The organism is Aeromonas sp. ZOR0001 (assembly GCF_000801015.1).
Taxonomy (GTDB): Bacteria; Pseudomonadota; Gammaproteobacteria; order Enterobacterales; family Aeromonadaceae; genus Aeromonas; species Aeromonas veronii.
In genome coordinates, this window is the sequence record NZ_JRJY01000006.1 from 1 (window position 1) to 54,760 (window position 54,760).

The following is a 54,760-nucleotide window of genomic DNA, read 5'->3' on the forward strand; positions in this document are numbered from 1 at the left end:
CCTGCCAGTAGCCGCCAAGGCTGGCGGTCTCGTCCGCCATGCGCGGGAAGGGGGCGGGGCCGCTGCCCCAGGTGTGGGAGACATTGAGCTCGCCAGCCAGCTCCGCCAACAGGTTGCCAAAGTCCCGCGGGTTGCCGATGCCCGGCAGCAGGCGGCGGTAAGCGGCGACATAGCTATCCCAGTTCACCCCGTTCATATCGTCCAGATAGAACTCGTCCCGAGTTAGGCGGGCGATCTGATCGAAGGCGGCGGTCATGCGTTCCTGCCAGCGGCTGGTGGGTTGCAAGGCGAAGGGGGCGCTGGTGGCCTCGCCGGAGTCGAGATGGATCCGGGTGATCTCCCCATCCCGCACCAGGGTAGCCAGGGTGCCCTGCTGGTTGAGGCTTGCCAGCGCTGGGCCGGGCTGCTCACCAAACAGTTCGCTGGTTTTGCCCTTGCGCAGATCCTGGCTGTAGCCCTTGATCTCGCTCTCGCTGTTGACCCCCATCTCTTCCACCAGATAGATCACTTGGTCGCCGATGATGCGGCTGGCGAGCAGGGTGCCGGTGGGTTGCAGCAGCAGCGCTTCTCTATGGTTGAGACGATCGCTCTCAAAGCCGTATCCCCCTTTCGGTGGCTCCAGCTCGGCAATGGCATCGGCTCTGGCGGCGCGGCTGCTGTAGATGCCGAGCAGGTTGGTGACGAGGGGCTCGCCATCGGGCCCCAGTGCGCCAAACCGGGTCGATTGCCAGTAGAGAATGGCGCCATCCTGACTCCAGCCCGGTTGCCCATCCTGATAGCCGTTGAGGCTGACATTGACCGGTTTGGCCTTGGGATTGGCCGTATCGATCACCGCGATCTCCTGCTCTGCCGCATCGGGGCGGAAGGTGAGCGCCAGATGGCGGGAGTCGGGGGCAAAGGCGAGATGCACCTCGTGGCGCGAGGGGTTGAAGCTGGCAGGCACCAGCTCCCGCTGCTTGTTGCTCGCCAGATCCAGCAGGTGGATGGCCTGGCCATCTACCACGAAGGCGAGCTGCTTGCCGTCGGGGGAGAGCACCGGACGGCTGATCCCCTTGCCGGGAATGGCCAGCAGCAGGCTCTCGGTCAGAGTGCCGGGATCGCTGAACAGCAGATCCGGATCCCCCTTGCGCAGGCGATAGAGGGCAGCGTGCCCCTGCTGCTCCGACAGATAGATGAGGGCGCGCCCCTGCTCGGCGAAGAGGGGGCTGGACTGCTCGCTTGGATCTCGGGTCAGCTGACGCACCCGCTCCCGCTCGGGGTCAACGGCAAACAGGTTGCCTTCGCTCACCAGGATCAGCTCATCCGCCTCTTCGCTGACCAGCGCTTCGTCTGCCAGGGTCAGGGCCTCGCTCGACTCATCCGGCGCGCTCGCCACTTGCGGGGTGAGGGTCAGCTTGCGTGGCTCGCTGCTACCGGCATCGAGGCGATAGAGCTCGCCCAGCCATGACCAGACCAGATCGCCACTGCGAGAGGCGCTGAGCCCCCGCACCGGATGGCCCTGATAGTGGGTCAGCTGTTGCTCCTTGCCGCTGGCGAGATCCCGGCGCCAGACGTTGAAATCGCCGCTGCGCTCGCTCAGGTAAAAGAGGGTATCTCCCTTGTCGCTCCAGACCGGATCGGTGGCCGCCACCCGATCTTCGGTCAGCTGCTTGTGCTGCTTGCCATCAAACAACCAGAGACGGGGCACCGCGAACGAGTGCTGATGCTTGCGAAAGGGTTGATCCGCCGCGGGCATCTGGTAGACGAGCCGCTCCCCGTGGGGACGGGCGAGGGTCGCAGGTAGCGGCAGATCGGCCTGCAAGGTGCCGCCGGTGATCGGGGTCCAGTAGAGCTCGCCCCATTGGTAGCCTTCCGCGACAAAATGGTCGGCATCGGGCGCGCCCAGGCGCTGGCTGCTCAGCAACAGCCGTTTGCCATCGGCGCTGAAGGCTTGCGGCAGATCGGTGCGCGAATCGCGAGTGAGGCGCACCATCTCGCCGCCGTTGGCAGGCACCACGAACACATCTTCATTGCCGTAGAGATTGGCGGCAAAGGCGAGCTGTTTGCCATCCGGTGACCAGATCGGCCGCTGGCTCAGGTAGTCGCTGCCGGTGATCGCCGTGGCGGGGCCACCCTCGGCACTGGCGACAAAAATGCGCCCCTGCCAGGTGAAGGCAAGCTGCTTGCCATCGGGGGAGAGGGCGGGCTCGCGCAGCCAGAGTGCATCGGCGGCGACACTGGCAGGCAGCCAGAGCAGGAGTGGCGAGAACAGCAGGGTGGCGAGGCGGCACGAAGAGCGCATGGCATGATCCTGTCGGGGAGTGGAGTGTTATCTTCGCCGATCATTGCCCCGGGTGCCAGCGCGATAATTTTTGTATCTTGTTGTTTTAACTGTTAATTACCAATGCCAAATGACGGTGTTAAAGGAAGATGGCCTGGCTGCGGCAAGATATGTTTTGCCGGGCATATTGAGTATTGATGGCGATCCAATATCATGGCGCTCGCTCGCCGCTCGGCGGGCATCGTTCAGATGATCTGGTAACAAGAAAAGCCCGCACCAGAGGCTTGTCGAGGGATGGAATGAGAGCCGTATTACTGTGTTTGTTGGGGCTTTGGCCCGCATTGAGTTTTGCCTTTACCGAAAAAGCCGATTTGGTGGTGGTCAAGAAGTCGACCTATAGCCTGACCCTGATGAAGGATGGCAAAGAACTGAAGCGCTACTGGATTGCTCTGGGCCCGGCGCCCAAGGGGCACAAGCAGCAGGAAGGGGATCAGCGTACGCCGGAAGGGCGCTACACCCTCGACTACAAGAAGACCAATTCCGGCTACTACAAAGCCATCCATATCAACTATCCGAACCTGGATGACATCAAGCGCGCCAATGAGCTGGGTGTTCGTCCGGGTGGCATGATCATGATCCACGGCCAGCGCAACAGTATTGGCAACCGCAGGGTTCAGCCTTCCAACTGGACCAATGGCTGCATCGCCATGCTCAATCACGAGCTGGATGAGGTGTGGGACGCCGTTGACCCGGGTACGCCCATCGTCATCGAGCCCTGATCCGCACAACGGGGGCCTTGTCGGCAGACAAGGCCCCCGTTCTGTTTGGGGTGTGATCCTCTCTCACGGATGTCTTTTTGAGACATTCGTATTGTTGTGAATGTCACTTCAAAAAAAGCCTGCAAATGGTGAGGATATGGGCTCTGTCCGTGAAGGAGTGTCCCATGTCTTTGATCGAAACCTGTCAGCGCATCGTGCGCGATCCCCATCTCTCCGCCGCCAAGAAGAGCCACGCACTGGCGCTGGCCGCCGAGAATGCGTTGCCCTACCCCGACCTGCCTGCCGCAGTCGCCGAGGCGATGGAGCAGGGATTTATCTGCGACATGTTCGAAGGGCACGCCCCCTACAAGCCGCGTTATGTGCTGCCGGACTATGAAAAATTTCTGACTCAGGGCTCTGCCTGGCTGGAGCTGGCGGCGCCGCAGGATTTCGACGAGGCGCTCAACGCCCTGCGCATCCTCTATCACCATGTCCCCTCCGTCACCGGCATGCCGGTCTGGCTGGGGCGGCTCGACCATCTGCTGCTGCCGTTTGTCGGCGAACTGGATGACGAGACCCTCTATCGCAAGCTGAAGGGGTTCTGGGTCTATCTGGATCGGGTGCTGCCGGACGCCTTCATGCACGTCAACATCGGGCCGGATGACAACCGTATCTGCCGCCTGATCCTGCGCATCGACAACGAGCTCAAGCAGGTGGCGCCGAACCTCACCTTCTTCCACGATCCGGAGCAGACCCCGGACAGCCTGCTGCTGCAGGCGGTGAAGAATATCGCCGAGTGCAGCAAGCCGCACATCGCCAACTACCCTATCCATCGCGATACCTTTGACCTGCGTGGTTTTGGCATCGTCAGCTGCTACAACGCCCTGCCGCAGGCCGGTGGCGCCAATACCCTGGTGCGCATCTCCCTCAAGCGGGTCGCCGAGCAGTGTCAGGGGATCGACGACTTCCTCGGCTGCCTGCTGCCCCACTACTGCCGCCTGGCCTCTCAGCTGATCGAAGCGCGGGCCGCCTTCCTCCACGATGAGTCCGGTTTCTTCGACAGCTTCCTGGTCAAGGAGGGGCTGCTGGATGAGGATCGCTTTGTCCCCATGTTCGGCATCTACGGCATGGCGGAAGCGGTCAATATCCTGATGGATAAAGAGAATCTGCCGGATCGTTACGGCCATGGCGAGGAGGCGAACCAGCTTGGCTATCGCATCTCGGCCCAGCTCTCCGCCTATGTGACCACGACCCCGCAGACCCATGCCTGGGGTGGCCGTGCGCTGTTGCACTCGCAGGGTGGCCTCAGCATCGATGTGGCTGTTACCCCCGGGGTGCGCATTCCCTACGGGCATGAGCCGGATCCGGCCAGCCATGTGCTGGCGCTGGCACCACACCACACCTATTACCATTCGGGGATCAGCGAGATCCTGACGCTGGATCCCACCATCCGCCAGAACCCGCAGGCGCTGTTGCAGCTCTGCAAAGGGGCGCTCGCCATCGGTATGCGCGAGTTCACCGCCAACGTGGCCGACAGCGATCTGGTGCGGGTGACCGGCTACATGATCCGCAAGAGCGACGTGGCCCGCTTCGCAGAGGAGGGGTCACGCTTGCAGACCACCTGTCTCGGTGCCGAGGCGAGTGAAGTGACCGCCATTCGTCAGCGTGCACCGCGAGTGGTCGCCCACGAATCGACTATCGGCGAGTATTGAGTTCGCACCGATGGCTGATGTCTTGCCAACACGCAGCGCCTTGGTAAGCAGGGTGCTGCCGTTCTCCTGTGTCGACGGGCCGGGCAACCGGCTGGTGCTGTTTCTGCAAGGGTGTAACTTTCGCTGCCCCGGCTGCCACAACCCGCACACCATAGGGCTGTGCGACGATTGTGGCGACTGCCTTGCGGTCTGCCCAAGCGGCGCCCTCACCTTGAGCGAAGGCAAGATACAATGGCAGGCGGCGCTCTGTACCGATTGCGACGCCTGTCTGGATGTCTGCCCGCGCAGTGCCAATCCCAAGACCGCTACCATGACGGTGGACGACGTGCTGGCCCTGCTGCGCCGCTACGGCCCACTGCTGAGCGGGATTACCGTCTCCGGCGGCGAGGCGACCACCCGGCTCCCCTTTGTGGTTGCGCTCTTTACCGCCATCAAGGCCGCGCCGGATCTGGCCCATCTCACTTGCCTGCTCGACAGCAACGGCTCGCTGGCCGAAACCGGCTGGCAGCGGCTGCTGCCGGTGCTCGACGGCGCCATGCTCGATCTCAAGGGGTGGCGTGACTCGGTGCATCACACCCTGACCGGCTATGGTCGCGAGCGGGTGCTGGGATCGCTGCAACTGCTGGCACGCCACGGCAAGCTGACCGAACTGCGGCTGCTCCATGTGCCGGGCAAGAGCGATTTTCTGGATGCGAGTGGTGAGCTGGACGCGGATCTCGCCGCCTTCTTGCAGCAGCTTGGGCCTGTGCCCATTCGCCTCAACGGCTTTCGCCACCATGGGGTACGGGGTGAGGCTGCGCAATGGCCAGAGGCTAGCCAAACCGAGCTGGAACAGCTGGCCAGTCGTTTGCGTGCAGCGGGATTGGGGCCGGTCTCACTGCCTGCCTTGATGGGCTGAGTGGCTGCGTCATCCGGTGACCGTCATGGCGTGAGGCGCGGCATGGAAAGGCCGCAACTGTGATTTCTGTCTATTGGAGGGGGCGAGAACGGGGGCTAGAATAATGGCCATCTTCTTACCCCTCAATGACAGATAATCATGAGTGAAAGCAAGGCGTTATATCGGGTTCAGTTTATTTGCCACAGCGAGCGCTACGAAGTCTATGTGCGCGAAGTCAATCAGGGCCAGCTGTTCGGTTTTATCGAGATTGCCGATTTTGTCTGGGATAACCACACGGCGCTTATCGTCGATCCCAGTCACGAGAAGCTCAAGAGCGAATTTGCCGATGTGCGCCAGACCCTTATTCCCATGCATCAGGTGCTGCGCATCGATCAGGTGAAAAAGCAGGGGGCTGCCCGGATCACGGATCTGGGCAGCAACGTCGCCTCCTTCCCCAGCCCCATCTATACCAAACGTCCCTAGTCCCTGCTTGCCGTTGATGTTTCGCCGCGGTGAAACATCAATCTCCGCTCGTTGTCGTCCGGCTCAGGGCTCAATCAATTCGCGACCCAGTTGCAGGATCCGCTGGCGGAACCAGTGACGGGCCGAGCCATCACCGGCTGGGCCATACCAGACCAGACTGTGACTCACCTTGCCGTAATCGAACGGTGCCGGACGCATCACCAGATCCGGCTGACTGGCCATACAGGCCGCCCAGCCACCGATGGCGGTGAGGATCAGATCAGTCTGGGGCAGCAGGGCCGCCGCGCTGGCAAAATCGGGCAGGGTGGCGCCAATCTGGCGACGCACCTGCTGCTGGGCCAGGCTCTGCTCGAAGAAGGGGTTGGCCAGCTCCTGATCCCGAATGGCGATATGGCGCCAGCTCAGGTAGGCATCGAGATCCCAGGGCTTGGCCAGCGCGGGGTGGTCTTTGCGCAGCAGGCAGACCAGTTTTTCTTCCCGCAGGGTCTCCCACACCAGCCCGGGCTGTCGCGGCAACGGCTGGCTCTGGTCATGGGGTAGGATCACGAAGTCGAGTTTACCCGCTGCCAGCGCCTCCAGCCCCTGCTCATCCTTGTTCCAGATCTCCGGTACCATGCCCGGCACCTCTTTCATCAGCTGACCCAGAATGGGGCCCACCGGCCAGGTCATCACGCTCTCGCGCAATCCCAGCCGCAAGCTGCCCTGCCACTGTTGGGGGTTGAAGGCATTCTGGCGAGTGAGGCCGTTCAGCTCCCCCAGTAGTCGATGCAGGGTGGGAGCCAGTCGCTCGGCCATGGGGGTGAGCAACAGCTGGTTTCCCTGACGGTAGAGCAGTTGATCCCCCAGCAGATCCCGCAGTTGGTTGAGGGTCTTGCTGACGGTGGAAGGCGTAGTGCAGAGCCGCTCGGCGGTGCGGGTGACGCTCTGGTTGTCGAGCAGCAGGTGCAGGGTGACCAGATGGCGACCTCCCAGCCGAGAGAGAGCGATCAGATCCATAGTGGCTCCTGAAATTGATGAAGATAAACTGGCTTGGAATCAGAAAGATTCAACGTGACCTGCTGGCATTCTCTCACAGCAGGGGGAGGGTGAGCAGATCCATCAAGAGGTGACCGCGAACGCAACAGACAAAAAAAGCCCCGCCAAAGCGGGGCTGATGCGGATTAGCCCTTGAGCACCGCCGCCATGGCGTCGGCTACGTAGTCGACGTTGCGGCTGTTGAGGCCCGCCACGCACATGCGGCCGGAGCGCACCAGATAGACGGCAAACTCCTCGCGCAGTCTGTCAACCTGCTCCGGCGTGAAGCCGGTGTAGCTGAACATGCCGCGCTGGTTGATGAAGTAGCTGAAATCGCGGCCCGGCACCTTGGCGCTCAACACCTCGAACAGCTTCTGGCGCATCGCCTTGATGCGGGTGCGCATCTCAGTCACCTCACCAACCCACATGGCGTGCAGTTCGGGCTGGCTCATCACCGCCGCGGTGATCTGGCCGCCGTGGGTGGGAGGGCTTGAGTAGTTGCGACGCACGGTGGCCTTCATCTGGCCCAGCACCCGGCTCGCCTCTTCGGCATCCTGACAGATGACCGACAGACCGCCGCAGCGCTCGCCGTAGAAAGAGAGGTTCTTGGAAAACGAGTTGCTGACGAAGAAGCTGACACCGGCGGCCACCATGGCGCGGATGGCGTAGGCATCCTCTTCCAGCCCGTCACCGAAGCCCTGGTAGGCGATGTCCATAAAGGGGATCAGGTTCTTCTCGACCACCAGCGCGATCACCCGATCCCACTGGGCACGGGAGAGATCCACCCCGGTCGGGTTGTGGCAGCAGGGGTGCAGCAGCACGATGCTCTTGGCCGGCAGGCTGCTCAGGCAGTCGATCATCGTATCAAACTGCACGCCGCCAGTGGCCGCATCGTAGTAGGGGTAGTCATGCACCTTGATGCCGGCCCCCTCGAACATCGCCTTGTGGTTGTCCCAGGTCGGGTTGCTGACCCACACCTCGGAGGTCGGGAAGTAGCGCTTGAGCAGATCGGCGCCGATTTTGAGCGCGCCGGAGCCGCCGATAGTCTGGATGGTGGCGATGCGACCCGCCTTGACCGCTTCATGGTCGGCACCAAACAGCAGGTGTTGCACTGCGGTGCGGTAGTTGGCGGCACCTTCCATCGGCTGGTAGGGGCGCGGGGCAGGGGCAGCGGCGCGCTGGGCTTCGGCCTGCTGCACCGACGGCAGCAGCGGAATGCGCCCCTGCTCGTCGTAATAGAGGCCAATCCCCAGGTTCACCTTCTGCTCGCGGGTGTCTTTGTGGAAGGTCTCGACTAGCGTCAGGATGGGGTCGCCAGCATAGGCATCGACGTGTTCAAACATGGGGGATCCTTGAAATTGACTGTCCAGTAAAACCGGCGGTCAGCCGGGCTGGACATCATGGCGCAAAGCTGGCGGTGGCTCAAGCCCGATGCTGGTCGAGCCTGAAGGGATGGCGCCGCGATCCTGCTTACTTCAAATAGGATCGCAGGACGCTGACCACCTGATCCAGATCCTCCAGCCGCTCGGTCGGGGTGGCATCGGGGGCGCCGAGATGCTCGCGCATATGCCCCTCCAGCACCTCCAGCATCAGGCCGTTGACGGCGCCGCGGATGGCGGCAATCTGCTGCAAAATGGCGGTGCAGTCGCTCTCCTGCTCCAGCGCGCTCTCCAGCGCACCGGCCTGTCCCTTGATGCGGCGCACCCGTGCCAGCAGCTTCTTTTTGTCGTGAATGGTGTGGGACATGACGGATCCTCTCGATCAATAAAACTATACTGGGGTATAGTATATTGCATCATCGCTCTCAGGAGAAATCCATGTCATCCCTCGCTCAATCCCACTGCCATCAACCCGTCATCCACGAGGGCAATCCGCTGGCCGAACAGAAGACCCGCTGGGCCGTGCTGCTCACAGTCATCATGATGGTGGCGGAGATCGGCGGCGGCTGGTTCTACAACTCCATGGCGCTGCTGGCCGATGGCTGGCACATGAGCTCCCACGCGCTGGCGCTCGGTCTCTCTGTGCTGGCCTATCGCGCCGCCCGCCATTTCGCCCGTGACCACAGGTTCAGCTTCGGCACTTGGAAGATCGAGGTGCTGGGTGGCTTCACCAGCGCCCTGTTGCTGGTGGGAGTGGCCGGGTTGATGCTGTTCGAGTCGGTGTTCCGGCTGCTCGATCCCAGCCCGATACACTATCAACAGGCGATCGCCATCGCGCTGGTGGGGCTGCTGGTAAACCTCGCCTGTGCCTGGCTGCTCAAGGATGATCACGGCCACCATCACCACGACCATGGCCACCATCATGAGCATCACGACCACGATCATCATCATGACCATGACGATCACCACGGCCATCAGGATCTCAACCTGCGCGCCGCCTATATCCACGTGCTGGCGGATGCGGCCACTTCCGTGCTGGCGATTCTGGCGCTGACTGGGGGTATGTTGTGGGGGGCCGACTGGCTCGATCCGCTGATGGGCATAGTGGGTGCCGGGCTGGTCGCGGTGTGGGCCTGGGGCCTGTTGCGCGACTCCGGTCGGGTGCTGCTGGATGCCGAGATGGATACCCCGCTGGTGGCGGAGATCCGCGAGGTCATCGCCGAGCAGCCGGGCACTGATATCCGCGATCTGCACGTCTGGCGGGTAGGGCAGCAGCAGTATGCCTGCGTGCTCTCTTTGCTGATGGTCAATCCGCTACCGGCGCAGCAGATCCGCGAACGGTTGGCGATCCATGAAGAGCTGGTGCATGTGACCATCGAGATCGCCAGCGAATAAGTAATGATCGGGCTCATGTTGAGTACAAACATTAGTGAGAGATTTATGTTGGTAAAAATCACCACCTGGTTGGCTATTTTCACCAATAAACCCATCTTGAATTTCCTCGATAAATTCCCATCTATATGTAAAATAACAATAATTTTTCTTGGCACGGCTCTTGTAATGCAATGGGAAGAGATAGCCATCCCATCAACAAGGAGCCAGACCATGAGCGTATTCAGCCGCCTGACCGACGTGATAAATGCCAACCTGCACAGCTTGCTCGACAAGAGTGAAGAGCCGGAGAAGATGCTGCGCCTGATGATCGAAGAGATGGAGCAGGTGCAGGTCGAGATGCGTACCCAGGCCGCCCGCGTCATTGCCGAACAGAAGCAGCTGGAGCGTCATCAGCAGGGGTTGCAGGTACAGATCCTAGAGTGGGCGGCCAAGGCCGAGCTCGCCATCCAGAAGGGGCGCGAGGACCTGGCCCGGGCCGCGCTGACCGAGAAGCTGGCGGAGGTCAAAAAATGTGAACAGCTGGAGCAGGACAAGGCCCGGGTCGCCGAGGTGCTGGCCCAGCTTACCGCCGATAGCGAGCGACTGGCGGCCAAGCTGACCGAGGCGCGCGAGAAGCAGAAACTGCTGACCCTGCGCGAGCAGACTGCCCACAGCCGCATTCGTGCTCGCGCCCAGGTGGACAACCAGCGCATGCATGAGCTGATGGCGCGCTTTGACGGTTTTCAGGGCCGGGTCGATCAGCTGGAAGCCCAGCTGGAGGCGGCCACCCTGGGGCAGAATCCCTCGCTGGAGGCCCAGTTCCGCGAGCTGGAGCTCAATGACGAGATCGAGCGCGAGCTGGCTCGCCTCAAAGGCCAGAAGGCGGAGGTGTAATCATGAGCCCCTGGCCCAAGGATCTGGTGCATCGCAAGCTGACCGGGGTCTGTGCCGGTATTGCCAGGCGGTTGGGGGTCTCCAGAGTCACGGTGCGGGTGGTGGCACTGCTCGCCCTGATCCTGATGCCGCCGCTGGCACTGGCCGCCTATCTGCTGGCGGTGCTGATGATGCCGCCCCGTTATGAATTGAAGCGCTGGCTGGATTGACCGAAGGGTTGATCAGCCGGCAGACAAGGTACTGATAAGGAGCAAGTTATGCTGGAATTTTTCATATTGCTGGTGGTGCTGCTGGTCATGGCACTGACCGGTTTTACCCTGGTAGCCATGTTGCTGGTGAGCGGCCTGTTTGTGCTGCTTGGGGCACTGGGCGGCATGCTTGCTCTGATCATCAAGCTGGCCCCCTGGTTGTTGCTGGTGCTGGCAGTTTGCTGGCTGATCAGTAACCGCAGCAAGCGTTCCAATACTTACCTCTAACCCGCCTGAGGTTGTGCAAGACGTTGTGTGATGCTCCCTGATTTCCCCTTTCCGGCCACTCATCGAGTGGCCTTTTTTTGCCTGTCGTCCTCAAGGCTGGGTGGCTGCGGGTAACCACTGGGGGCTCCAGCTCTGCCAGAGTGCCGGGCTGTGGATCAGCTGCTCCTTGAAGGATTTCGGCTGCTGCTTGAGGCGATATTCGATGCGCAGAGCCGCCCCCTTCTCGCCGACTTCCTGTTGCCACGCCAGCGTCAATGGCCCCTTGCCGCGCAGGGCGCGAGCGCCCTTGCCACTCTGGTGCTGGCGCAGGCGGCGCAGCGGATCCGTGCTGATCCCGGTATAGAGCAGGCCGGTGGCAGTACGCACCATGTAGACAGACCAGCGGGAAGGGGCGGAAGGTTGCTGTACCGGTGTGGTGGTCGCAGGTTCTCTCATTCAAATTCTCTGTGCCAAACTCAGAGGCAGCTCAAGGAGGTGCGATGAGAGTCTGGTTTTGGTTGTGGTTACTGTTGTCGGTCCCGGCTCTGGGGGAGACGATCCGTCTCTACGATTACCATCAGCATCCCCCCTTCAACACCGGAGTGGATGCAGGGCTGAGCCGCGAGTTGGTCAAGTATCTCAATGAAAAGCTGGGGGGTGAACCCAGAATCGAGCTCTGGCTGGTCAATCGGGCCCGGCTGGCGCTGGAGATGGCGGCTCCAGACTTTGACGGTCTGGTGGTCTGGGTCAATCCCGCCTGGGTGGGGGATCCCCATCGCGAGCGCTATCTCTGGACTTTCCCGGTGATGCGCGACACCAACGAGCTGGTCTCGAACATCGACAAACCGGTCACCTATCGCGGGCCTGACTCCCTAAAGGGGCTGGTGTTTGGTGGGGTGGAGGGCTACCGCTATCAGGGGATCGATGATGCAGCTGGCCGCGGGGAGCTGGTGCGTCAGGATGCCAAGAAGGTGAAGACCAATCTTGAGCTGCTGGTGCGCGGCCGCATTGATGTGACGCTGGTCAGTGGTTCATCGCTGGGCTTATTCATCGACGCACAGCACTATCAGGGCAAGCTGTTTATCTCGCCCTTCCCCCAATCCAGCTATACCCGCCATATCCTGCTTCCCAAATCCCGTCCCGAGCTGCATGCCACCCTCAACGACATCGCCGAGCAGATGGACAGAGATCCCCGCTGGCACAAGGTGTTGGAGTCCTATCGCGGTACGCCCTGAGGGCGGCGCTTGAGCCGATGCAGTGGCAACAGGCTCACCAGCAGACCTGCCCAGACAAAGGCGAAACCGACAGCCTTGATGGGGTCCGGCGCCTCACCAAACCAGTAGATGGCGAGCAGGAAGGCGAGGCTGGGCTCGATATATTGCAGCAGCCCCACCGTGCTCATCCGGGTTCTCGCCACTGCGTAGCAGAACAGCCCCACCGGCAGCAGGGTGGCGGGCGCACTGCCCATCAGCAGCAGCTTGTCGGCCAGATCCCCGTTCACGAATGCCCCTTCCCCGTGCCACGCCAGCGTGCCGATGATGATCAGCGCGACGGGCAGTTGCACCATGGCTTCCAGATAGAGGCTGGTACCGGTGTCGTAGTGGATCTTCTTCTTGATCAGGCCATAGCAGGCGAAGTTGGCCCCCATGATGAGGGAGAACCAGGGGAGCTGGCCGTAGCAGAACAGCATGTAGGCGAGACCCGCCAGCGCCAGGGCGACCGCCAGATGCTTTTGCGGGGTGAGCCGCTCTTTGAGGAAGATGACGGCGAATACGATATTGAACAGCGGGGTCATAAAGAAGGCGAGGCTGGTGGTCAGCACTTGCCCGGTAGTGAGGCACCAGGTGAACATGCACCAGCTGATGGACATCACGGGGCCCGCTAACAGAATGAGGCCGAGCTGGCGTGGCTCGCTGCGCAGTTGTGCCCAAGGCACCTTGTGGCCAAGCAGCAAAAACAGGGCTCCCAGCAGCACCACAGACCAGAGCACCCGGTGGGAGATCAGCTCCCACATGTTGACCTCGGGCATGAATTGATAATAGAGCGGCAGCATCCCCCACAGGATGAAGGAGAGGGTCGCGGTGCCGGTACCTAGCCAGTTTTTCATTATTATCCGTTTATTAAATTAAACATTCATGGCGATAGTAGGGGGCACGCCCTGTTTCCACAAGAGGGAAAACAGGGAAATGCTGGTACTATCAACGCCATGCAGCGAATCGATAAGTTGTTTGAGCAAATCAGGGCCTGCCGTCTGTGCGAGGCTCATCTGCCGCAGGGGCCTCGTCCTGTGATCCGCGGGGCCGAGAGTGCCCGCTTGCTGATCATCGGTCAGGCGCCCGGCACCCGGGTGCATGCCAGCGGTATCCCGTGGGATGACCCCTCCGGTGACCGGCTGCGCCAGTGGCTCGGGGTCGATAAAACCACCTTCTACGACGAATCCCGCATCGCCATCATGCCGATGGGGCTCTGCTATCCCGGCAGGGGAAAATCCGGCGATCTGCCGCCGCGCCCCGAATGTGCGCCCACCTGGCACGACAAGGTATTGATGCTGTTGCCCAATATCGAACTGACCCTGCTGATCGGCCAATATTCACAAGCCTACTATCTGCGGGGGGCAGCCAAAGGGTCACTCACCGACACGGTGCGCAACTGGGCCGACTATGGCCCCGGCTGGTTGCCGCTGCCGCACCCTTCACCGCGCAACACCCTCTGGCTCAAAAAGAATCCCTGGTTCGAGCAGGAGGTCATCCCTCATCTGCAGCAAAGGGTCGCCCCTTTGCTGAAACGACCCTGAGTATTAGAGCGCTGGCTCGGCCAGCGGTTTTGGTTTGCTGCGGGCCATGGCGATGAGCGGCAGGACGATGCAGATACAGCCCAGCAGCAGCGGCAGGCCCGGTTGCTCGTCAAACAACCATACCCCGATGGCCACCGCCATCAGCAGACCGGTGTACTCCGCCGAGGCGATCTTGCTCGCCTCCGCCTTGCGATAGGCCACCACGCACAATCCTGCATAGACCATGATCAGCGCCGAAGAACCGAAGGCGGGCCACCACATCTGCCACTGCCAGTCGCCCCCTTCCCACAATGCCAGCGCCAGAATAAAGGGCATGCTCAGCACGTTGGTGAAAAACAGGGTCTGGGCGATGGGCTGCTTGAGCGGGATCCGCTTGATCAGCAGGTTGTTGAGCGCCATCGACAGCGCTACCCCGAGCGCCGCCAGTGCGGCCCAGTTCACCTCGGTCGGGCGCAGCACGATCAATACCCCGATAAACCCGATAACCGCAGTCAGCACCTTCTGGCGCGAGATCGCTTCCCCCGCCATCCACACCGCCAGCGGCACCATCATCAGGGGGGCGGCATAGAAGAGGGCATTGGCAGTGGCGAGCGGCAAGCGGGTGAGGGCCACCACCATCAGGCAGACGCCGACCGCCCAGATATGAGCCCGCAGCAGGTGCCACTTGATGGCCACCGGCGGGTTGCGGCGCCATGACCAGAGCAGCCAGGGCATCAGCAGAATGGCGGCCGAGAGCTGGCGGAAAAAGACAAACTGGAAGATGGGCTGATCCGGTTCCAGCACCTTGACCAGCGCATCGGAAAAGACCGCCACCATATTGCCCAGCACCAGATAAAGGATGCCGATCCCGACTGCATTCATACCACCTCCCACTTCAGATGAGGGGAGGGTAGCGTGCCGGTTGATATCCAGTAAAATGATAAAAAATGACCACCCATGAGATATTTAGATAATGAAGCTTCCTCCCCTGCGTGCGGTGCAATATTTCGAGGTGGTGGCCCGGTTGCTCAGCTTCTCCCGCGCCGCCCTTGAACTGAACGTCAGCCAGAGTGCGGTCAGCCACCAGATCCGCCTGCTGGAGGATTTTCTGGGTGAGCGCTTGCTGTTGCGTCAGGGGAGGCTGCTTTCCCTGACGCCGCAGGGGGAGAGTTACTTTGAGGGGATTGCCGCCGGGCTCAGCCAGATTGCCCAGAGCAGCGAACAGCTGCGTGGTGGTGGCGAGATGCGAGTCCGGCTTGCGGTCTACAGCTCGTTTGCGGTGAAGTGGCTGATCCCCCGCTTGGCGGGATTGCGCCAATTCTACCCCGAGCTGGATTTGAGTCTGGAGATGGTGGCGGAAGATCCCGAGCTCTCTGATCGGGTGGCGGACTGTTTTATCACTGTGTCACCCCACGGGCGGGGCTACTGCCACGACCTTATCTATCAGGAGCGGCTCTTTCCGGTCTGTAGTCGCCGCCTGTTGCAGCAGATCAGCGGGGAGTGGCCTGAGGCCATTTGGCAGTTGCCGTTGCTGTCGGTGCAGTCCATCTACAAGGCGCGGGGGGAGGATTGGCAGCGCTGGGCCAAGGCGGGTGGGCTGGTGATCCCGGACGAGGCGCGGATGCACCACTTCAGCCATGTGCTGTTGGCGATGGAGGCGGCAGCCTGGGATCAGGGGGTGGCATTCGTGAATGATTACATGCTGCGGCCCGATGATCCCCAGCTGGTGGCCTTGCCGGTACACCAGCTGGAGACGGGGGATGCCTTCTACTTTACCTGCAAGCGCTCGCGGGCCCATGAGCCCGCCATCAGCCGATTGCGCCAGTGGCTGATGATGGAGACACGCCAGAGCATGCCGCTCTAGCCTGCACCGTTACGCTCTCTTGAACTGGCTCAGCACAAACAGGCTGGTGGCGCAGACGACGACCGAGGGGCCTGCCGGAGTGTCCTGATACCATGAGAGGGTCAGCCCGCCGAGTACGGCGAGGCAGCCGATCAGCGCGGCAAAGCCGGCCATCTGCTCCGGCGTCTGGCTGAAGCGGCGGGCGGTGGCGGCGGGGATGATCAGCAGGGAGGTGATGATCAGCGCCCCGACAAACTTCATCGCCACGGCGATCACCAGCCCGATCAGCAGCATCAATACGCAGCGCAGCACATCGACCCGGATCCCCTCTACCCGTGCCAGCTCTTCCGAGATGGTCATGGAGAGCAGGGGATCCCACAGTCGCCACAGGGTGAGCAGTACCAGCGCGCCACCGCCGTAGATCCAGAGCAGATCCATCGGTTGTACCGAGAGCAGGTCGCCAAACAGGTAGGCCATCAGATCCACCCGCACGTTATCCATAAAACTCAAGGTAACCAGACCGAGGGACAGGGCGCTGTGGGCCAGAATCCCGAGCAGGGTATCGGTCGCTACCTGCTGGTTGCGACTCATGATCACCAGCAGCATCGCCATGGCAAGGCAGCAGACCACTACCGCCAGGGTGAGATCGACTTGTAGCAGGATACCTAGCGCGATGCCGAACAAGCAGGCATGGGAGAGGGTATCGCCAAAATAGGCCATCTTGCGCCATACCACGAAGCTGCCGAGGGGGCCGGCCAGCAGGGCAATGCCGAGGCCGGCTGCGAGGGCGTATAACAGAAAGCTGTCCACTTGAATGTCCTGTTGCTTGCGCTATTTGCTGTGAGCGTTGTTGCGAGAGGGCAGGCGGATGACGGGAGCCTGCGGTTCATGATGGTGGTGTTCGCCGTCGCAGTGGTGATGGTGGGTATAGACCGCCAGCACCTCCTGCTCCGGTCGCCCGAACAGGCGGGCAAATTCGGGGTGGCGCGCCACGCTTTCCGGCTCGCCATGACAGCAGACGTGGCGATTGAGGCAGATCACCTCGTGGGTGCTGGCCATCACCAGATGCAGGTCGTGGGATACCATCAGCACGGCGCAATTGAACTCGGCGGCGAGCTGACCGATCAGGGCGTAGAGCTCGATCTGGCCGGTGATATCGACCCCTTGCACCGGCTCGTCCAGCACCAGCAGCTCGGGCTTGACCAGCAGGGCGCGGGCCAGCAGAACGCGCTGCATCTCACCACCGGAGAGCTTCTGCATCCGGTTTTCCAGCAATCCCTCTGCGCCCACCCGGGTCAGCGCCTCCTCGATGGAGAGGCGGCTATTTTTGCCCAGTTGCAGGAAGCGGCGTACCGTCAGCGGCAGGGTGGGATCCAGATAGAGGCGCTGGGGCACATAGCCGACTCTCAGGTCGCGGCTGCGGGTGATCTTGCCCGAATCTGGTGTGAGCAGACCCAGCACCAGCTTGCTCAGGGTGCTCTTGCCCGCCCCGTTGGGGCCGACTAGCGTGGTGATTTTGCCTTTATTGAGGGTAAAGGAGACCTTGTCGAGCACAGAGCGTCCATCAAACGAGAGAGAGACCTCTTTCAGCTCTACCAGTTGGCTCATGACAACTCCGGGGTTTACAGCCAGTGAGAGTTATAATATAACAAAAAGCGGCTGTTATATTATCACATACTCACCCCCTGACGAGATTCACCAATGAGAATTATTGCGCTTTTCACTGCCCTGCTGGCGGTGAGTTTGCCTGTTCGTGCCATTGAGGTACTGACCACCATCAAGCCCCTTGGCTTCATTGCCGCGGCGATCACTGACGGGGTGAGCGAGCCCAAGGTATTGCTGCCGACCGGTGCCTCTCCCCATGATTTCTCCCTGCGTCCGTCCGATATTCGCAGCATCAACAGTGCCGATCTGGTGGTGTGGGTTGGCCCCGAGCTGGAAGGTTTTATGGCCAAGCCGCTGGCCAACCATCCCCATGCTCTGGCCCTGACTCAGGTTGAGGGGATGCCGCTGTTCAACTACGCGACTCAGAATAGTCACGATTCCCATGACCATGATGATCACGATCATGCCGCCCACGAGCACGGTGACCATGATGAAGGGCATGAGGGACACCATCACGAAGGGGTCGATCCCCATATCTGGCTTGGCCCGACGCAGGCCAAAGTGATTGCCAAGGCGATCGCAAGTGAATTGGGCAAGCTGGATCCGGCCAATCAGGCTCGCTATGACGCCAACCTCGCGGCATTTGATACCAAGGTGGATGCCAAGGACAAGGTGATTGCTGGCCAGATGAAGGCGGTGAATGAGAAGGGGTACTTTGTCTTCCACGAGGCGTATGGCTACTGGGAGCGCCACTACGGCATGAGTTCAAAGGGTCACTTTACCGTGAGCCCTGAGCGTCGCCCGGGCGCCAAGACCCTGGTGGATATTCGCAAGGCACTGGAAGAGAAGCAGGCGAGCTGCATTTATGCCGAGCCGCAATTCTCACCGGCTGTGATCGAATCGGTGGCACGCAATACCGGCGCCAAGGTGCTGTTGCTTGATGAGGTGGGTGAACAGGTACCGCTCGGCCCGGATGGTTATCCCCAATTCATGCAGCAACTGGCAGACGCATTCGCACAGTGTCGCTGATCGCCTGCTGAGCCTCTCATCCGGAGGGACTATACTGACCTCCAGCATCTGACATGGAGTGTCCGGTATGAAATGGTTGTTGATCCCGGCTTGCACGTTGGCGCTATGTTGCGCCAACGTGCAGGCTTCGCGTCTTTCCGAATATATTGCCAGTCCGGACCTGCGGGCCAAGCTGCAGGAAGTGTATGGTGGCCGGGCCATCCAGCGGGCCGAGGCATTCTCTCGCCTGCTCACCCCCAGAGCGGGTACAACCGATCAGCAGAAGATCGAGCTGGTGAACAACTACTTCAACAATCTGACCTACAGCGAGGATCCCAAGCTGTGGGGAGATGAGGATTACTGGGCCAATCCGCTGGAGTTCATCGGTGCCCGGGGTGGGGATTGCGAGGATTACAGCATCTCCAAGTACTATACCCTGATGGAGCTGGGGGTGGATGAGAAGAAGCTGCGGCTGGCCTACGTCAAGGCTGTGCGTTACAACCAGTTCCACATGGTGACGCTCTACTTCCCTACGCCCAAGGCTGACCCACTGGTGCTCGACAACATCAACAGCCGGATCCTGCCGGGTAGCAAGCGAACCGATCTCATCCCCGTCTACAGTTTCGATGCCAAAAGCATCTGGATCATGAAGTCACGACGGGAAGGGACGCTGGCGGGGAGTGCCGATCGGCTGGCGCAGTGGACATCGATGAAGACCCGTTTCTCCAGCGAGCAACTGCGCTCTCCCCGTCGTCAGTTATAGCTTGCCCGCCGCCTTCAACTCATCGAAATATTTCACCGCGCCCGGATGTTGTTCAATACTCAGCACCGGGCCGGTTTTATTGCGTGCCCGGTGAAACATATTGGCGTAGCCATAAGTCTGCTCATTGAACTTGGTCTGCTGGGTCAGCATGGCCTTGGTCAGACGATAGACAGACTCTTCCGCCATGTTTGCATTGGTGACCAGGGTGGCAGCAATGGCAAAGGTGGGGGTCGCCTTCAGATTGCCGGGGTAGATGCGGGCGGGCACCTGACTACGTTGGTAATATTTGACCCCTTTGAGTAGCTGATCACGGGTGGCCCCATCGATGGGGAGGAAACTGACTGCGCAACGTTTGGCGGTGTCGAGCACAATCCGGTTAGGGTGTCCCATCACCAGTGCAAATGCGTCGATCTGCTTGCTGCAGAGCGCATCCGGCAGGTTGGCCATGCTCTTCAGATCGAGATCCTGCTCTTTCGCTCCCAAGATGTTGAACAGAGCCAGCGCCGTCTGGCGGGTTCCCGAGTTCTTCAACCCCATGTCGATGGGGGCGAGCTTGAGCTGTTCCAGTGACGTGATATCGCCATCGGCACGGATCACTATGGTGAAGGGCTCGGCATGGGTGGCAAACAGGGCGCGCAGCTCAGGTTGCGGCTGGGTGGTAAAAGGGCCCAAGCCCTGGCTTGCCTGATACAGCCAGTCTGACTGCACCATGGCGTAGGAGGTCTCGCCACTCTTCAGCCGATTCAGGTTTTCTATTGAACCCGATGAGCTCTGTAATGTGCACGCAAGTTGCTCATCGACCTCATGGGCCAGACGGCAAAACTCTTTGGTTATCTGGTGATAAATCCCCTGCTCACCCCCGGTGGTGATAGTGACGGTTTCAGCCATCAGGCCGGGTTGCCACAGCAGGGGCAACAGCATGGCGAGCTTCTTCATGATTGCGCCTCCTTGGCATAACCATCGATACCCCAGGTCCGCAGTTTGTCGATGTCGCGACACTCTCCCGATTCTGCCAGCAGGGTATAACCGGCGGCATGCATGGTTTGGGAGAGCAGATTCCAGTAGAGCGGCGCATCGGTCAGCTGACAGCTGATAAAGATGGGATTGAGCGGGTCAAGTTGATTGAAGGTATCCGCATTGAGGGGAATGGCGCTGAAGGCGAGCTCACACCCCTGTTCCTGCAACGCAGCCAATGTGGCTTGGCCGTGGGCGGGAAAGGTGACCACATCCCAGCGCCAATCCAGTGTTTTGCCGCGGCCCTGGCTTAGCAGAGGGGCGATCTCGGACCATTGCGGGTGATTGAGCAGGGAGAGGGGCAGCAAGATCCCCTCTATATGAGAGTGCTGCCACTGTTGCAGGGCGCTCTGGATGGTTGCGAGATCGCTGTCGGCACCGAGGGGCTGACTGGGCAAGAAACGCTGATAGAGCGCGATCTCCCCTTGTGTGGAGACAAATTTTTGCAGTTGCCCGCCTTCCGGCAGCGGGCTCACTCCTTGCAGCGGCAGTGGGGTCGTCAATGGCAGCTGTTTTCCCAGCTGGGTGATTTTGAGTCGTTGTTGCAGCAGATCCCGTTTGCGTTCGGAAACCAATTGGTTGATGGAAAGTGCCACTTCTTTGAGGTCTTGCAACCAGGGAGTGGGCAGGGTGCTGTTGAACTGGTGTTTGCGGATACGGATCAGCTGCAGGTTGATCTGCTCCAGGGGCTGCAGCAGGCGTTGGCACACCAGGGAGATGATCAGGGTAAATACGACGAGGCCCGCCAGCAGCGCCAGACCGGTGCGACTGATGGCATTCCACAGATGCTGATAGGCGTAGCCGCTATGCCCCTCAAGGGTCAGAGTGCCCAGCATGCGCCAGCCATCGGTCAACTCTTGCTCAATTTTGACGGGGGGCATGCCGATAACCGAGGGAAGCCAGCCGGGGACATTTTGCTGGGTAGAGTGGAAGACCTTCTGAAACAGCAACTGGCCATCAGGATCGATCAGGGTGACCGAGCTGACGAAGCCGCCATCGAACATGGCATTGACGATGGTCTCGGCCAGCACATTGTCGTCATTAAGCAGGGTTCCTTGCAGCACCAGCCCGAGAGCGGTGATGGCGGTTTCCAGGTTGGCTGACATCTGGTCGAGGATGGATTGGCGGACCGTCGTGACTTCCAGTGCAAACAGCAGCGCTGCACCGATCAGGAACAGGACGACAATTATTCTGATTAACAGTTTTGCTAACGACATATCCACTCCATGGAAAAGTTATCGCAACATTTCAGGTTTCTATTCAGTATCGAATCTGACCCGGTCCTTAAAAATAGGAAAAAATGGTTAAAAAAGACGATCATTTCTGCCCATCCGGGCGGGTTATGCATAAAATGTGAGGTTCATGCAGATTGTGATGAACTATTTGTAACTATTTGTGTCCAACAAACAGTTTTATACGGTTTTGTCACAACTGACATCGCAACTCACACTCTTTAGATCTAAATACAGGATAGCGGATGAAACGTCTCCGTCCCTTGGTAGTACAGGCTGCCAATTGGGAACCACCGGTTCCCCGCAAACACTTTTACGCCATGCTGATGCTGACGGCCATGACCCTGTCAGCAGTGGCATTATTGCCAGCTCCGGGTGACATCCTCGAGCGGCCGCTGCGTCTTGAGTTGCCCATTGATACCGCCGGTACGGCAACCAACGAAAACAACACCGACTTTAACGAAATTCCCGATCACGAACTGGTTGATCAGAGTGCGCCGGATGACGACATCCCGGTCGACACCCCCCCCCAGTGGCAGGATTATCGGGTCCGCAACGGCGAAAACCTGACCGCTATTTTTAACAATCTCGGTCTCTCCACCACCACCCTCTACAAGGTGCTAGACGCGGACAACAAGAACTATCTGGCGCGCCTCAAGCCGGGCCAGAATATCGAGCTGCTGATCGATCAGGACAACATCCTGCAGCAACTCAAAATCCGCCTGAACATCAAGCAGACGCTGGTGATGGCACGCAGCGATGATGCCTATACCGCCTCCATGATCAATGAGAAGGTCGAGTGGCAACCGCAGCGTTACAACGGCGTGATCAACGGCAGCTTCTATGTCAGTGCCCGCAATGCGGGGATTCCGGCCAGCCATATCCAGAAAATTGCCAACCTGTTCCAGTGGCGAATGAATTTCGCCAAGGATCTGCAGAAGGGCGACAAGTTCAAAGTGCTGGTACGCCAGGAGACGGTGGAAGGCAAGAGCACTGGCAACAGCCAGCTGCTGGGTGTGGAAGTGACCAGCCAGGGCAAGACGGTGTCGGCCTGGCTCTCCGATGACGGCAACTATTACGACGGTCAGGGCAACAGTCTGGAGCGCGGATTCCGCCGCTACCCGACCCATAGCCGCTATCGGATCAGCTCCAATTTCAACCCGGCGCGCAAACATCCGGTAACCGGTATGGTGCGTCCTCACGAGGGCACTGACTTTGCGGTGCCGGTGGGCACGCCAGTGCTGGCGACCGGCGATGGTGTCGTCCAGAAGGCAACCAGCCACCCGCTGGCGGGCACTTATATCGTCATCAAGCATGGCCGTACTCTCTCTACCCGTTATCTGCACCTGAGCAAGCTGCTGGTCAAAACCGGTCAGCGAGTGAAGATGGGCGACAAGATCGGCCTCTCCGGCAACACAGGTCGCTCGACCGGTGCTCACCTGCACTACGAGCTGCGGATCAACAACCGCCCGGTCAATGCCATGACCGCCAAGCTGCCGATGGCTGAACCGCTCAGCGGCAAGGAGCGTCGTCAGTTCCTTGCCAAGGTGAAGAGCTACCGCAAGGAGCTGGCTGCGGGTTGATTCCTGTCGTCACCGCCTGAAATGAAAGGCCCCGCCAGATTGGCGGGGCCCTTTTACATGCACAGTGAGGGTTAATAACCCTTGTCGAAGTCGATTTTGCCATCCAGTGGCTGGCCATCGATAAAGCGGATGTAGTTGCGCACAAAGATCTGGGCCACATCATCCGGGAAGCTGTAGGCGCTGTTGTGGGGGGTGACGATGAGGTTGGGTTGGCCCCACAGTGGACTGTCGGCGGGCAGTGGCTCCTGCTCGAACACATCCAGCACCGCCATCGCCAGCTTGCCGGTACGCAGTGCGGTGAGCAAATCGCCAGAGTGCACGGCGCTGCCACGACCGACGTTGAACAGAATGGCGCCCGGTTTGCAGTGTTCGAAGCGGGCGGCATTGAACAGATGACGGGTATCGCGGGTGGCTGGCAGCACGCTGACGATGACATCGGCCTGCGCCAGCATCTTGTTGAGCGCAGGCAGTTGATAAACCTGATCAAATCCGGCCCGCTCCCGACCGCTGCGGCTGATGCCCAGCACCTTCATGCCAAAATGTTTGCCGGTGTGGGCGATATGCTGGCCAATGCTGCCGGTCCCCAGGATCAGCATGGTGCGCCCCTTGAGGCCCTGATAGGGGTGGCTTTGCCACAGTCGCTGTTTCTGCTGCTCCCGATAAAGGGGAATTTGGCGCATCAGGCTGAGCAGGTGACCAAAGACATACTCGCTCATCAGCGGGCCGAAGATGCCGCGCACATTGGTGAGCTGATAATCACGGCGACTGTCAGGGTCGAGCAGCACATCGACTCCCGCATAGGTGGACTGGAACCAGCTCAGCTTGTTGGCTTTGGGCAGCAGCGGTTTGGCGCGGGCCGGTTCGGCCATCAGAATGTGGGCTTCGCCAATCAGTTTTTCAGCATCGCCCGGATTATCGGCCCGCAGAATGCGCAGATGGGGGAGGTTGGCGGCCTTGAGCAGCCGTTCGTAGTGAGCATTATCCTGGCTGAGCAAAAGAAGGGTACGTTGGCTCATACTCTTGTTCCTTATCAGAATTTGCGGCGCAACAAGATGCCGCTCTCGACCCATCTTACCTGACTTCATATCGCAACATAGCCGACCAGGGCGCTTTTTCGTTTTCGCCGCGCCCCTCGTGGGCTACAATCTGCCCCACATTTTGCAAAGGATCCGACTCCAGTGTTTGGTGACAAGTTTTATAAGCGACTGGCCGAGCTACAGCCTTGGCAACAGACCGTCTACACCCTGGCGCTGGCAGAGCGCATGTACCCCAACTATGCCCTGTTCTGTCAGGCCTCCGGTTTTGGCAATGCTGGCGCTTTCCGGCATGCGCTGGATCAGATGTGGGTCTACCTCACCGTCAAGGGATCCCGGGTCAATCTGGGGGCCATTCTCGAAGAGTTCGAGTCTCACATTCCGGATCCCCGCAAGTTTGAATCCTACGGTGCCTATCCGGCGCTTGATGCCTGTGTTGCGCTGGGCTGCGCCTATAACTCGGTGATCTGCCGGGTTGGCGAAGAGGCCAACGATGCCTGTCATGCCTCAGTCGGTACTGTGGCCGGTTTTATCGAGCTGCTGGAAGAGCGGGATCTGACCGAAGAGGAGCTCTACGAGCACGAGTACATGGAAGCCGAGCTGGAGTTCCAGGTTGAACTGCTCAAGCGGGTTGCTCATGAGCGCGACAGCGATCGTATCCTGGCCATCAGAGTATTTGCCTCTCAGGATGGCGTCTCCAATATCGGGATCAGCCTGGAAGAGTAATCCTCTGCGGCACCTGATCGAAAAAGCTCCCGTTCGGGAGCTTTTTTTATGCCTGAAATTGTTCAGCAGCTTATGCCTGCTCTTCGGTGAGGGGTCTGACGCTCAGCACCGGGGCTGCGTCGATTTCGTCTGCATTCATCATGGCGGAGATGCGTTGCAGGGAGGAGAGCAGCAGGGTCTGCTCCCAGGTTTCAAGGGATTGAAAGCGTTGGATAAAGCGTTCTTGCAGCGGGGTCGGGGCCTGGGCCAGCAGGGCGCGGCCTGCGTCAGTCAGTGTCGCGTGAACCTTGCGTTTGTCGGTATTGCTGCGAACGCGCTGCACCAGTTGGCGGCTCTCCAATCGGTCCATGATGGTGGTGGCGGTGGCCTGGCTCATGTTGGTGTGATCGGCTAGCTGGCGCATGGAGATCTGTCCCAACTCGTCGATCCCTTTGAGCAGCAAGAGTTGCGGGGAGGTGAGCCCGGCTTCTTTGATCAAGCGCCTGGAGTGCATGTCGATGGCACGAATAATCTGGCGCAGGGCGACCAGCACTTCATCATGTTTTTCCATGGGGTGTGCGTCATTGGAGGGCTATGGAGAGGCGCAAAATTTTCCGCCTAATTCGTCTCAAGGTCAATATGGTTTTTGTTGTAATAATTTCTGCTCTAATTAATTTTGTGTTAGGTTGACGGGCATTTCACGGAATTCACCCTGACATTTGAGGAGCGAAATGATGAATGACGAGCTGGATATCAAGTCTCTGGTGGCCGAGTTACGTGTGGTCAGAGTGCGCTATGAACTGCCGGATACCTCGGCTTTTGTGCGCTATCAGCCTGCCTATGATGAAGACCCCAACAACCTCAAGGTACACCACTATGATGGTGAGTTACCCCTCTCTTGCAGTGAGACAGGTACTTTCAACCTAAAGGAGTTGGTGAACGAATTGCGCTACGCCTATGTGCTGGTGCACCTCTTTCCTGACGAAAGTGCCATGAACTTCTATCTGACCGGCCTCGATACCGGCCTGGCCCAGCTGGAGTTCATCGGTGGCTCTTACGACTTCAACCGCCTCTGGATCACCAGCGGTATCTCCAATCTGGGCGTCCCCATGGCCATCTTCCTTGGCAAGCGTCACGCCGTGAATGGCCAGCCCTCGGTTTCGCTGGTGGATCACCGCGAACAGGCGGCTGGCAAACTGGTCTATCGCGCCATCGGCGGGGCCGGTGATCATGTGGGCGAAGACTTTTTCAACAACGACTAAGGAGGCTGGATGCGAGCAAGCAAAGGGCTATTGAAAGGCCTCAACCCGACCATGGCCATGACGGCCCTCACCGTGATCACCCTGTTTTTGCTTTTTGGCGTATTTGTTCCCGATACCGCGGCCGCCTGGTTTGTCGGTGCCAAGGATCAGATTATTGCCGGGTTCAAGTGGTACTACATTCTGGTGGTCGCCCTGTACCTGTTCTTCGCTGTCTACCTGATGTTCAGCCGTTTTGGCAGCATCCGGCTGGGTGACGACGACCAGGTACCGGAGTTCGGCTACTTCGCCTGGTTCTCCATGCTTTTTAGCGCTGGCATGGGGATCGGTCTGGTGTTCTGGAGCATCGCCGAGCCTATGAACCATCTGCAGGGCAATCCGTTCATTACCGAAGGGATGACCCCGGAAGCGGCCCAGATCGCCATGCGCCTCACCTTTTTCCATTGGGGCCTGCACCCCTGGGCCATCTATGTGATCGTTGGCCTGTCGCTGGCCTTTTTCAGTTATCGTCGCAAGTTGCCGCTGGCTATTCGCTCCGTGCTTTACCCCATCCTCGGTGAGCGGATTTACGGTTTCTGGGGCCATGCGGCCGATGTGCTGGCGGTGTTCGGCACCGTGTTCGGAGTGGCGACCTCCCTTGGTCTGGGGGTCTCCCAGATGAATACCGGCCTCAACCAGATGTTCGGTATGGACGTATCGCAGTCCAACCAGCTCTGGCTGATTGGCGGCATCAGCCTGATCGCCACCCTGTCGGCGGTTTCCGGGGTCGGGCGCGGGGTGAAGATCCTCTCCGAGCTCAATATCTGGCTGAGTGTCTTCGTGCTCGCACTCTTTCTGGTGCTGGGGCCGACCACCTATATCCTCAACGCCTATGTGCAGAACATCGGTGATTACCTGCAGAACATCGTCAAACTGAGCTTCTGGACCAACACCGAGGCCAACGGCACCTCGGCCTGGCAGTCGAGCTGGACGGCGTTTTACTGGGGCTGGTGGATTGCCTGGGCGCCGTTTGTCGGCATGTTTATCGCCCGCATTTCCAAGGGGCGTACTATCCGCGAGTTTGTGCTCGGTGTGCTGCTGGTACCCTCGCTGCTCGGCATGTTCTGGCTCACCGTGTTTGGCGGTACGGCGATGAATCTGGAGTTGTTTGGTGGCGGCGGCGTGGTCGCGGCGGTCAATCAGGATGTGACGCTGGCGCTCTACAAGACGGTCGAGCTGCTGCACTGGGATACCTTCGGCTGGATCGCCAAGGCCGTGTTGACCCTGCTCATCTGCACCTACTTCATCACCTCCAGTGACTCGGGCACGCTGGTCATCACCACTCTGCTCTCCATCGGTGATCAGGAGCCGCCGGTACTGCACCGCGCCGTATGGGGTCTGGGGCAGGGGCTGGTTGCCGCTATCCTGCTGGTTTCCGGCGGCCTGGCGGCCTTGCAGGCGGCCAGCATCATAGCGGCGCTGCCGTTCTCGGTGATCATGTTGGCGATGTGCTATTCGCTGATGCTGGGGCTCAAGCAGGAGAGCCAGCGCCAGTTTGAGTACCGCCAGAATCTCAAGCGCCACGATGGCTCATCCCATATGAGCCTGATGGAGCGAATTGGTCCGGCATAACGGCACCAGCAGAGGTTAGCGCCCCTTCACATATAAACCTGGATGCAAAACGGCCGCCCTGGCGATGCTCTCCTTGCGGAGTTCATCATCAGGGCGGCCGTCTGTTATGGGGCCGAGGTTACTCCTCGATAAAGGTCCACTCATCCTTGATGCGGCTAATGGCATCAGTGCGCTTTTTGGCGAGCTGCTCCTTGATCTCTTCTCCCTTGTAACCGGCCGCCACTATCTCTTTCACCGGCACCGCCTGGGCGGCAGCCAGCGCTTCGGCCACATAGTCCGGCTCGGCGTAGACCCGCTCCTCGAAACCTGTGCGGCCGTGGAAGTCGGCGCGGCAGGCATCCAGCAGCTGGGCAAAGCGCTCGGGGCGACGCCAGGCATCAGCCTTGTCGAACACCTTGAGCAGGGTGGCGGGCTTGAGCTCAAAGGCGATATGGATGTGGGTGTGCAGATCGCTCACCAGCAGCGCCAGATCCCGGCACTCGTTGGGAACCCGGAACCGCTCGCACAGGGCGCGAATAAGCGGCAGCCCCTTCTGGCCATGACCGTGATGGCTTGGCCAGAACTCCTTGGGGGTTACTCCCTTGCCAAGGTCGTGGCAGAGGGCAGCAAAGCGGACGGTCAATTCCGGGGAGATCCGGCACGCCTGCTCCAGCACCATCAGGGTGTGGATGCCGGTGTCGATCTCCGGGTGCCACTTGGCCGGGGCGGGGACGCCGAACAGAGCGTCGATTTCGGGGAAGAGCGCCTTGAGGGCGCCGCACTGGCGCAGCACCTCGATAAAGATCTGCGGGGTCGGCCCCAGCAGCACCTTCTCCAGCTCCTTCCAGACTCGCTCCGGCGTGAGGTGGGCCAGCTCGCCAGCGGCCGTCATCTCGCTCATCAGGGAGAGAGTTTCCGGCGCTATGGTAAAGCCCTGAGCGTGGAAGCGGGCGGCGAAGCGGGCGACCCGCAAGATGCGCAGCGGATCTTCGGCAAAGGCGGGGGAGACGTGGCGCAGCAGCCGCTTTTCCAAATCCTCGATGCCACCGTAGGGATCGTGGAGCTGGCCCTGATCATCTTCGGCGATGGCGTTGATGGTGAGATCCCGGCGCAGCAGATCCTGCTCGAGCGTCACATCGGGGGCGGCGTGGCAGACAAAGCCGGTGTAGCCCTGACCCTGTTTGCGTTCGGTACGGGCGAGGGCATACTCCTGCTGGGTTTTGGGGTGAAGAAACACGGGAAAGTCGCGACCGACCTGGGTAAAACCCAACGCCAGCATCTGCTCCACGGTGGCGCCGACCACCAGATGATCCCTGTCGCCCTGCGGCAATCCCAGCAGGCGATCCCGTACTGCGCCCCCAACCAGATAAGTCTGCAAACCGTCTCTCCCGTCATCAATCGTGGGGCCGAGTATATCGTCTTTGTTACCGCTTTGCTGCCTGACCACCACCTGGCCGCAGTGCCAGTCAGCGTGGCTTTGACTTGGGCGGGACGAGGCCTTACGCTGCCGCACCAGACAGCTGGCGCTGTGCTGCGGGATGACTTTATGCCCGCGCAGGCCAGATGAGCCGAAGGAACCGCAGAGTTCCCCATATATCAACGACATGAGAACAACGTGAATCAATCAACCTTCGCAAGCCGGGTTCTGGAGTGGTATGAGCTTCATGGCCGCAAAACCCTGCCCTGGCAGCAGGAGAAGACCCCTTACCGGGTCTGGGTCTCGGAGATCATGCTGCAGCAGACTCAGGTCGCCACAGTCATCCCTTATTATCAGCGTTTTATGGCGCGCTTCCCCGATGTGGTGGCGCTGGCCGATGCCCCTGTCGACGAGGTGCTGCACCACTGGACCGGGCTTGGCTACTACGCCCGGGCCCGCAACCTGCACAAGGCGGCCCAGCAGATCCGCGATCATCACCATGGTCTCTTTCCCGAGCGCTTTGACGAGGTGATGGCGCTGCCGGGGATTGGTCGTTCTACCGCCGGGGCCGTGCTGTCGCTCTCTCTGGGTCAGCCCCACGCCATCCTTGATGGCAATGTGAAGCGGGTACTCACCCGCTGGCTGGCGCTGCCGGGCTGGCCCGGCCAAAAACAGGTGGAGAACGAGCTGTGGGAGATCGCCATCCGGCTGACCCCCAAACTGGGCGTGGCGCAATACAATCAGGCGATGATGGATATCGGGGCGACAATCTGCACCCGCAGCAAGCCTGCCTGTGATCGCTGTCCGGTGCGGGCCGATTGCCAGGGGCTGTCGCAAGGCAAGCCCACCGCCTATCCCAACAGCAAGCCCAAGAAGAGCATTCCGGCTCGCGATGGCATCATGCTGCTGATCCGCCATGGCGATGAGTTGCTGCTGGAGAAGCGGCCGCCACAGGGGATCTGGGGCGGGCTCTACTGCTTCCCGCAGGTTGCTTCGCTGGCGGAGGTGGATGGTCTGCTGGCGTCCCTCGGCCTGAGCCATCACGGTTATCGGGAACTGGCCGGTTTTCGCCATACCTTCAGCCACTTCCATCTCGATATTCAGCCGCTGCTGATTGACATTGATGAGGCGCAGCCGCTGCGGCTCATGGAAGCAGATAACCGACTCTGGTATAACTTATGCCATCCTGCCGAGGTGGGGCTGGCGGCCGCCACGGCCCGTCTGCTCGGCTATCCAGAGTTACAACCATAGAGGTCAACATGAGCCGTACTGTATTTTGCCAACGCCTGAAAAAAGAGGGCCCGGGTCTGGATTTCCAACTCTATCCCGGTGAGCTCGGCAAGCGGATTTTTGACAACATCAGCAAGGAAGCCTGGGCCGAGTGGCAGAAGAAGCAGGTGATGCTGATCAACGAGAAAAAGCTCAACATGATGAATCTTGAGCATCGCCAACTGCTGGAAAAAGAGATGGTCAGCTACCTGTTTGATGCAGGTGAAGTGCAGATCGAAGGTTACACCCCGCCTGCCCAGTAAGCTCTCCGGCTGTTGTACGTGTGAACAGGTGCGGGAATGGCGCCACACTGGCGTGACCGCTCCTGAAGTCGCAGCAAATGAATGATGGGCAGCTCTGCTGCCCGGTTTGAGGATCCTATGGGCCGAATTTTTTGGCTGCTGTGCACCCTGCTGTTTCTCTCTGCCTGCTCATCCTCCCCCAAGCCCAGCGGGAGTGAGGATGACGATCTGGTCAACGGCAAGGACATCCGCGGTTTTGAACACATGATCAGCGCGCTCTCCCATAACGTGAACGAGATATGGGGGCGGGAGGCGCTGTTTGCGGGCAAGTTTGACTACGTAAAATACACGGATCAGTACAAGAGTCGGGCCCACATCGATTTCTCCAGCGGCCACATCATGGTGGAGACGGTCTCGGGCATCGATCCCCGCGCTCACCTGCGTCGCGCCATCATTGAGACCCTGCTGACGCCGGACGATCCGGCCGAAGTGGATCTTTACTCCGACCGGGAAATTCTGACCGGCGGCGAGCCCTTCCTCTACGGTCAGGTGCTGGACAATCAGCGCCAGCCAATCCGCGCCTCCTGGCGCGCCGAGCGTTATGCCGATTACCTGCTCAACACGGCGATGAAGAAGCGCACTCTGGGTATTCGCACCATCTTCTTCGTCGATATACCCATGGTGGCCAACCATGAAGATCGACGGGGCTACAAGTATGCGGGGATCATCCGGGAAGCGTCGCGCAAATACGGCGTGCCGGAGAGCCTGATCTATGCGGTGATCAAGACCGAGAGCAGCTTCAACCCCTATGCGGTGAGCCATGCCAACGCTTATGGCCTGATGCAGGTGATCCCGGCTACCGCCGGTCGTGACGTCTATGTTCGGGTCAAGGGCAAGAACGGTCAGCCGACCCGGGAGGAGCTGTTCAACCCGGCCTACAACATCGATGTTGGTACCGCCTATCTGCACCTGTTGCAGACCGTCTATCTGGCGGATATCGAGGACCCGCGCTCCCGTCGCTATGCGGTGATCTCCGCCTATAACGGTGGCGCTGGCGGGGTGCTCAATACCTTCTCCAGCGATCGCAAGGCGGCGCCGGGCCGGATCAACCAGCTCTCCCCCGAGGCGGTCTATCAGGTGTTGACCGAGCAGCATCCCAAAGAGGAGGCGCGCCGTTACCTCTACAAGGTCAATCAGGCCGAGAAGGGGTTCAAGAGAGCCTTTGCCAGTCGGGCCGGTTAAGCGGTGACGCTGGGTTAACCATGCAAAAGGGCGCTTGATATCAAGCGCCCTTTTAACGTCTGGCCAGTTCGTCGTTGAAGTGGCCTTATTTGGCGATAAAGCCGCCCTTGGTCTGCGGGGCCGCGCCCACTTTCTCCAGGGTTTTCACTTCCACTTCGGTCTTGTTCCAGCTGTGGTCCACTTCACCACGGATGCGGATCTGATCATCCGGGCCCACTTCAGTGCCACGCCACACATCCTGATCCACTTCGACCTCCACCTCACCGCTGGCATCGCGGAACAGATAGTTCTCGCCGCCCAGGTGCTTGACCAGTTTCCCTTCCAGGGTGGCCCAGCTGTCATCGGCCAGATCTTTCAGTTGAGCAACGGAAACCTTGTTCTGTTCTTGCGGGCCGGTATAGGCCGCCATGGCAAAAGAGGAGACAGACATCAGGGTCAACAGTCCGATTACGCTTGCGCTTGCCTTGTTCATTTCATACTCCTGTCGTTGGTATGGGGGCATTGTGCCGGGGGGGGCGTGAAACAAGCGTGAAAGAAATAGGCTGGTGTGATTGTCTGTTTTGTGAGCGCAAGCGATTTCATCGGTGGCGGAACATGTGTGATTTCATCTGGAACTGTAATCTGTCGCCCTCACCAGAAGTCAGTGGCAGCAGACTCTTCCCATGCCTGTCGCCACTCGAGGAGAAGTCCGCAGGTCTCACCTGCTTAATCGAAGAGCATAACAATATGAAAAAATGGCTTGTTTGTTTATTGGGGTTAATGGCATTGACCGCGCAAGCGGCAGAGGGACGCCAACCTTTTTCCCGGGTCGTGATGTTTGGTGACAGCCTCTCCGACACCGGCAAGATGTACAAGAAGATGCGGGGATATCTCCCCTCCAGCCCACCCTACTTCAACGGGCGTTTCAGCAACGGCCCGGTGTGGCTGGAGCAGTTGGGTGACGAGCGTTTTCCCGGTCTGGTCGTGGCCAACGAGGCTGAAGGCGGTGCAACCGCGGTGGCCTATAACCATCTGGGGGCCCTGAATGGCTGGCTCGGTTTCTGGTCCTGGGATCCCAAATATCAGGTGATCAACAACCTCGATTACGAGATCGATCAGTTCCTGAAAAAGGACAAGTTCCGTCCCGATGATCTGGTGGTGATCTGGGTCGGTGCCAACGACTATCTGGCCTATGGCTGGAACACCGAGCGGGATGCGGATCGGGTGATCGATACCATCCGGCTGGCATCCAACCGGTTGGTGCTCAACGGCGCGCAGCAGATCCTGCTGTTCAACATTCCTGATCTGGGGCAGACCCCGTCAGCCCGCAGCATGAAGGTGGTGGAGAAGGTGCGCCATGTGGCCAGTTACCACAACCAGAAGTTGCAGAACCTCACTCGAGAGCTGGCTCCCCTTGGCATCGTGAAGCTGTTCGAAGTGGACAAGCAGTTTGATGAGATGATGCGCGATCCCCAGCTGTTCGGGCTGAGTGACACAGAACACGCTTGCTACGGTGGCGGCTATACGTGGAAGCCATTCTCCGGCAGCGCCGCCGAGGTCGCTGCGACCCCGGCTTTAAGTGTCTCCGAAAGAGTGGCTATTGCCGGTAACCCGATCCTGGCGCAGGCGGTGGTGAGCGGGCAAGCAAAAGGGCGAGCCGCAACTCTTAACTGCGATGAGCATATGTTCTGGGATCAGGTGCATCCGACCAAGACGGTGCACAAGGTACTGAGCCAGCGTGTTGCTGACTTTATCGATCAGCACTACGAGTTTGTTCGTCACTGATATCGCTTCGGGCCAGCATGTTGCTGGCCTTTTTCTCCTATCTGCCCTCATTTGTGCGTCTTTTTGCGTCACATTCAGTTCAAATAACAAACGTTTGTTGCTGTTTTTGTAACGTGGTTGCGTTAGAGTGTTTTTTGTTAATTGATATCAGTGACTTGAAAATAGGCTAACGTTGATATGCTGCGATCGCTTTTGGGTGGTTGCACCTATAAGACGAGGTGATATCAATCAACCTCCTCCTACATAAAGTTGCAGAGGCTCAAACATGAAAAAATCATTGATTACCTTGCTGGTTACCGGCTTGCTGGCGGCCAATGCCCAGGCTGCCGGTCAAGACAACACCTGGTATGGCGGCGCCAAACTGGGTTGGTCCAACTTCTACGGCATTGATGAAAGCAATGCCCTGACCCTTGGCAATGAGACCAACGATGCCTTGGGTGCAGGCGTGTTTGGCGGTTATCAGATCAACAAGAATCTGGGACTGGAGCTGGGTTACGACTATCTGGGCAATTACAAATACGATGCCACTACGGCGGCAGGCGCTTTCAGTGATGAAGTAAAAGCACAGCTGGCTCAACTGACCCTGAAACTGGGCTTCCCGGTTACCGATAATCTGGATCTGTATGGCCGTGTCGGTGGCGGTTATGGCTGGGCTGATACCAAGAGCGATGTCTACAAAGATGACAGCCGCTTTGTCATGGTCGGTGCACTGGGTGCCGAGTATGCGTTCAATCTCGACTGGGCCGCTCGCCTGGAGTACCAGTACACCACCCCGTATGGCAGCCGCGATGATACCGGTCTGAGAATGGATAACGGCCTGCTCTCACTGGCAGCGGTTTATCGCTTTGGTCAGGTTGCCCCTGTGGCGCCCGCCCCCGCTCCGGAACCTGCTCCTGCACCTGTGATGGTTGAGAAGCAGTTCACCCTGAGCTCCGATGTGCTGTTTGACTTCAACAAGGCGACCCTCAAGCCAGAGGCCAGTCAGGCACTGGATAGCCTCTATAGCCAGATTGAAGAAGCACGACCCAAAGATGGCGTGGCAACCGTAATTGGTCACACCGACCGTATTGGTTCCGATGCCTACAACCAGAAGCTCTCCGAACAGCGTGCCCAGACCGTTGCCAACTATCTGGTTGGTAAAGGGATCCCGGCCGCCAAGATCAATGTGGAAGGGCGTGGTAAATCCTCACCCGTTACCGGCGACAGCTGCGTCAGCAAGTCCAAGCGTGAGCTGATCGTCTGTCTGGCTCCGGATCGTCGTGTTGATGTGAAAGTCGAAGGTGTCAGCGAGGTGCAGGAGTAATCCTTCACACTGAGCAGAGTTCCACTGGGGCTGGAATGAACAGCCCCTGTCGGAGCAAGAGAGACCAAAAAGCCAGTCAGTTGATCTGACTGGCTTTTTACATTGGCATTGCGGTCGGGCAGGGGACTAAATCAGGAAGGGAGCGGCATCACCCGGTTGCGCCCCAGCTCCTTGGCCTTGTAGAGCAGCTTGTCGGTACGTTCGACCAGACAGTCTGCGCTCTCCTGACCATTGAACTCGCCCACGCCAAACGAGGCTGTGATGTGGTCGATGCGGCGGCCCGATTTGCGATCCAGAATCGACATCCGCTCGATAGCGCGGCGCATGCTCTCCGCCATCTGTCTGGCCAGCGCCAGCGAGCGATGGGGGACCAGCATGGCGAACTCCTCGCCACCCAGTCGATAGGCGGTGACCCCCTCCTTGCAGGCATCGCGCAGCCGTTTGCTGAAGGCGCGCAGCACCTGATCGCCGAGCAGGTGCCCATATTCGTCGTTGAAATTTTTGAACCGATCGATATCGGCGAGGATCAGCGAGAAGGGGTGCTGACTGCGGATCAACCCCTCCAGCTCCAGATCGAAGGCTCGGCGGTTGAGCAGGTTGGTGAGGGCATCCTCGTTGGCCAGTTTGCGGGTTTCGTTGAGCGCGGCACGCAGCTCCTTGATCTCCTTCTCGGCATTGCTGAGCTGGCTGCGAAAGTGCATGGTGGACATGCGTACATCCCGCGATTCGCGCACCAAGTCTCGCAAGATGCCCATGGTATCTTCCAGGCTCAGCCCCTCATCGTCGATCTTACTTAACTTGTCGAAGCTCTTGTCGAGCATCTCCTGAAACATACCGGTATCGGAGATGGCATCCTGCATGGAGTGGCCGAGCTCGTTGGCCATGGCTGCAAGGTTGAGCTTCATCGCCTCCATCTGCTGTTCGTCCTGCGCAGCCAGATATTGGTGATAAAGGCGCTCGCAGGTGGTGAGGGAGCAGGTTCCCTGCAGTTTGATGGCTTGATCGATCGCCTGGTTGAGTTCGGGCATGCTGGCCGAGACATAGTTGTACCAGAGGTGGTAGTTGTCCGGCGTAGTTGGGATTTGGTACTTGATCATCAGGGGAACTGCCTGCTTGAGATAGGCGGCAGATTGGGCAAATGTGTCCTTACTCATGAGTTCTGTGTCTCATCATGCCAGCGAACTGAAGATAGTATGACAGAGAGATTGGCCAAAAGGCAGCCGATGGATGCCATTCGCCCCCCCCTCCGATATAATGGCACCGTTACCACCTACCCTAAGGCCTGCTTATGTCTCAAAAAGATCCTTTCCTCGAACGCGAGGCCGAAAAATACGATAACCCCATCGCCAGTCGCGAGTTGATCCTGGAACTCATCAAGGGCCATGAAAAGCCCATGTCCCGTGAAGAGTTGGCCAAGGTCCTCAAGCTGAAAGATGAAGAGCCGTTGGAAGCCTTGCGTCGTCGTCTGCGCGCCATGGAGCGTGATGGACAACTGGTATTCACTCGCAACCAATGTTATGCCCTGCCGGATCGCCTGAATCTGGTCAAAGGTTATGTAATCGGCCACAAGGATGGCTTCGGTTTTCTGCGTCCGGAAGGTGGTGGTCCGGATCTGTATCTGAACAACCGAGAGATGCAACGCCTGATGCATGGCGATTACGTGCTGGTGCAGCCGACCGAGATCGACCGCAAGGGTCGTCAGGAAGCGCGTCTGGTGCGCCTGCTCAAGTCCCGTGAGGCAGACATTGTCGGCCGTTACTTCGTCGAGAATGGCGTTGGTTTCGTGGTGCCGGATGACAGCCGTATCGGCCAGGACATCATCATCCCGGAAGGGGAAAACAAAGGGGCTCGCCAGAGCCAGGTCGTGGTTGTGCGCATCAATCAGCGCGCCACCTCCCGCATCAATGCCGTCGGCACCGTACTGGAAGTGCTGGGCGAGAACATGGCGCCGGGCATGGAGATCGAAATTGCCCTGCGTACCCACGGTATCCCGCACACCTGGCCGGAAGAGGTGACCAAAGAGGTTGCCGGTCTCGGTGAGCAGGTGCCGGAGAAAGCCAAAGAGGGCCGCATCGACCTGCGCGCCCTGCCGCTGGTGACCATCGACGGGGAAGATGCCCGTGACTTCGATGACGCCGTCTTCTGTGAAGCCAAGCGTGGTGGCGGCTGGCGCCTGTGGGTGGCCATTGCTGACGTCTCCGCTTACGTGAAGCCCGGCACGGCGCTGGATGCCGAAGCGTATCAGCGCGGCAACTCCGTCTACTTCCCCGAGTTCGTGGTGCCCATGCTGCCGGAGGTGCTCTCCAACGGCTTGTGTTCCCTGAACCCGCAAGTTGACCGCCTCTGCATGGTGTGCGAGATGACCATCTCCGCCGCTGGCCGCATGTCCGGCTACAAGTTCTACGAAGCGGTAATGAACTCTCACGCCCGTCTGACCTACACCAAGGTTGCCGCGATCCTCGATGGCGATCCCAAGCTGCGCCAGCAGTATGATCCGCTGGTGGGCCATATCGAGGAGCTCAACAACCTCTACAAGGCGCTCAAGCATGCCCGCCATCAGCGCGGTGCGGTGGAGTTCGAGAGCGAGGAGACCCGCTTCATCTTCAACGCCCAGCGCAAGATCGACCGCATCGTGCCACTGGTGCGCAACGATGCCCACAAGATCATCGAAGAGTGCATGATCCAGGCGAACGTGGCCGCAGCTCGTTATATCGAGAAGAACGAAGCCTTTGCCCTGTTCCGGGTACACGATCGTCCTGGCGAAGAGCGTCTGACCGGTTTCCGCGACTTCCTGGCCGAACTGGGTCTGGAGCTCAAAGGCGGCTTCGAGCCCGAGCCGAAAGACTTTGCCGAGCTGGCTGCCAAGTTTGAAGGGCGACCGGATGCGGAGCTGCTCTCCACCATGCTGCTGCGCTCCATGCGTCAGGCCATCTATCAGGCTGACAACATCGGTCACTTCGGTCTGGCGTTGAAGTCCTACGCGCACTTCACCTCGCCAATCCGTCGCTATCCCGACCTGATCCTGCACCGGGCGATCAAGTATCAGACCGCCAAGGAGCAACAGGGCAACCTGCGCCACAAGTGGACCCCGAGCGGTGGTTATCACTACCAGCTGGAAGAAGTGGACCCGATGGGCGAGCACTGCTCCATGACCGAACGCCGTGCCGACGATGCCACTCGCGACGTGGCCGACTGGCTCAAGTGCGAGTACATGCTGGATCACGTGGGTGACGAGTTCGACGGCGTCATCGCCAGCGTCACCGGCTTTGGCTTCTTCGTCCGTCTGGCGGAGATCCATATCGATGGTCTGGTGCACGTCAGCACCCTCACCAACGACTACTACCAGTTTGATCCCCTGCACATGCAGCTGATCGGCGAGAACTTCCGCCGTCGCTACCGTCTGGGTGACAAGGTGCGGGTCAAGGTGATGGGCGTGAACCTGGATGATCGCAAGATCGACTTCGTGATGGTGGAAGAGCCGCTCAAGGCCACCGGCAAGAACGCCAAAGAGATGGCGCGCAAGCAGGCCGAGATCAAGAAAGAGAAGGCCAAGAGCGCCCAGCGCCACGAAAAACGTAAAGAGGGCAAGGATCACGGCAAATCCGACAAGGGTGGCCGCGCCAAACCGAGCAACAGACGACCGAGCAAAAAGGCTCGCGATAAGGCCAAGAGCACTAAATGAGTACAGAACTGATCTACGGCATTCACGCTGTCACCGCGCTGCTGGAGCGCACCCCGGAGCGTTTCATCGAGGTATGGGCGCTCAAGGGGCGGGATGACGACCGGCTGCAACCTCTGCTGGCCGAGCTGGAGTCCCTCGGCCTCAAGGTGCAGAGCGTGAACCGCAAGACCCTTGATGACAAAGCGGAAGGCAACAATCACCAGGGCATCATGGCCCGGGTGAAAGAGGCGCCGAAGCTCGCCGAGCACGATCTGGCCAGCCTGCTGGACGAGTTGGCGGCACAACAGAGCCAGCCCTTCCTGCTGGTGCTGGATGGCGTGACCGATCCGCACAATCTCGGCGCCTGCCTGCGCAGCGCCGATGCTGCCGGGGCTCATGCTGTCATCGTGCCGCGGGACAAGGCCACCGGCCTGACCCCGATCGTGCGCAAGGTCGCCTGTGGCGCCGCTGAAGTGGTGCCGTTGATTCAGGTCACCAACCTGGCCCGCACCCTGCGCGAATTGCAGGAGCGTGGCGTCTGGATTGTCGGCACCGCTGGTGAGGCCGATCACGACCTCTATCAGGCCAAACTGACCGGCCCGATGGCGCTGGTGATGGGTGCCGAAGGTAAAGGTATGCGTCGCCTGACCCGCGAACATTGCGACGAGCTGGTGAGCATCCCGATGGCAGGGGCGGTATCCAGCCTCAACGTCTCGGTGGCAACCGGCGTTTGCCTGTTTGAAGCCGTGCGTCAGCGTCGCGGTTAATCATGCTGACTGACAGACCCCCCTTCGATTGGGCGCAGGTTGCAGATAAAGAGGAGGCCGCGCGCCTCCTCTCTTTTGCCCGCCCGCTGACCCTCAGCCCGAAAAGCTGCCTCTGGCATGCCGGCGACAGCCCGGATCTGCTGGTCAGGGTGGAGCAGGGGCTGCTGCGGGCCAAGCTGGTGCTGGAGGATGGCCGCGAGTACATCAAGGAGTTCTACTGGGAGGGGGACGAGTTTCTCGACTTCCACCACCTGCTTAGTGGCGAGCCGGCCCGCTACAGTGTGGAGGCGCTGGAGTCTTGCCGTCTGCAGCTGTTCAGTCTGGCCGACCTGCGCCAGCTGCCCGGCTGGCCGCGCTGGTACCAGCATCTGTTGGAGGTGCAGCTGCGCATCAAGGAGGAGAAGGAGCAGTTGCTGCTGACCGGTAGCCCGCAGGCGCGCTATCAGCACTTTCTGGACAGCTTTCCCGCGCTTGATGCCAGAGTGCCCGATCACCAGATCGCCGCCTATCTCGGTATCACGCCCATCAGTCTGAGCCGCATTCGCAAACGGCTGAAAGAACTTAACAAAGGTTAATGCAGGGCGCTGGCGCCACGATTATGCTGGCAGGCCGAACTGATAAGGAGTTGCCGATGAACTGGATCCTGAAACCCTGGTCTGAGCTGACCACTGACGAGTTGTATGAGTTGCTGGCGCTGCGGGCCGAGGTGTTCGTGGTGGAGCAGACCTGTCCCTTTCAGGATCTGGATGGACTGGACCGCCGCGAAGGGGTCTGGCACCTGCTCGGCTATCAGGGCGAGCTGCTGGCCGCCTATGCGCGGATCATGGCGCCCGGCATCGGTGATGAGAGCGGTGCAGCCATCGGTCGGGTGGTGACCTCACCCAAGGCGCGTGGCGGTGGTCTTGGTCACCAGCTGATCGGCGAGGCGGTCAAGGCGTGCGAGGCGCGCTGGCCGACTCACAGCATCTGGCTGGGGGCACAGGCTCATCTGCAGGGCTTCTACGGCCAACACGGTTTTGTGGCGGAAGGGGAAGGCTATCTCGAAGATGATATCCCCCATATGGGGATGCGCAGAGTGGTGGCATAACCACTCGTCAGAGTGATTCAGAATGCAGAAGGGCCATCCCGCGGGATGGCCCTTCTCTTTATCGCCAGGCGATCACTTCTTCTTTTTCTTCTTGGCGGACTTCTTCTTGTCGACCGGCTTTTTCTTCTTCACCGGTACCCGCGCTTCCTTGTGTTTCGGGCGCAGCTCGTCGATCACCCGGCGCTTGAGGCGCTCTTCGGTGTAGCGTTCGATCTTGGCGACCATCGCCATGTCGTGGGCTTCCACCAGGCTGATGGCACAGCCACGGTTGCCAGCGCGGCCGGTACGGCCGATCCGGTGGACGTAGACATCGGCGCCGTAGGGCATGTCGTAGTTGATGACATGGCTGACGTTCGGCAGGTCGATGCCGCGGGCGGCGACGTCGGTGGCGATCAGGAAGGGTACTTCCCCTTCGTGGAACTTGCGGATCGACTCGATACGCTTGCTCTGCTCCATTTCGCCACGGATCCAGGCGCAGGAGATACCCGCCGCCTGCAGCTGGCCGGAGAGCTCCGCCAGACGCTCACGAGTCTTGACGAAGATAATGGCTTTCTGGGTTTCCGGATCTTTCAGGATATGGGTCAGCAGCGCCAGCTTGTGGGCGGCGTCATCAGCCAGATGGATCCACTGGGTGATGGGGCGACGTTCGCTGCGGGGCGGCTCGGCGTGCAGCTCCACCGGATCCTTGAGGATCTCGTTGGCGAACTTCTCAAGGCCGACCCCTTCCAGGGTGGCGGAGAAGAGCATGGTGTGCTTGCGGTAGCGCGCTTCGGCCACGATGCGGTTCACATCCTTGATAAAGCCCATGTCCAGCATGCGGTCCGCTTCATCCAGCACCAGCACTTCGATGTCGTGGCTCTCGAACTCCTCTTTCTCGATGTACTCGAGCAGACGGCCCGGGGTGGCGACCACGATGTCGGTGGTCTTGGTCAGAGCAGGCAACTGCTCTTCATGGCTGACGCCGCCGATGATGGTCTCGATGCTGAGGTTGGTGTGAGCCGCCAGCGCCTTGGCGTGTGCGGTCACCTGCAGCGCCAACTCGCGGGTCGGGGTCAGGATCAGCATGCGGCAGGGGCCCGGCTTGCGGCGCGGGAAGTCCAGCAGGTGCTGGAGTGCCGGCAGCAGGAAAGAGGCGGTCTTGCCGGTACCGGTTGGAGCGGATGCCAGAATATCGCGGCCGTCCAGGGCTGGCTCCAGCACCATCTGCTGGATGGTGGTGGGGCGGGTGAATCCCATCTCGGCCAAGGCCCGGTTGAGGGCTGGGTGCAGGTCGAAATCATCAAAGGACTGGCTCATGGCAATACTCGGTCATTAAGGAAACGGCAGATTATAGGCGATTATCTCGTCGGCTCCTATTGGTGAGTGTGTCTTAGCCGCTATAATCGCCCACCATTTTTGCAGATGACGGGGGCCAGATGGGACGTAGTCGCGGATTTACCTTCAAACAGTTCCATATCAATCACGATCGCTGCGCCATGAAGGTGGGCACCGATGGCATTTTGCTCGGTGCCTGGGCGCCGATCGAACAGGCGCATCGAGTGCTCGATATCGGCACCGGCAGCGGCCTGATCGCCCTGATGCTGGCCCAACGCAGCAGATCTGACTGCCGTCTTGATGCGGTCGAGCTGGATATTAATGCGGCCAGTCAGGCGCGGGAGAATGCGGCTGCTTCTCCCTGGGCCGATCGGGTGACCGTCATAGAGAGTGCCATTCAGGATTATCAGGCCGACCCTTATGATCTTGTCGTCTCCAACCCTCCCTATTTCGTGGCAGGCCAGTCATTTAGCGATCCGGCGCGGGCGTTGGCCCGCCATACCGGCGCCCTCGACAGCCCCGCATTACTGGCGGCCTGCGATCGTTTGCTGAGCCCGAACGGGCAGGTGGCGCTGGTGCTGCCGACGGCGATGGCCGATGAAATTTTATGCATTTCGGCGAATTATGATCTGCATGGCATTTGTTATACAGCTGTTATCACCAGAGAGGGTAAAGAGGCAAATCGTGTTTTATTGCTACTTGGCAGAGGATTAAACAGGTGTGAGAGGGGTGAAATTGTGATCCATTCTGCTGATGGGGCCTATTCCGACAGATATATCCAACTGACCAACCCCTTCTATTTGAAGATGTAAATTTCGTCTTGAACTATTTTTTCACGCCATTATGCTGGTTCCAGATCGAGCGCCCGCTCCAGACCAGCTAAAACCACTGGTTGCGATGAAAAAACATGCGGGGCTCTTTTTTTATACCCCCTGAACACACCCGGTCAGCGACCGATAAAAACTATAACAAGCAATAATTTACAAGACAGACGAGGTTGAACTTGACGAAATCACTCACATTGTCCGATGTACTCGGATTAGGGTTTATGACCTTCGCCTTCTATCTGGGCGCCGGTAACATCATTTTCCCGCCGTTGGCCGGTTACATGGCTGGTGAGCACCTCTCCCTGGCGATGTTTGGCTTCCTGGTCACTGCCGTGGGCCTGCCTCTGGTGACCATTCTGGCCGTGGCGAAAGCCGGTAACGGCTGGGCTGGCATGACCAAGCTGCTGCCTGCCGGTGTCGCGACTGCGCTGGCCGTTGCCATCTATATCATCATCGGCCCGGCCTTTGCCGCGCCCCGTACCGGTCTGGTTGCCTACGAGATGGGCCTCAAGCCGTTCATCGGTGACATGGGGCAAGCGGGTCTGGCTGCCTATACCGTGATCTTCTTTGGTGTGGCCATTCTGGTTTCCATGAACCAGGGCAAGCTGATGGACGCCATCGGCAAATACCTGACTCCGGTACTGATGCTGCTGCTGCTGACTCTGGCGGTCGGGGTATTCGTAGCGCCGCAAGGCTCCATGCCTGATGCGTCCGGTGACTACCAGAACAGCCCCTTCGTGAAAGGGATCCTGGAAGGCTACAACACCATGGACACCCTGGCGTCTTTGATGTTTGGCGCCCTGATCGTCGATCTGCTGCGCCAGAAAGGCATCAACGATTACAAGAGCCAGTTCAAGTATCTGGCCATTGCCGGCCTCATCTCTGCCGTTGGTCTGAGCGTGGTGTACGTCTCCCTGTTCCAGCTGGGTAACACTGCAGCCGGTGTGGCGACTGATGTCAGCAATGGTGGCGCCATCGTCAACGCCTACGTACTGAGCCTGTTTGGTCAGCCGGGTCAGTTCATTCTGGCGGCCATCATCACTCTGGCGTGCTTCACCACTGCCGTGGGCCTGATCTCTGCCTGTTCCGATTTCTTCCACAATCTGACCGGCATGGCTTACAAGAAGCTGGTGGTGTTGCTGGGCGTTATCTGTGCCGTGGTGGCCAACGTGGGCCTGAGCCAGTTGATCAGCCTCTCCATTCCGGTGCTGGTTGCCATCTATCCGGTTGCCGTGGCGCTGGTGTTGGTCACCTTCCTGAAGGGTTACTTCGGCCGTCCCCGTCTGGTGTTCCGTGGCGTGTTGATGGTTGCCTTCCTGTTCGGGTGCCTGGATGGTCTGGGTGCTGCCGGTATGAAGATGGATGCGTTTGCCTTCCTGCCGCTGTTCGACAAGGGCCTCGCCTGGCTGATGCCGACCCTGCTGGCCTGCGTAGTTGGCGTGATGGTGCGTCCGACCGAGATGGCTGCCGAAGCTGCCTGATCACGCCTGATGTGATATTGCCAAGAGCCTGCCCCGTGCAGGCTCTTTTGTTTTTTGTGAGCCTCGCATTTCACCTCGCTTTGCTGCCGTAATTGTCACCGTACGCAGATAGCACCTGAGCAGCCGTATTTGGCCGCTATAACCTGTCCCCCCCTTCTCACCTCCCATACGCCACATGCGACACCTGTTTATGGAGCGCTGAGTTATTCGGCGATTAATTCCACAGCGGTAAATTGTTTCAAGATATTAATTGGTGATTGAGATCGAACTCCTCTTCTTTATGCTAAAGGTGGTGCGCCTCATCCGGTCCGCGGGCCGTGTGGGGGCGAGAGGTATTGTTACCGGTTATCTGCCAGGCAGTGGGTGCAATCAATAACAAGCTGATAAGGCAGATGAGGTTGAGTTTGACGAAATCATTGAAGTTGTCCGATGTATTCGGATTGGGGTTTATGACGTTTGCCTTCTATCTGGGGGCAGGCAATATCATTTTTCCGCCGCTGGCCGGTTTTATGGCCGGTGAGCATCTGCTGGCCGCCATGTGCGGCTTTTTGCTAACGGCAGTGGGCTTGCCGCTGATCACCCTGATTGCGGTGGCCAAGGGGAGTTCGGGGGGCGGCGCGAGTGGCTGGACCGGAATGACCCGCTATCTGCCCGCCGGGGGGGCGATGGCGCTGGCCATCGCCATCTATATCATCATGGGACCCGCCTTTGCCATTCCCCGCACCGGTCTGGTCGCCTACGAGATGGGGCTCAAGCCCTGGCTTGGCGATACCGGTCATGCGGGGCTGCTGATCTACACCCTGAGTTTCTTTGCGCTGGTGATCCTGGTGGCGCTCGATCGGGGCAAGCTGCTCGATGCGGTCGGCAAGTATCTGACCCCAGCCCTGATGGCGATGCTGCTTATTCTGGCGGTCGGGGTCTTTATGACACCGCAGGGCACCATGCCTGATGCCAGCGGTGAGTACATAGATGCAGCCCTGACCAAAGGAATGCTGGAGGGCTACAACACCATGGATACCCTGGCCTCCCTGATGTTTGGCGCCCTGATCATAGGTCTGCTGCGTCAGAAGGGGATCGAGGATTATCGCAGTCAGTTCAAATATCTGACCATTGCAGGCTTGATCTCGGCGGTCGGGTTGTCGGCGGTGTATGTCTCGCTCTTTCAGCTGGGCAACAGTGCCGGTGGGGTGGCGAGCGATATCAGCAATGGTGGGGCCATCGTCAATGCCTACGTCCTGAGTCTGTTTGGTCAACCGGGCCAGTTTATTCTGGCTGCCATCATCACCCTGGCCTGTTTTACCAGTGCGGTCGGCCTGCTCTGTGCCGGTGCCGACTACTTCCATGGCCTTACAGGTTGGGCCTATCGCAACTGGGTCATGCTGCTGGGGGCGCTCTGTGCACTGGTGGCCAATGTGGGGCTGAGCGAGCTGATCGGCCTCTCGATTCCGGTGCTGGTGGCCATCTATCCGGTTGCCATCGCGCTGGTGCTGGTGACTTTCCTCAAGGGATGGTTTGCCCAGCCACGGCTGGCGTTTCGCGGCGTGCTGACGGTCGCCTTTCTGTTTGGTTGCCTCGATGGGCTGGGGGCTGCCGGGATGGCGATGGACGGCTTTGCCTTCCTGCCGCTGTTCGACAAGGGGCTTGCCTGGCTGCTGCCGACTCTGCTGGCCTGCATCGTCGGCATCCTGGTGCGACCAAGCGGGAAGTTGGCGGCCGAAGCGGCTTGATTCAGGATCAACGAGATAGCAAAGAGGCCAGCATCTGCTGGCCTCTTCTGTTTCTGCCGGATCCGTTACCGGATCAGATTTGCGGGCCTGACGGCTTGGGTTTGCCCTCCAGACCATACCAGTGGGTTTCTACCCGTCCGGCATGCCACTCGAAGGTGCCCCAAGGCTGCTTGGCTTCCCAGCGCGGGAAGTTGATGAGCACCCGGTTATCTTCGTACTTGTAGAGGGAAGTGCTGATCTGAATGTCCGACAGGATCAACAGCAGGGCCCAGCAGATGAAAAGCCATTTCAATGCTTTCCACATAGGGTTACTCGAAGCAGATTTCGATAGTGGCGCGACCGAAATCCGATTCGAACGGCATCATGATCTTGGTGCCATCGGCACGGTGGGTAATGGTGTGGTTGGGGCCGGAGACGATGATGGGGGTCGCCATGTCAAACTCGTAGCCCTTCTCACCCAGCATCCGCTTGGCACCGCCGGTCACCATGTTGGTGATTTCACCGACCATGTCGGTCACCTCTTCGTTGATGTTGGCGGGCGCTTCCCCCAGCATGCGGCGCATGATCTCCAGCGCCAGCCCCTTCTCGAAGCTGATGGAGAGGGAACCACGGGTCTGCGGGCCGACCATGCCGATCAGGCCGGAGACGTCACCGCGCGCCAGCTCATCCATCTTGCGTTTCGGTTTGCCCGGTTTGAGTTCCAGCTGTGCCATGGTCGAGAGCACATTGAGCAGGGATAGCAGGAACGGATTTACAAAATCAGCCTTCATGATGACTTCCTACAGTGGGCGTACAACGGGCACATTGGCCATGTGCCTCTATCGTCTTATTGGTAATAGTAAAACCATGCAAGTGGGCCTGCTCGGAAAACGCGCTATCGATCGCCGTATCGTGAAGCTCGACCACATCCCCGCACTCGTCGCAGATCAACAACTGCATCGGGTGAGCGTGATCGAAGTGGCAGCAGAAGATAAACGCGTTGAGAGATTCCACCTTGTGAGCAAAGCCCTGTTCGAGCAAAAAATCGAGTGCCCGATAGACGGTTGGCGGCTTGGCATTGGCTTCGGTTTGTTGCAGCTGGGCCAACAAATCATAGGCGCTGATGGCGTTGCCGTGTGCCGCCAGCAGGCGAAATACCTGACGTCGGGTCGGGGTGAAGCGGATCCCTCGCTGTATACAGAGTCGCTCGGCTCGTTGTAAAAGTTGGTCTTGATTCATGATCGCGCAGATACCCTTTCTATTAGCCGGATACTATCACAGGGCCTCGCATGGCGCGGCGACAAAATTCATTTTCTGGGGCTGCTTCACGTTGTGATAAAATCCGCCCCTTTCTTTAGCCAACCCGGATGATTTTTATGCAGGCGCAGCGTTTTTCCATTGCCCCCATGCTGGACTGGACTGATCGGCATTGCCGTTACTTTCATCGACTGATGAGCCGCCAGACCTTGCTCTATACCGAAATGGTGACCACCGGCGCCATCATCCATGGCAAGGGGGATTATCTGGGTTACAGCGAGCAGGAGCACCCCATCTCCCTGCAACTGGGTGGCAGCAATCCGGCCGATCTGGCGCGCTGTGCCAAGCTGGCCGAGGAGCGCGGCTATGACGAGGTGAACATCAACGTCGGTTGCCCCTCCGATCGGGTGCAGAACGGTCGCTTTGGCGCCTGCCTGATGGGTGAACCGGCGCTGGTGGCTGACTGCGTCAAGGCGATGCGCGATGTGGTCGATATTCCGGTAACGGTGAAGACCCGTATCGGCATCGATGATCAGGACTCCTACGAATTTCTGCAGACCTTTATCGAACAGGTGCGCGATGCCGGTTGCGACACCTTCATCGTCCATGCCCGCAAGGCCTGGCTGAGCGGCCTTAGCCCCAAGGAGAACCGCGAGATCCCGCCGCTCGATTATCCTCGCGTCTATCGGGTCAAGCAGGATTACCCGGAGCTGACCATTGCCCTCAACGGCGGTGTTACCTCCATGGAGCAGACTCTCGCGCACCTGCAACACGTTGATGGCGTCATGATGGGGCGCGAAGCCTATCAGAACCCCTACATTCTGGCGCAGGTAGACAACCTGGTGTTCGGCCAGAACAACGCCGTGCCGAGCCGCCATGAGGTGGTGCGGATGATGCTGCCCTATATCGAGCAGGAGCTGGCCAAGGGCAACTACCTCTCCCACATGACCCGCCACATGCTGGGTCTGTTCCAGAATATGCAGGGGGCCCGCGCCTGGCGCCGTCACCTGAGCGAGAATGCCTGCAAACCGGGCGCCGGTATTCAGGTGGTGCTGGATGCCATGGCCAAGGTGCCGGAGTTTGCCGCCAGCGAGACGGCCGAATAAGCCAGTTGTGCCAAGGCAAGAGCAACAAAAAGCGCGTCAGTTGACGCGCTTTTTTTATTACTGTCGCTTCAATATCTGAACTGGTTGATCAGCCGCGAGAGATCCTGCAGCCGCTCTACCAGCAGGGTGATGCCATCGAGGGCCAGCCTGCTGTTGTCGGCGGTGTGGCTGGCCAGCTGGTGGATCTGGTGTACCCCTTCATCGAGGGTCGCCGTGACGTCGGCCTGCTGACTCACCGCCTGGGCGATCTCGTCGCTGGTGCGGGTTACCTGCCCCAGCATCCGGTTGATCTGGGTGAGCACGTCGGCGGTGGTGCCCGCGTGCTGCTGGCAGCGTACCGAGGTCTGCGCCCCTTGTGTCATCCCGTCCGACAGCTGTCGTGTAGTCTGTTGCAGCGCCTGGATCATCTCGTGGATCTCGCTGGTCGAGGCGCGGGTCTTCTGGGCCAGCGCCCTCACTTCATCCGCCACCACGGCAAAACCGCGCCCCTGTTCGCCAGCCCGGGCAGCCTCGATGGCCGCATTGAGGGCGAGCAGGTTGGTCTGGTCGGCGATTTGACTGATCACCTCCAGAATACCGCTGATCTTCTGGCTGTCGCTGGTGAGCTGGGCCAGCACGGCGTGGTTGGCATCCAGCTCCTGATGGAGTTGGTTGACGGCGGAGCGGGTGGTCGCCAATGCTTGCAGCCCCTCGTCGGAGACCTGCTGTACCTCTATGACCAGATTGCTTGCCTCATGGGCACTGTGGGCCACATCCCGAATGGAGTGGCTCAGCTCGGTGATGGCGGTCGCCAGCTGCTCGCTATGGGCGCGCTGCTGCTGCAGATGAGTATCAATGGTCTGGATATTGCCCCGGTCATCTTCGGCTGCCTGCAGGATCTGCTGGTTGGTGTCGGCGCTGCGCCCGACCACGGCCTTGAGCTCGGCCTGCTTCATCCGCAGGGCCAGTTCGACGGCCGCCAGGGTGTCGCGCCGTCGGGTGTAGAGCACCTGACAGAGGCGGGTTCCCTTATCTTGATCGGCAAGGGTGAGCAGATGAGACAGCCGTTGCTGCAATCGCCAGCCGTGGATTGCCTGTGCCAACAGCAACAAGGCGGTGGGCAGCAGCCATAACAGGTTGCCGGTGGCAAAGGTAGCAAGAGTGGTGAGCAAGGCAGAAGCGGAGAGGCAGAGGGTCAGCTGACCCGGTTCAATGTGAAAGCGGCTCAGCCAGGGAAGCGCCTTGCCGCTTCGCAGCAGGCCATAGAGCTGCTCGGCCCAGGCCACATCGCTGGCGGCGGGTTTGGTGCGCACTGACTGGAACTCGACGATCTCCTTCTGCGCATTGAGGATCGGGGTGACGTAAGCGTTTACCCAATAGAACTGACCGCTTTTGGCGCGGTTCTTGACCAGCCCCATCCAGCTTTTGCCCTGTCGCAGCCGCTGCCACATGTCGGCGAAGGCCGCCTTGGGCATGTCGGGGTGTCGCACCAGATTGTGGGGTACCCCTTCCATTTCGGCCGCACCATACCCGGCCACATCACAGAAGTGCTGGTTGGCATAGGTAATATGACTGGCGGGATCCGTGGTCGAGATGAGTGCGATGTTGTCGGGGAAGTGTATCTCCCCCTCCTGATGGAGTTTGGTCATGTGTCGTTCCTGAAAAAGCCAAATAACTGATAACTATGTTTTTTATTGTCGTTCTCAGTTAATCATTCTAAGGCTCTTCAGTGACCCGAACTTGGCTTGGGTCAATTAATCAACACAATGAATTGATGAAGTGAGGGTCAGCTGGCCGGTGTGAAATCGTGAACTTCACCCTTTCTTGGGGCGAGGCGAGGATCATCATCTTTGTACTCATGTACAAGCTGCATGGTTTTGCAGAAGCTGGCCTGCTTGTCGTACTCCTGACGAGCCAACTCGATGGCCCGTTCGGCCCGGCGCCGCTCCATCTTGTCAGACTTGCGATCGCTGAACTGTTGCTGCTGATGCAGCATCCAGCCGACAAACTCTTGCTGGCATTGAGATTCGCTGTTGGCCTGAGCAGGCAGGGTCCACAATAACGAGAGCAGTATCAAATAACGCATGTCTGACTGGGCATTGAAGATTAATTGAACAGAAGGGGCGGCATTTTAGGCTGGAAATCGGGGTGTTAACAGTATCAATAGCGAGGCCTTGCGGGGCCTCGCATCGTTGTGGCCGGTGTCAGTGTTTGACGAGGTAGAGTTGGCGGCTGTAGGCCACATCTTCCGGGTTGTTGATGGGGTAGCCCTTGAGCCATGGCTTGATGAGGCGGGCATTGGTGTACTGGTAGATGGGGGCGATGGGGGCCTGATCCAGCAGGATCGCTTCCGCCTCGCCAAACAGCTTGCTGCGGCTGGCGGTATCCTGAGTGCTGGCAGCCTCTGCCAGCAGCTGGTCATAACGGGCATTGGCAAAGCCTGCCATATTGCCGCTGTGACGGGAGCCCCACAGGCCGAGGAACGCTGACGGGTCGTTGTAATCGGCGACCCAGGAGGAGCGGATCACCTCGAACTGACCGCTCTGGCGACTGTCGAGATAGGTTTTCCACTCCTGATTGGTCAGCTCGACCTCGGCGCCCAGCTTCTGCTTCCACATGCTGGCAATCGCCAGTGCCATCTTCTTGTGAATTTCCGCGGTGTTGTAGAGCAGGGTCAGCTTGAGCGGCTTGTCCGGGCCGTAACCGGCCTCCTTGAGCAGGGCCTTGGCCTTGCTGTCCAGCGTCGGTTGGCTGCTGGTGGAGAGCAGGTTGGCGGCCGGGGTAAAGCTGGTGGTCACATCCGGAGTGAAGTGATAAGCCGGTTTCTCGCCAGTGCCGAGCACCTTGTCGGCGATCAGGGCGCGATCGATGGTGTAGGAGAGCGCCTTGCGTACCCGCACATCGTTCAGTGGTGCCTGACGGGTATTGAAAGCGTAGTAGTAGGTACCGAGCTGATCCGGGGTGTAGACCTCATTCGGGATCTGCTGCTTCAGCTTGTCGTACTGCTCCTTGGGGAAGGATTCGGTGATATGCAGATCGCCAGCCAGGTAGCGGTTGGTCGCCGCGCTCTCCTGATTGATCGGCATGAAGATCACCTTGGTCAATACGGTATGGGCCCGATCCCAGTAATAAGGGTTGGGGGTCAGCTCCAGCTTCTCGTTGACCACCCGGTTGTTCAGCACAAAGGCACCGTTGCCCACCAGTTTGCCGGGTTGGGTCCACTGGTTGCCGTACTGCTCGATGCTGGCCTGATGGAGCGGCGACAGGCTGGGGTGGCTCAGCAGGTTCAGGAAGTAGGGTACCGGCTGGGAGAGGGTCACCTGCAGGGTGTGGTCATCGAGGGCCTTGACCCCCAGCTCGCTGGCAGGCAATTTGCCAGCGACTATCTCGTCCACCTTGTCGAAACGGGCCAGTTGGGCAAACCAGGCGAAGGTGGCCGCCTCTTTCGGGTCGACCAGCTTGCGCCAGCCGTAGACGAAGTCGCCGGCCTTGACCGGATCGCCGTTGGACCAGCGCGCATCCGGGCGCAGATGGAAGGTAAAGAACTGGTTGCCCTTGTTCTCCCAGCTGGCCGCCACCCCGGCAACCGGTTTGCCATCCGGCCCCTGGGTCAGCAGCCCCTCGAACAGATCCCGCAGTACCTGCAACTCCGGCAGGCCGACCAGCTTGAGCGGGCTCAGGCTCGCAGGTTCATCCTTGAGGTGGCGAACGACAATCTGCTCGGCGGCGAGTTGTGTTCCGGCGGGAATATCGGCAGCCTGGACAGCAGCACAGCCCAGCAGGGCCAGCAAGGGGCTCCATCCTTTCATGGGTCGGATCCTTCAAATAGTGTGAAGCGGGGAGAAAACTCGGCGAGAAAATATCGCCGACAGATGGGAAATCATGATATCCCGTTTGCTGGTCTGACCGCCAGCATTCGACTCTCACTCCCAATCGGGGTAGAAGAGCGTTCCCGGCGTCTGTGCAGTTCAATGTGGTGAGGAGTGTCAAACGATGAAAGCATGGTTATTGCTGGCCTGTGTGTTGAGCCAGGGTGCCTGGGCGTTGGCCCCGTGCCAGAGCGACACGGCGGTGGGCAACTGGTGCGAGATCGGCATCGATGCCTTGCACCCGACTCAGGGGGGCGTCGGCCAGATGCAGGTCGATGCGACCCAGGCCACATTGGCGGGCATGAGCGCAAAGCAGCTCGACAAGTTGATGAAAAAGAAAGAGATCCCCGTGGTGATTGCGCCGGATGGCAGCTACTGGCTGGTGGACAGGCACCATCTCACCAAGGCGCTGTGGCAGCAGGGCGTCAAGGATGCCCGGGTCAAGGTGATTGGCCGCCTGCAGGACAAGGCCAACTTCTGGAGCCAGATGCAGAACAACCATTGGGCCTGGCTCAAGGATGAGAAGGGGCAACCACTGACCCCGGAGCAGTTGCCGACCAGTATCGACAAGCTGCCTGATTACCCCTATCGCACCCTCGCCGGACTGCTGCAGAATGCGGGCTACTTTCGCAAGGACAAACAGGTCTATTTCGTCGAGTTTGCCTGGGCCAGCTGGCTCGGCAAGCAGATGCAATGGATGCCGGTGGACAGCGCCAATCTGGCGGCTCGACTGCAACAGGCCAAACGGCTCGCCTGCGGCAGCGATGCCAAGGATCTACCCGGTTATCCCGGCAAGCAGTGCAGCCTCAACCAGTCCAAAAGCGCGCAGTGAGTGGATGAGCGATGACGGCATCCAGAGCATGCCGGAGATAAAAGAGGGCGACCCCGGGGTCGCCCTTATGCTGTCAGCTACTGGTTAGCGGTGGTCACTCATGGCGCTCCGCCCAGCGGGCAGCCGCCTGCTCAAGCAGGGCGACTTCGCCTTGCTGGATCAGCGGTAGCAGATCGTTGACCTGTTGATCCGGCAAATCCCACCAGGCGAGGGCCTGTAGCCGGGCAATCTCCTCCTCGCCAAAGCGCATCCGCACCACCTTGGCCGGGGTGCCCGCCACCATGGCATAGGGCGGCACATCCTGATTGACCAGCGAGCGGGCGGCGATGATGGCACCGTCGCCGATGGTGACGCCGGGCATGATCATCGCCTCCATGCCGATCCAGACATCGTTACCGATGCGGGTATCGCCTGCGGGGCGGTAGCTGCGCTGGAGCGCCGCCAGATCGGCGAACGGATAGGTGCTGATGAAGGCCGTGTTGTGGGTGTGGTTGCCCCCCATGATGATCTTTACCCCGGCGGCAATCTGCACATAGTCGCCGATATGGAGACGGTCGATATGCCAGAGCGGCTCCCAGCCGGTTTCCGGGCTGCGGCTGAAGGGATCGCCATGGAGGTAGCGTATCGCCACCTCTTCGAAGGGGCCATCCCAGGCACCCGAGTAGTAGCTGTGCTGCCCCTTGAGGCAGATATTGGGGTTGGTCACCGTCAGGTGCAGGTATTCGACCTGCGACCAGTGTTGGCAGGTGTTCATGCTGGTACTCCTTTGCTGAATGGATCGGATGGGTTGCGTTCGCTTGAGCGCAGCTAATAGATCCAGACCAGCATGCGGGGCACGCAGAGCAGGGAGCAGCCCAGCATCTGCGGGAGGCGTGGTCGCATTGTGGTGTGCTCCAAAGAAGGGTGTAAGGGCGCGATCATAAAGTCGGGCGCCGGGTTTGCCAAGGTTGCGCAGAGATCCTGCACTAACCCTCTGGTTGATATTTATTCTCAATTAGCCATGATAACACTCCCACCATGACGGACTCGGGAGAGCGAGATGACACCGCAAAGTTGGCAACGATACATGCTGGAGGCGGAGCGTGCCTGGCAGGCCGGTTCGCTGGGGGCGGCGATCTGCTTTTATCAGCAGGCGCTGGGGGATGTTTACGAGATGACCCAGGTCGAGTTGACCGAACTGGCCACCATGCGGGTCGCCACCTGTCACCGGCTGGCTGACTTCTGGCGGGCGATGGATGAGCCGACTTACGAGCTGCGCTACCTGAAGCTTGCCTCCGAGCTGGTGACTGCGCTGGTGCCGCAGTGCCCGAACCGGGAGTGCGAGGCGCTGATCAGCGAGCTGGGTTGCTGCCGTGGAGCCCTGCTCGCCTTTCTCAAGCGTCACCCCAATCCGGAAATTGCCCGGCTGATCCAGCTGCAGGACAAGGTGCAGGGCTGCGAGCTGATCGGCCGTTTTCGCCTCAACTGAACGGATGTGGGCGCGGCTCAGCCTCGCCGTTTGAGTTTCTGGGCGATGCGTTGCTGCGCCTCTTCCCCTTGCAGTGCCTGGGCGAAGGCGCGCGCCTCCAGATCGATGACAAAGTGCACCGCCTGTTTAAGCTCCTGTTTCAGCAGCGCCTTGCTCTTTTGCAGCGCTCTGGGCGGCTTGGCCGCCAGCTTCAGCCCCTGCTCGCGGGCAAGGGAGAGCAATCCATCGGCCGCCACTACCTTGTTGGCCAGCCCTAATCGCAGCGCCTCTTCGGCATCAATCGCCTCGGCCAGCAGCAACAGCTCGGCCGCCTTGAGGTGCCCCACCAGACGCGGCAGCAGCAGGCTGGAGGCGAACTCCGGCACCAGCCCCAACTCGACGAAAGGAAGCTGCAAGCGGGCATTATCCGCCAGATAGACCAGATCGCAGTGCAGCAAAATGGTGGTGCCAATCCCCACCGCCGGGCCTGCAACGGCAGCGATCACGGGTTTGGGGAAATCGGCCAGGGTGTGGAGGAACTGCAGGATGGGGTCGTCGGGCTCCAGCGAGCTCTT

The 54,760-nt window shown here is 59.7% G+C and carries 57 protein-coding genes (1 of these 57 cut by a window edge); 32 read left to right on the forward strand and 25 right to left on the reverse strand.

The window, feature by feature from the left end; all coding sequences use genetic code 11:
* Nucleotides 1–2,281 (reverse strand): PD40 domain-containing protein (locus L972_RS00825; RefSeq protein ID WP_047434431.1); only part of this gene is annotated, 2,281 nt, incomplete at its 3' end.
* Between the two features lie 278 nt (nucleotides 2,282–2,559).
* Between L972_RS00825 and L972_RS00830 the strand changes: the two genes are divergently transcribed.
* The 4 genes from L972_RS00830 (at nucleotide 2,560) to L972_RS00845 (ending at nucleotide 6,090) form a co-directional block, all read left to right on the forward strand.
* Complete coding sequence (locus L972_RS00830; RefSeq protein ID WP_047434434.1) at nucleotides 2,560–3,039, forward strand: L,D-transpeptidase family protein; 480 nt, start codon at nucleotides 2,560–2,562, stop codon at nucleotides 3,037–3,039.
* A gap of 164 nt (nucleotides 3,040–3,203) precedes the next feature.
* Nucleotides 3,204–4,730 (forward strand): YjjI family glycine radical enzyme, encoded by a 1,527-nt coding sequence (locus L972_RS00835; RefSeq protein ID WP_047434438.1) that lies wholly within the window; start codon nucleotides 3,204–3,206, stop codon nucleotides 4,728–4,730.
* A gap of 10 nt (nucleotides 4,731–4,740) precedes the next feature.
* Nucleotides 4,741–5,628 (forward strand): YjjW family glycine radical enzyme activase, encoded by an 888-nt coding sequence (locus tag L972_RS00840; protein ID WP_047434441.1) that lies wholly within the window; start codon nucleotides 4,741–4,743, stop codon nucleotides 5,626–5,628.
* A gap of 138 nt (nucleotides 5,629–5,766) precedes the next feature.
* Entirely contained in the window at nucleotides 5,767–6,090 is a 324-nt protein-coding gene (locus tag L972_RS00845) for a DUF1820 family protein (protein WP_005340296.1), read from the forward strand.
* Nucleotides 6,091–6,153: 63 nt separating this feature from the next.
* Here L972_RS00845 and L972_RS00850 read toward each other — a convergent pair whose 3' ends face one another.
* The 3 genes from L972_RS00850 to L972_RS00860 form a co-directional block, all read right to left on the reverse strand.
* The gene (locus L972_RS00850) at nucleotides 6,154–7,086 is read right to left on the reverse strand and encodes a LysR family transcriptional regulator (RefSeq protein ID WP_047434445.1); all 933 of its coding nucleotides are present in this window, start codon (nucleotides 7,084–7,086) and stop codon (nucleotides 6,154–6,156) included.
* A 164-nt stretch (nucleotides 7,087–7,250) separates the two neighbouring features.
* The gene (locus L972_RS00855; RefSeq protein ID WP_047434449.1) at nucleotides 7,251–8,447 is read right to left on the reverse strand and encodes an amino acid aminotransferase; all 1,197 of its coding nucleotides are present in this window, start codon (nucleotides 8,445–8,447) and stop codon (nucleotides 7,251–7,253) included.
* A gap of 127 nt (nucleotides 8,448–8,574) precedes the next feature.
* On the reverse strand, nucleotides 8,575–8,850 hold the full coding sequence (locus L972_RS00860; protein ID WP_047434451.1) for a metal/formaldehyde-sensitive transcriptional repressor: 276 nt from the start codon (nucleotides 8,848–8,850) through the stop codon (nucleotides 8,575–8,577).
* A gap of 71 nt (nucleotides 8,851–8,921) precedes the next feature.
* On the opposite strand from L972_RS00860, the gene dmeF reads away from it, so the two are divergent.
* The 4 genes from dmeF to pspG all read left to right on the forward strand — a co-directional run bounded on the left by dmeF (nucleotide 8,922) and on the right by pspG (nucleotide 11,227).
* On the forward strand, nucleotides 8,922–9,878 hold the full coding sequence (gene dmeF, locus L972_RS00865) for a CDF family Co(II)/Ni(II) efflux transporter DmeF (protein WP_047434454.1): 957 nt from the start codon (nucleotides 8,922–8,924) through the stop codon (nucleotides 9,876–9,878).
* A gap of 210 nt (nucleotides 9,879–10,088) precedes the next feature.
* Nucleotides 10,089–10,751: a phage shock protein PspA gene (pspA, locus tag L972_RS00870; protein WP_047434456.1), complete on the forward strand. Its 663-nt coding sequence runs from the start codon at nucleotides 10,089–10,091 to the stop codon at nucleotides 10,749–10,751.
* Nucleotides 10,752–10,753: 2 nt separating this feature from the next.
* Nucleotides 10,754–10,960 (forward strand): PspC domain-containing protein, encoded by a 207-nt coding sequence (locus tag L972_RS00875; RefSeq protein ID WP_043826074.1) that lies wholly within the window; start codon nucleotides 10,754–10,756, stop codon nucleotides 10,958–10,960.
* Between the two features lie 48 nt (nucleotides 10,961–11,008).
* Nucleotides 11,009–11,227, forward strand: a complete 219-nt coding sequence (pspG, locus tag L972_RS00880) for an envelope stress response protein PspG (protein WP_005335871.1) — start codon at nucleotides 11,009–11,011, stop codon at nucleotides 11,225–11,227.
* Between the two features lie 90 nt (nucleotides 11,228–11,317).
* On the opposite strand, the gene L972_RS00885 is transcribed toward pspG, so the two are convergent.
* On the reverse strand, nucleotides 11,318–11,662 hold the full coding sequence (locus L972_RS00885) for a GIY-YIG nuclease family protein (RefSeq protein ID WP_047434463.1): 345 nt from the start codon (nucleotides 11,660–11,662) through the stop codon (nucleotides 11,318–11,320).
* A 44-nt stretch (nucleotides 11,663–11,706) separates the two neighbouring features.
* On the opposite strand from L972_RS00885, the gene L972_RS00890 reads away from it, so the two are divergent.
* Nucleotides 11,707–12,441: a substrate-binding periplasmic protein gene (locus L972_RS00890; RefSeq protein WP_047434466.1), complete on the forward strand. Its 735-nt coding sequence runs from the start codon at nucleotides 11,707–11,709 to the stop codon at nucleotides 12,439–12,441.
* Here the strand turns inward: L972_RS00890 and rarD are convergent.
* The gene (rarD, locus tag L972_RS00895; protein ID WP_042052465.1) at nucleotides 12,423–13,313 is read right to left on the reverse strand and encodes an EamA family transporter RarD; all 891 of its coding nucleotides are present in this window, start codon (nucleotides 13,311–13,313) and stop codon (nucleotides 12,423–12,425) included. The genes L972_RS00890 and rarD overlap by 19 nt on opposite strands.
* A 99-nt stretch (nucleotides 13,314–13,412) precedes the next feature.
* Here rarD and L972_RS00900 point away from each other — a divergent pair, with 99 nt between their 5' ends.
* On the forward strand, nucleotides 13,413–14,000 hold the full coding sequence (locus tag L972_RS00900) for a uracil-DNA glycosylase family protein (protein ID WP_047434471.1): 588 nt from the start codon (nucleotides 13,413–13,415) through the stop codon (nucleotides 13,998–14,000).
* A gap of 3 nt (nucleotides 14,001–14,003) precedes the next feature.
* Here the strand turns inward: L972_RS00900 and L972_RS00905 are convergent, their stop codons facing one another.
* Nucleotides 14,004–14,861 carry a DMT family transporter gene (locus L972_RS00905; protein WP_005335858.1) on the reverse strand — a complete coding sequence of 286 codons (858 nt, stop codon included), beginning with the start codon at nucleotides 14,859–14,861 and terminating at the stop codon, nucleotides 14,004–14,006.
* Between the two features lie 91 nt (nucleotides 14,862–14,952).
* Here L972_RS00905 and L972_RS00910 point away from each other — a divergent pair, with 91 nt between their 5' ends.
* Nucleotides 14,953–15,843, forward strand: a complete 891-nt coding sequence (locus L972_RS00910) for a LysR substrate-binding domain-containing protein (protein WP_047434473.1) — start codon at nucleotides 14,953–14,955, stop codon at nucleotides 15,841–15,843.
* 9 nt (nucleotides 15,844–15,852) lie between these two features.
* Here L972_RS00910 and znuB read toward each other — a convergent pair whose 3' ends face one another.
* Complete coding sequence (gene znuB / locus L972_RS00915) at nucleotides 15,853–16,632, reverse strand: zinc ABC transporter permease subunit ZnuB (RefSeq protein ID WP_005354863.1); 780 nt, start codon at nucleotides 16,630–16,632, stop codon at nucleotides 15,853–15,855.
* Between the two features lie 21 nt (nucleotides 16,633–16,653).
* Complete coding sequence (gene znuC, locus L972_RS00920) at nucleotides 16,654–17,430, reverse strand: zinc ABC transporter ATP-binding protein ZnuC (protein WP_005363049.1); 777 nt, start codon at nucleotides 17,428–17,430, stop codon at nucleotides 16,654–16,656.
* Nucleotides 17,431–17,523: 93 nt separating this feature from the next.
* Between znuC and znuA the strand changes: the two genes are divergently transcribed.
* Both znuA and L972_RS00930 read left to right on the forward strand, forming a co-directional pair.
* Nucleotides 17,524–18,456 (forward strand): zinc ABC transporter substrate-binding protein ZnuA, encoded by a 933-nt coding sequence (gene znuA / locus L972_RS00925; RefSeq protein WP_047434478.1) that lies wholly within the window; start codon nucleotides 17,524–17,526, stop codon nucleotides 18,454–18,456.
* A gap of 67 nt (nucleotides 18,457–18,523) precedes the next feature.
* Nucleotides 18,524–19,198: a transglutaminase-like cysteine peptidase gene (locus L972_RS00930; protein ID WP_005335848.1), complete on the forward strand. Its 675-nt coding sequence runs from the start codon at nucleotides 18,524–18,526 to the stop codon at nucleotides 19,196–19,198.
* On the opposite strand, the gene L972_RS00935 is transcribed toward L972_RS00930, so the two are convergent.
* Together L972_RS00935 and L972_RS00940 are read right to left on the reverse strand one after the other, a co-directional pair.
* On the reverse strand, nucleotides 19,193–20,134 hold the full coding sequence (locus tag L972_RS00935) for a TAXI family TRAP transporter solute-binding subunit (protein ID WP_047434481.1): 942 nt from the start codon (nucleotides 20,132–20,134) through the stop codon (nucleotides 19,193–19,195). The genes L972_RS00930 and L972_RS00935 overlap by 6 nt on opposite strands.
* On the reverse strand, nucleotides 20,131–21,429 hold the full coding sequence (locus L972_RS00940; RefSeq protein WP_047434484.1) for a LapD/MoxY N-terminal periplasmic domain-containing protein: 1,299 nt from the start codon (nucleotides 21,427–21,429) through the stop codon (nucleotides 20,131–20,133). The genes L972_RS00935 and L972_RS00940 overlap by 4 nt, the downstream gene beginning before the upstream one ends.
* Nucleotides 21,430–21,689: 260 nt before the next feature.
* Here L972_RS00940 and mepM point away from each other — a divergent pair, with 260 nt between their 5' ends.
* A complete protein-coding gene (gene mepM / locus L972_RS00945) occupies nucleotides 21,690–23,027 on the forward strand; it encodes a murein DD-endopeptidase MepM (RefSeq protein ID WP_047434487.1) in 1,338 nt (445 codons plus the stop codon).
* A 71-nt stretch (nucleotides 23,028–23,098) separates the two neighbouring features.
* Here the strand turns inward: mepM and L972_RS00950 are convergent, their stop codons facing one another.
* Nucleotides 23,099–24,043 carry a D-2-hydroxyacid dehydrogenase gene (locus L972_RS00950; protein ID WP_047434489.1) on the reverse strand — a complete coding sequence of 315 codons (945 nt, stop codon included), beginning with the start codon at nucleotides 24,041–24,043 and terminating at the stop codon, nucleotides 23,099–23,101.
* Between the two features lie 162 nt (nucleotides 24,044–24,205).
* Here L972_RS00950 and L972_RS00955 point away from each other — a divergent pair, with 162 nt between their 5' ends.
* The gene (locus tag L972_RS00955) at nucleotides 24,206–24,787 is read left to right on the forward strand and encodes a YjaG family protein (RefSeq protein ID WP_047434492.1); all 582 of its coding nucleotides are present in this window, start codon (nucleotides 24,206–24,208) and stop codon (nucleotides 24,785–24,787) included.
* Between the two features lie 70 nt (nucleotides 24,788–24,857).
* On the opposite strand, the gene L972_RS00960 is transcribed toward L972_RS00955, so the two are convergent.
* Nucleotides 24,858–25,337: a MarR family winged helix-turn-helix transcriptional regulator gene (locus L972_RS00960; RefSeq protein WP_047434495.1), complete on the reverse strand. Its 480-nt coding sequence runs from the start codon at nucleotides 25,335–25,337 to the stop codon at nucleotides 24,858–24,860.
* A 163-nt stretch (nucleotides 25,338–25,500) separates the two neighbouring features.
* Between L972_RS00960 and L972_RS00965 the strand changes: the two genes are divergently transcribed.
* Together L972_RS00965 and L972_RS00970 are read left to right on the forward strand one after the other, a co-directional pair.
* A complete protein-coding gene (locus tag L972_RS00965) occupies nucleotides 25,501–26,028 on the forward strand; it encodes a hypothetical protein (protein WP_005335836.1) in 528 nt (175 codons plus the stop codon).
* A gap of 9 nt (nucleotides 26,029–26,037) precedes the next feature.
* Complete coding sequence (locus L972_RS00970) at nucleotides 26,038–27,636, forward strand: BCCT family transporter (RefSeq protein WP_047434497.1); 1,599 nt, start codon at nucleotides 26,038–26,040, stop codon at nucleotides 27,634–27,636.
* 118 nt (nucleotides 27,637–27,754) lie between these two features.
* Here L972_RS00970 and L972_RS00975 read toward each other — a convergent pair whose 3' ends face one another.
* A complete protein-coding gene (locus L972_RS00975; RefSeq protein WP_047434500.1) occupies nucleotides 27,755–28,993 on the reverse strand; it encodes a multifunctional CCA addition/repair protein in 1,239 nt (412 codons plus the stop codon).
* Between the two features lie 237 nt (nucleotides 28,994–29,230).
* Here L972_RS00975 and mutY point away from each other — a divergent pair, with 237 nt between their 5' ends.
* From mutY to mltC, 3 genes are all read left to right on the forward strand, one after another.
* On the forward strand, nucleotides 29,231–30,283 hold the full coding sequence (gene mutY / locus L972_RS00980; RefSeq protein ID WP_047434503.1) for an A/G-specific adenine glycosylase: 1,053 nt from the start codon (nucleotides 29,231–29,233) through the stop codon (nucleotides 30,281–30,283).
* An 8-nt stretch (nucleotides 30,284–30,291) separates the two neighbouring features.
* Nucleotides 30,292–30,564, forward strand: coding sequence for an oxidative damage protection protein (locus L972_RS00985; protein ID WP_005335828.1), 273 nt, complete (start codon nucleotides 30,292–30,294; stop codon nucleotides 30,562–30,564).
* 117 nt (nucleotides 30,565–30,681) lie between these two features.
* Nucleotides 30,682–31,785 (forward strand): membrane-bound lytic murein transglycosylase MltC, encoded by a 1,104-nt coding sequence (mltC, locus tag L972_RS00990; protein WP_047434570.1) that lies wholly within the window; start codon nucleotides 30,682–30,684, stop codon nucleotides 31,783–31,785.
* 85 nt (nucleotides 31,786–31,870) lie between these two features.
* Here the strand turns inward: mltC and L972_RS00995 are convergent, their stop codons facing one another.
* Nucleotides 31,871–32,257, reverse strand: coding sequence for a YgiW/YdeI family stress tolerance OB fold protein (locus L972_RS00995; RefSeq protein WP_005335826.1), 387 nt, complete (start codon nucleotides 32,255–32,257; stop codon nucleotides 31,871–31,873).
* A gap of 254 nt (nucleotides 32,258–32,511) precedes the next feature.
* Between L972_RS00995 and L972_RS01000 the strand changes: the two genes are divergently transcribed.
* Entirely contained in the window at nucleotides 32,512–33,549 is a 1,038-nt protein-coding gene (locus L972_RS01000; protein ID WP_047434505.1) for an SGNH/GDSL hydrolase family protein, read from the forward strand.
* 265 nt (nucleotides 33,550–33,814) lie between these two features.
* Nucleotides 33,815–34,852: a porin OmpA gene (gene ompA, locus L972_RS01005; RefSeq protein WP_005335824.1), complete on the forward strand. Its 1,038-nt coding sequence runs from the start codon at nucleotides 33,815–33,817 to the stop codon at nucleotides 34,850–34,852.
* A 131-nt stretch (nucleotides 34,853–34,983) separates the two neighbouring features.
* On the opposite strand, the gene L972_RS01010 is transcribed toward ompA, so the two are convergent.
* Nucleotides 34,984–36,006 carry a GGDEF domain-containing protein gene (locus L972_RS01010; RefSeq protein WP_047434508.1) on the reverse strand — a complete coding sequence of 341 codons (1,023 nt, stop codon included), beginning with the start codon at nucleotides 36,004–36,006 and terminating at the stop codon, nucleotides 34,984–34,986.
* Nucleotides 36,007–36,140: 134 nt separating this feature from the next.
* Between L972_RS01010 and rnr the strand changes: the two genes are divergently transcribed.
* Genes rnr through L972_RS01030 form a run of 4 tightly spaced genes read left to right on the forward strand, consistent with a single transcriptional unit; the run spans nucleotide 36,141 to nucleotide 40,367 of the window.
* Nucleotides 36,141–38,534, forward strand: a complete 2,394-nt coding sequence (rnr, locus tag L972_RS01015; RefSeq protein WP_047434510.1) for a ribonuclease R — start codon at nucleotides 36,141–36,143, stop codon at nucleotides 38,532–38,534.
* Nucleotides 38,531–39,280, forward strand: a complete 750-nt coding sequence (gene rlmB / locus L972_RS01020; protein ID WP_047434512.1) for a 23S rRNA (guanosine(2251)-2'-O)-methyltransferase RlmB — start codon at nucleotides 38,531–38,533, stop codon at nucleotides 39,278–39,280. The genes rnr and rlmB overlap by 4 nt, the downstream gene beginning before the upstream one ends.
* Before the next feature lie 2 nt (nucleotides 39,281–39,282).
* Nucleotides 39,283–39,855: a Crp/Fnr family transcriptional regulator gene (locus L972_RS01025; protein WP_047434515.1), complete on the forward strand. Its 573-nt coding sequence runs from the start codon at nucleotides 39,283–39,285 to the stop codon at nucleotides 39,853–39,855.
* 56 nt (nucleotides 39,856–39,911) lie between these two features.
* Nucleotides 39,912–40,367 carry a GNAT family N-acetyltransferase gene (locus L972_RS01030; protein ID WP_047434518.1) on the forward strand — a complete coding sequence of 152 codons (456 nt, stop codon included), beginning with the start codon at nucleotides 39,912–39,914 and terminating at the stop codon, nucleotides 40,365–40,367.
* Between the two features lie 72 nt (nucleotides 40,368–40,439).
* Here L972_RS01030 and srmB read toward each other — a convergent pair whose 3' ends face one another.
* Nucleotides 40,440–41,663 (reverse strand): ATP-dependent RNA helicase SrmB, encoded by a 1,224-nt coding sequence (gene srmB, locus L972_RS01035; RefSeq protein ID WP_047434523.1) that lies wholly within the window; start codon nucleotides 41,661–41,663, stop codon nucleotides 40,440–40,442.
* A 119-nt stretch (nucleotides 41,664–41,782) separates the two neighbouring features.
* On the opposite strand from srmB, the gene L972_RS01040 reads away from it, so the two are divergent.
* From L972_RS01040 to brnQ (L972_RS01050), 3 genes are all read left to right on the forward strand, one after another.
* The gene (locus tag L972_RS01040; protein ID WP_047434526.1) at nucleotides 41,783–42,493 is read left to right on the forward strand and encodes a tRNA1(Val) (adenine(37)-N6)-methyltransferase; all 711 of its coding nucleotides are present in this window, start codon (nucleotides 41,783–41,785) and stop codon (nucleotides 42,491–42,493) included.
* Between the two features lie 191 nt (nucleotides 42,494–42,684).
* Nucleotides 42,685–43,989, forward strand: coding sequence for a branched-chain amino acid transport system II carrier protein (gene brnQ, locus L972_RS01045; RefSeq protein ID WP_041236099.1), 1,305 nt, complete (start codon nucleotides 42,685–42,687; stop codon nucleotides 43,987–43,989).
* Between the two features lie 449 nt (nucleotides 43,990–44,438).
* Nucleotides 44,439–45,716 carry a branched-chain amino acid transport system II carrier protein gene (gene brnQ / locus L972_RS01050; RefSeq protein WP_052200012.1) on the forward strand — a complete coding sequence of 426 codons (1,278 nt, stop codon included), beginning with the start codon at nucleotides 44,439–44,441 and terminating at the stop codon, nucleotides 45,714–45,716.
* Between the two features lie 73 nt (nucleotides 45,717–45,789).
* Here brnQ (L972_RS01050) and L972_RS01055 read toward each other — a convergent pair whose 3' ends face one another.
* The 3 genes from L972_RS01055 to zur are packed head-to-tail and all read right to left on the reverse strand — an operon-like array spanning nucleotide 45,790 to nucleotide 46,934.
* Nucleotides 45,790–46,020: a hypothetical protein gene (locus L972_RS01055; protein WP_047434532.1), complete on the reverse strand. Its 231-nt coding sequence runs from the start codon at nucleotides 46,018–46,020 to the stop codon at nucleotides 45,790–45,792.
* Nucleotides 46,021–46,024: 4 nt separating this feature from the next.
* On the reverse strand, nucleotides 46,025–46,486 hold the full coding sequence (locus L972_RS01060; protein WP_005335807.1) for a chemotaxis protein CheX: 462 nt from the start codon (nucleotides 46,484–46,486) through the stop codon (nucleotides 46,025–46,027).
* On the reverse strand, nucleotides 46,476–46,934 hold the full coding sequence (gene zur / locus L972_RS20445; protein ID WP_005335805.1) for a zinc uptake transcriptional repressor Zur: 459 nt from the start codon (nucleotides 46,932–46,934) through the stop codon (nucleotides 46,476–46,478). The genes L972_RS01060 and zur overlap by 11 nt, the downstream gene beginning before the upstream one ends.
* Before the next feature lie 137 nt (nucleotides 46,935–47,071).
* On the opposite strand from zur, the gene dusA reads away from it, so the two are divergent.
* Nucleotides 47,072–48,058: a tRNA dihydrouridine(20/20a) synthase DusA gene (dusA, locus tag L972_RS01070; protein WP_047434535.1), complete on the forward strand. Its 987-nt coding sequence runs from the start codon at nucleotides 47,072–47,074 to the stop codon at nucleotides 48,056–48,058.
* Nucleotides 48,059–48,126: 68 nt separating this feature from the next.
* Here dusA and L972_RS01075 read toward each other — a convergent pair whose 3' ends face one another.
* The 3 genes from L972_RS01075 to L972_RS01085 all read right to left on the reverse strand — a co-directional run bounded on the left by L972_RS01075 (nucleotide 48,127) and on the right by L972_RS01085 (nucleotide 51,846).
* Nucleotides 48,127–49,686, reverse strand: a complete 1,560-nt coding sequence (locus L972_RS01075; RefSeq protein ID WP_047434538.1) for a methyl-accepting chemotaxis protein — start codon at nucleotides 49,684–49,686, stop codon at nucleotides 48,127–48,129.
* Nucleotides 49,687–49,823: 137 nt separating this feature from the next.
* Nucleotides 49,824–50,123, reverse strand: coding sequence for a hypothetical protein (locus L972_RS01080; RefSeq protein ID WP_013723462.1), 300 nt, complete (start codon nucleotides 50,121–50,123; stop codon nucleotides 49,824–49,826).
* 118 nt (nucleotides 50,124–50,241) lie between these two features.
* Nucleotides 50,242–51,846 (reverse strand): peptide ABC transporter substrate-binding protein, encoded by a 1,605-nt coding sequence (locus tag L972_RS01085; RefSeq protein WP_047434541.1) that lies wholly within the window; start codon nucleotides 51,844–51,846, stop codon nucleotides 50,242–50,244.
* 184 nt (nucleotides 51,847–52,030) lie between these two features.
* Here L972_RS01085 and L972_RS01090 point away from each other — a divergent pair, with 184 nt between their 5' ends.
* A complete protein-coding gene (locus tag L972_RS01090) occupies nucleotides 52,031–52,738 on the forward strand; it encodes a ParB-like protein (RefSeq protein WP_047434544.1) in 708 nt (235 codons plus the stop codon).
* A gap of 94 nt (nucleotides 52,739–52,832) precedes the next feature.
* Here L972_RS01090 and L972_RS01095 read toward each other — a convergent pair whose 3' ends face one another.
* Nucleotides 52,833–53,492: a CatB-related O-acetyltransferase gene (locus tag L972_RS01095; RefSeq protein WP_047434547.1), complete on the reverse strand. Its 660-nt coding sequence runs from the start codon at nucleotides 53,490–53,492 to the stop codon at nucleotides 52,833–52,835.
* Nucleotides 53,493–53,777: 285 nt separating this feature from the next.
* Between L972_RS01095 and L972_RS01100 the strand changes: the two genes are divergently transcribed.
* Nucleotides 53,778–54,206, forward strand: a complete 429-nt coding sequence (locus tag L972_RS01100; RefSeq protein WP_005335785.1) for a DUF2753 family protein — start codon at nucleotides 53,778–53,780, stop codon at nucleotides 54,204–54,206.
* 17 nt (nucleotides 54,207–54,223) lie between these two features.
* Here L972_RS01100 and L972_RS01105 read toward each other — a convergent pair whose 3' ends face one another.
* Nucleotides 54,224–54,760, reverse strand: partial view of an enoyl-CoA hydratase-related protein gene (locus L972_RS01105; RefSeq protein WP_047434550.1) — the 3' portion only. 213 nt of this gene lie beyond the right edge of the window; only the last 537 of its 750 coding nucleotides appear in the window; the start codon falls outside the window, past its right edge; the stop codon is at nucleotides 54,224–54,226.

Bases quoted from the DNA above. Each gene is read 5' to 3' on its own strand.
- L972_RS00830 (WP_047434434.1), top strand. From the start codon at position 2,560: ATGAGAGCCGTATTACTGTGTTTGTTGGGGCTTTGGCCCGCATTGAGT.
- L972_RS00835 (WP_047434438.1), top strand. From the start codon at position 3,204: ATGTCTTTGATCGAAACCTGTCAGCGCATCGTGCGCGATCCCCATCTC.
- L972_RS00840 (WP_047434441.1), top strand. From the start codon at position 4,741: ATGGCTGATGTCTTGCCAACACGCAGCGCCTTGGTAAGCAGGGTGCTG.
- L972_RS00845 (WP_005340296.1), top strand. From the start codon at position 5,767: ATGAGTGAAAGCAAGGCGTTATATCGGGTTCAGTTTATTTGCCACAGC.
- L972_RS00850 (WP_047434445.1), bottom strand. From the start codon at position 7,086: ATGGATCTGATCGCTCTCTCTCGGCTGGGAGGTCGCCATCTGGTCACC.
- L972_RS00855 (WP_047434449.1), bottom strand. From the start codon at position 8,447: ATGTTTGAACACGTCGATGCCTATGCTGGCGACCCCATCCTGACGCTA.
- L972_RS00860 (WP_047434451.1), bottom strand. From the start codon at position 8,850: ATGTCCCACACCATTCACGACAAAAAGAAGCTGCTGGCACGGGTGCGC.
- dmeF (WP_047434454.1), top strand. From the start codon at position 8,922: ATGTCATCCCTCGCTCAATCCCACTGCCATCAACCCGTCATCCACGAG.
- pspA (WP_047434456.1), top strand. From the start codon at position 10,089: ATGAGCGTATTCAGCCGCCTGACCGACGTGATAAATGCCAACCTGCAC.
- L972_RS00875 (WP_043826074.1), top strand. From the start codon at position 10,754: ATGAGCCCCTGGCCCAAGGATCTGGTGCATCGCAAGCTGACCGGGGTC.
- pspG (WP_005335871.1), top strand. From the start codon at position 11,009: ATGCTGGAATTTTTCATATTGCTGGTGGTGCTGCTGGTCATGGCACTG.
- L972_RS00885 (WP_047434463.1), bottom strand. From the start codon at position 11,662: ATGAGAGAACCTGCGACCACCACACCGGTACAGCAACCTTCCGCCCCT.
- L972_RS00890 (WP_047434466.1), top strand. From the start codon at position 11,707: ATGAGAGTCTGGTTTTGGTTGTGGTTACTGTTGTCGGTCCCGGCTCTG.
- rarD (WP_042052465.1), bottom strand. From the start codon at position 13,313: ATGAAAAACTGGCTAGGTACCGGCACCGCGACCCTCTCCTTCATCCTG.
- L972_RS00900 (WP_047434471.1), top strand. From the start codon at position 13,413: ATGCAGCGAATCGATAAGTTGTTTGAGCAAATCAGGGCCTGCCGTCTG.
- L972_RS00905 (WP_005335858.1), bottom strand. From the start codon at position 14,861: ATGAATGCAGTCGGGATCGGCATCCTTTATCTGGTGCTGGGCAATATG.
- L972_RS00910 (WP_047434473.1), top strand. From the start codon at position 14,953: ATGAAGCTTCCTCCCCTGCGTGCGGTGCAATATTTCGAGGTGGTGGCC.
- znuC (WP_005363049.1), bottom strand. From the start codon at position 17,430: ATGAGCCAACTGGTAGAGCTGAAAGAGGTCTCTCTCTCGTTTGATGGA.
- znuA (WP_047434478.1), top strand. From the start codon at position 17,524: ATGAGAATTATTGCGCTTTTCACTGCCCTGCTGGCGGTGAGTTTGCCT.
- L972_RS00930 (WP_005335848.1), top strand. From the start codon at position 18,524: ATGAAATGGTTGTTGATCCCGGCTTGCACGTTGGCGCTATGTTGCGCC.
- L972_RS00935 (WP_047434481.1), bottom strand. From the start codon at position 20,134: ATGAAGAAGCTCGCCATGCTGTTGCCCCTGCTGTGGCAACCCGGCCTG.
- L972_RS00940 (WP_047434484.1), bottom strand. From the start codon at position 21,429: ATGTCGTTAGCAAAACTGTTAATCAGAATAATTGTCGTCCTGTTCCTG.
- mepM (WP_047434487.1), top strand. From the start codon at position 21,690: ATGAAACGTCTCCGTCCCTTGGTAGTACAGGCTGCCAATTGGGAACCA.
- L972_RS00950 (WP_047434489.1), bottom strand. From the start codon at position 24,043: ATGAGCCAACGTACCCTTCTTTTGCTCAGCCAGGATAATGCTCACTAC.
- L972_RS00960 (WP_047434495.1), bottom strand. From the start codon at position 25,337: ATGGAAAAACATGATGAAGTGCTGGTCGCCCTGCGCCAGATTATTCGT.
- L972_RS00965 (WP_005335836.1), top strand. From the start codon at position 25,501: ATGAATGACGAGCTGGATATCAAGTCTCTGGTGGCCGAGTTACGTGTG.
- L972_RS00970 (WP_047434497.1), top strand. From the start codon at position 26,038: ATGCGAGCAAGCAAAGGGCTATTGAAAGGCCTCAACCCGACCATGGCC.
- L972_RS00985 (WP_005335828.1), top strand. From the start codon at position 30,292: ATGAGCCGTACTGTATTTTGCCAACGCCTGAAAAAAGAGGGCCCGGGT.
- mltC (WP_047434570.1), top strand. From the start codon at position 30,682: ATGGGCCGAATTTTTTGGCTGCTGTGCACCCTGCTGTTTCTCTCTGCC.
- L972_RS00995 (WP_005335826.1), bottom strand. From the start codon at position 32,257: ATGAACAAGGCAAGCGCAAGCGTAATCGGACTGTTGACCCTGATGTCT.
- L972_RS01000 (WP_047434505.1), top strand. From the start codon at position 32,512: ATGAAAAAATGGCTTGTTTGTTTATTGGGGTTAATGGCATTGACCGCG.
- ompA (WP_005335824.1), top strand. From the start codon at position 33,815: ATGAAAAAATCATTGATTACCTTGCTGGTTACCGGCTTGCTGGCGGCC.
- L972_RS01010 (WP_047434508.1), bottom strand. From the start codon at position 36,006: ATGAGTAAGGACACATTTGCCCAATCTGCCGCCTATCTCAAGCAGGCA.
- rnr (WP_047434510.1), top strand. From the start codon at position 36,141: ATGTCTCAAAAAGATCCTTTCCTCGAACGCGAGGCCGAAAAATACGAT.
- rlmB (WP_047434512.1), top strand. From the start codon at position 38,531: ATGAGTACAGAACTGATCTACGGCATTCACGCTGTCACCGCGCTGCTG.
- L972_RS01025 (WP_047434515.1), top strand. From the start codon at position 39,283: ATGCTGACTGACAGACCCCCCTTCGATTGGGCGCAGGTTGCAGATAAA.
- L972_RS01030 (WP_047434518.1), top strand. From the start codon at position 39,912: ATGAACTGGATCCTGAAACCCTGGTCTGAGCTGACCACTGACGAGTTG.
- srmB (WP_047434523.1), bottom strand. From the start codon at position 41,663: ATGAGCCAGTCCTTTGATGATTTCGACCTGCACCCAGCCCTCAACCGG.
- L972_RS01040 (WP_047434526.1), top strand. From the start codon at position 41,783: ATGGGACGTAGTCGCGGATTTACCTTCAAACAGTTCCATATCAATCAC.
- brnQ (WP_052200012.1), top strand. From the start codon at position 44,439: ATGACGTTTGCCTTCTATCTGGGGGCAGGCAATATCATTTTTCCGCCG.
- L972_RS01055 (WP_047434532.1), bottom strand. From the start codon at position 46,020: ATGTGGAAAGCATTGAAATGGCTTTTCATCTGCTGGGCCCTGCTGTTG.
- L972_RS01060 (WP_005335807.1), bottom strand. From the start codon at position 46,486: ATGAAGGCTGATTTTGTAAATCCGTTCCTGCTATCCCTGCTCAATGTG.
- zur (WP_005335805.1), bottom strand. From the start codon at position 46,934: ATGAATCAAGACCAACTTTTACAACGAGCCGAGCGACTCTGTATACAG.
- dusA (WP_047434535.1), top strand. From the start codon at position 47,072: ATGCAGGCGCAGCGTTTTTCCATTGCCCCCATGCTGGACTGGACTGAT.
- L972_RS01075 (WP_047434538.1), bottom strand. From the start codon at position 49,686: ATGACCAAACTCCATCAGGAGGGGGAGATACACTTCCCCGACAACATC.
- L972_RS01080 (WP_013723462.1), bottom strand. From the start codon at position 50,123: ATGCGTTATTTGATACTGCTCTCGTTATTGTGGACCCTGCCTGCTCAG.
- L972_RS01085 (WP_047434541.1), bottom strand. From the start codon at position 51,846: ATGAAAGGATGGAGCCCCTTGCTGGCCCTGCTGGGCTGTGCTGCTGTC.
- L972_RS01090 (WP_047434544.1), top strand. From the start codon at position 52,031: ATGAAAGCATGGTTATTGCTGGCCTGTGTGTTGAGCCAGGGTGCCTGG.
- L972_RS01095 (WP_047434547.1), bottom strand. From the start codon at position 53,492: ATGAACACCTGCCAACACTGGTCGCAGGTCGAATACCTGCACCTGACG.
- L972_RS01100 (WP_005335785.1), top strand. From the start codon at position 53,778: ATGACACCGCAAAGTTGGCAACGATACATGCTGGAGGCGGAGCGTGCC.